The organism is Rhodococcus sp. NPDC003383, assembly GCF_053589115.1.
On record NZ_JBSFRG010000012.1, the window covers coordinates 54665 to 112335 of the forward strand.

47 protein-coding genes and 1 pseudogene (2 of these 48 running past the window's edge) are annotated in these 57671 nt (G+C 70.6%); 23 read left to right on the forward strand and 25 right to left on the reverse strand.

Annotated elements, in window-relative coordinates; all coding sequences use genetic code 11:
- Positions 1-372: the beginning of an alpha/beta fold hydrolase gene (locus tag ACWDTS_RS12960; protein WP_450118292.1), read on the reverse strand. 432 nt of this gene lie to the left of the window's left edge; only the first 372 of its 804 coding nucleotides appear in the window; it begins with the start codon at positions 370-372; the stop codon falls past the left edge of the window.
- Entirely contained in the window at positions 369-1907 is a 1539-nt protein-coding gene (locus ACWDTS_RS12965) for an ABC-F family ATP-binding cassette domain-containing protein (protein WP_450118293.1), read from the reverse strand. Before ACWDTS_RS12965 ends, ACWDTS_RS12960 begins: the two co-directional genes overlap by 4 nt.
- A 165-nt stretch (positions 1908-2072) precedes the next feature.
- Here ACWDTS_RS12965 and ACWDTS_RS12970 point away from each other — a divergent pair, with 165 nt between their 5' ends.
- The 4 genes from ACWDTS_RS12970 to ACWDTS_RS12985 all read left to right on the forward strand — a co-directional run bounded on the left by ACWDTS_RS12970 (position 2073) and on the right by ACWDTS_RS12985 (position 7998).
- The gene (locus tag ACWDTS_RS12970; protein WP_450118294.1) at positions 2073-3437 is read left to right on the forward strand and encodes a WS/DGAT domain-containing protein; all 1365 of its coding nucleotides are present in this window, start codon (positions 2073-2075) and stop codon (positions 3435-3437) included.
- Positions 3438-3590: 153 nt separating this feature from the next.
- Positions 3591-5444, forward strand: a complete 1854-nt coding sequence (locus ACWDTS_RS12975) for a penicillin-binding transpeptidase domain-containing protein (RefSeq protein ID WP_450118295.1) — start codon at positions 3591-3593, stop codon at positions 5442-5444.
- Between the two features lie 83 nt (positions 5445-5527).
- On the forward strand, positions 5528-7204 hold the full coding sequence (locus ACWDTS_RS12980; RefSeq protein ID WP_450118296.1) for an NTF2-like N-terminal transpeptidase domain-containing protein: 1677 nt from the start codon (positions 5528-5530) through the stop codon (positions 7202-7204).
- Positions 7205-7260: 56 nt separating this feature from the next.
- The gene (locus tag ACWDTS_RS12985; RefSeq protein WP_450108323.1) at positions 7261-7998 is read left to right on the forward strand and encodes a sulfite exporter TauE/SafE family protein; all 738 of its coding nucleotides are present in this window, start codon (positions 7261-7263) and stop codon (positions 7996-7998) included.
- A gap of 32 nt (positions 7999-8030) precedes the next feature.
- On the opposite strand, the gene ACWDTS_RS12990 is transcribed toward ACWDTS_RS12985, so the two are convergent.
- From ACWDTS_RS12990 to ACWDTS_RS13010, 5 genes are all read right to left on the reverse strand, one after another.
- A complete protein-coding gene (locus ACWDTS_RS12990) occupies positions 8031-9497 on the reverse strand; it encodes a peptide MFS transporter (RefSeq protein WP_197253486.1) in 1467 nt (488 codons plus the stop codon).
- A gap of 62 nt (positions 9498-9559) precedes the next feature.
- Complete coding sequence (locus tag ACWDTS_RS12995; protein WP_248675489.1) at positions 9560-9943, reverse strand: DUF3054 domain-containing protein; 384 nt, start codon at positions 9941-9943, stop codon at positions 9560-9562.
- Between the two features lie 100 nt (positions 9944-10043).
- Complete coding sequence (locus ACWDTS_RS13000; RefSeq protein ID WP_197253482.1) at positions 10044-10601, reverse strand: YceI family protein; 558 nt, start codon at positions 10599-10601, stop codon at positions 10044-10046.
- 94 nt (positions 10602-10695) lie between these two features.
- Entirely contained in the window at positions 10696-11844 is a 1149-nt protein-coding gene (locus ACWDTS_RS13005) for a lysylphosphatidylglycerol synthase transmembrane domain-containing protein (RefSeq protein WP_450108324.1), read from the reverse strand.
- Between the two features lie 42 nt (positions 11845-11886).
- Positions 11887-13344 carry an adenylate/guanylate cyclase domain-containing protein gene (locus ACWDTS_RS13010; protein WP_197253480.1) on the reverse strand — a complete coding sequence of 486 codons (1458 nt, stop codon included), beginning with the start codon at positions 13342-13344 and terminating at the stop codon, positions 11887-11889.
- 167 nt (positions 13345-13511) lie between these two features.
- Between ACWDTS_RS13010 and macS the strand changes: the two genes are divergently transcribed.
- Both macS and ACWDTS_RS13020 read left to right on the forward strand, forming a co-directional pair.
- Complete coding sequence (macS, locus tag ACWDTS_RS13015) at positions 13512-14666, forward strand: MacS family sensor histidine kinase (protein WP_248675488.1); 1155 nt, start codon at positions 13512-13514, stop codon at positions 14664-14666.
- 25 nt (positions 14667-14691) lie between these two features.
- Entirely contained in the window at positions 14692-15321 is a 630-nt protein-coding gene (locus tag ACWDTS_RS13020; RefSeq protein ID WP_197253538.1) for a response regulator, read from the forward strand.
- A gap of 1 nt (position 15322) precedes the next feature.
- Here the strand turns inward: ACWDTS_RS13020 and ACWDTS_RS13025 are convergent, their stop codons facing one another.
- Together ACWDTS_RS13025 and ACWDTS_RS13030 are read right to left on the reverse strand one after the other, a co-directional pair.
- On the reverse strand, positions 15323-16531 hold the full coding sequence (locus ACWDTS_RS13025) for an RNA polymerase sigma factor (RefSeq protein ID WP_450108325.1): 1209 nt from the start codon (positions 16529-16531) through the stop codon (positions 15323-15325).
- Positions 16528-16905 carry a YciI family protein gene (locus tag ACWDTS_RS13030; protein ID WP_197253474.1) on the reverse strand — a complete coding sequence of 126 codons (378 nt, stop codon included), beginning with the start codon at positions 16903-16905 and terminating at the stop codon, positions 16528-16530. Before ACWDTS_RS13030 ends, ACWDTS_RS13025 begins: the two co-directional genes overlap by 4 nt.
- 190 nt (positions 16906-17095) lie before the next feature.
- On the opposite strand from ACWDTS_RS13030, the gene ACWDTS_RS13035 reads away from it, so the two are divergent.
- Positions 17096-17755, forward strand: coding sequence for a DUF1707 SHOCT-like domain-containing protein (locus ACWDTS_RS13035; RefSeq protein ID WP_450108326.1), 660 nt, complete (start codon positions 17096-17098; stop codon positions 17753-17755).
- A 74-nt stretch (positions 17756-17829) separates the two neighbouring features.
- Here the strand turns inward: ACWDTS_RS13035 and ACWDTS_RS13040 are convergent, their stop codons facing one another.
- Genes ACWDTS_RS13040 through trmB form a run of 3 tightly spaced genes read right to left on the reverse strand, consistent with a single transcriptional unit; the run spans position 17830 to position 22755 of the window.
- A complete protein-coding gene (locus tag ACWDTS_RS13040; RefSeq protein ID WP_450108327.1) occupies positions 17830-21309 on the reverse strand; it encodes an MMPL family transporter in 3480 nt (1159 codons plus the stop codon).
- A gap of 10 nt (positions 21310-21319) precedes the next feature.
- Entirely contained in the window at positions 21320-21994 is a 675-nt protein-coding gene (locus ACWDTS_RS13045; RefSeq protein WP_450108442.1) for an NYN domain-containing protein, read from the reverse strand.
- Between the two features lie 14 nt (positions 21995-22008).
- A complete protein-coding gene (gene trmB / locus ACWDTS_RS13050) occupies positions 22009-22755 on the reverse strand; it encodes a tRNA (guanosine(46)-N7)-methyltransferase TrmB (protein ID WP_450108328.1) in 747 nt (248 codons plus the stop codon).
- Between the two features lie 143 nt (positions 22756-22898).
- Between trmB and ACWDTS_RS13055 the strand changes: the two genes are divergently transcribed.
- From ACWDTS_RS13055 to katG, 8 genes are all read left to right on the forward strand, one after another.
- On the forward strand, positions 22899-23489 hold the full coding sequence (locus tag ACWDTS_RS13055; protein WP_450108329.1) for a hypothetical protein: 591 nt from the start codon (positions 22899-22901) through the stop codon (positions 23487-23489).
- Positions 23486-24889 (forward strand): hypothetical protein, encoded by a 1404-nt coding sequence (locus ACWDTS_RS13060; RefSeq protein WP_450108330.1) that lies wholly within the window; start codon positions 23486-23488, stop codon positions 24887-24889. The genes ACWDTS_RS13055 and ACWDTS_RS13060 overlap by 4 nt, the downstream gene beginning before the upstream one ends.
- Before the next feature lie 67 nt (positions 24890-24956).
- Entirely contained in the window at positions 24957-25280 is a 324-nt protein-coding gene (locus tag ACWDTS_RS13065) for a DUF6802 family protein (protein WP_197253460.1), read from the forward strand.
- 276 nt (positions 25281-25556) lie between these two features.
- Positions 25557-27389, forward strand: coding sequence for a phosphoenolpyruvate carboxykinase (GTP) (locus ACWDTS_RS13070; protein ID WP_197253458.1), 1833 nt, complete (start codon positions 25557-25559; stop codon positions 27387-27389).
- A gap of 218 nt (positions 27390-27607) precedes the next feature.
- Positions 27608-28543 carry a cysteine synthase A gene (cysK, locus tag ACWDTS_RS13075; protein WP_450108331.1) on the forward strand — a complete coding sequence of 312 codons (936 nt, stop codon included), beginning with the start codon at positions 27608-27610 and terminating at the stop codon, positions 28541-28543.
- Positions 28544-28550: 7 nt separating this feature from the next.
- A complete protein-coding gene (epsC, locus tag ACWDTS_RS13080; protein WP_450118297.1) occupies positions 28551-29135 on the forward strand; it encodes a serine O-acetyltransferase EpsC in 585 nt (194 codons plus the stop codon).
- A 118-nt stretch (positions 29136-29253) separates the two neighbouring features.
- Entirely contained in the window at positions 29254-29697 is a 444-nt protein-coding gene (locus ACWDTS_RS13085) for a Fur family transcriptional regulator (RefSeq protein ID WP_248675479.1), read from the forward strand.
- Between the two features lie 39 nt (positions 29698-29736).
- On the forward strand, positions 29737-31917 hold the full coding sequence (gene katG / locus ACWDTS_RS13090; RefSeq protein ID WP_450108333.1) for a catalase/peroxidase HPI: 2181 nt from the start codon (positions 29737-29739) through the stop codon (positions 31915-31917).
- Between the two features lie 55 nt (positions 31918-31972).
- Here katG and ACWDTS_RS13095 read toward each other — a convergent pair whose 3' ends face one another.
- The 5 genes from ACWDTS_RS13095 to ACWDTS_RS13115 form a co-directional block, all read right to left on the reverse strand.
- Positions 31973-33421, reverse strand: coding sequence for an aldehyde dehydrogenase (locus ACWDTS_RS13095; protein ID WP_197253449.1), 1449 nt, complete (start codon positions 33419-33421; stop codon positions 31973-31975).
- A 31-nt stretch (positions 33422-33452) separates the two neighbouring features.
- Entirely contained in the window at positions 33453-34592 is a 1140-nt protein-coding gene (locus ACWDTS_RS13100; protein WP_450108334.1) for a phosphotransferase family protein, read from the reverse strand.
- Between the two features lie 87 nt (positions 34593-34679).
- Positions 34680-35579 (reverse strand): dienelactone hydrolase family protein, encoded by a 900-nt coding sequence (locus tag ACWDTS_RS13105; RefSeq protein WP_197253444.1) that lies wholly within the window; start codon positions 35577-35579, stop codon positions 34680-34682.
- Positions 35580-35635: 56 nt separating this feature from the next.
- Entirely contained in the window at positions 35636-36520 is an 885-nt protein-coding gene (locus ACWDTS_RS13110; protein WP_197253443.1) for an ROK family protein, read from the reverse strand.
- Between the two features lie 53 nt (positions 36521-36573).
- Positions 36574-37353: a class I SAM-dependent methyltransferase gene (locus tag ACWDTS_RS13115; protein WP_197253441.1), complete on the reverse strand. Its 780-nt coding sequence runs from the start codon at positions 37351-37353 to the stop codon at positions 36574-36576.
- A gap of 86 nt (positions 37354-37439) precedes the next feature.
- On the opposite strand from ACWDTS_RS13115, the gene ACWDTS_RS13120 reads away from it, so the two are divergent.
- The 3 genes from ACWDTS_RS13120 (at position 37440) to ACWDTS_RS13130 (ending at position 40740) form a co-directional block, all read left to right on the forward strand.
- Positions 37440-38102 carry a GntR family transcriptional regulator gene (locus ACWDTS_RS13120; RefSeq protein WP_248675477.1) on the forward strand — a complete coding sequence of 221 codons (663 nt, stop codon included), beginning with the start codon at positions 37440-37442 and terminating at the stop codon, positions 38100-38102.
- Entirely contained in the window at positions 38099-39397 is a 1299-nt protein-coding gene (locus ACWDTS_RS13125) for an MFS transporter (protein WP_450108335.1), read from the forward strand. Before ACWDTS_RS13120 ends, ACWDTS_RS13125 begins: the two co-directional genes overlap by 4 nt.
- A 125-nt stretch (positions 39398-39522) precedes the next feature.
- Positions 39523-40740 carry a glycosyltransferase family 4 protein gene (locus ACWDTS_RS13130; RefSeq protein WP_450118316.1) on the forward strand — a complete coding sequence of 406 codons (1218 nt, stop codon included), beginning with the start codon at positions 39523-39525 and terminating at the stop codon, positions 40738-40740.
- Here ACWDTS_RS13130 and ACWDTS_RS13135 read toward each other — a convergent pair.
- On the reverse strand, positions 40663-42396 hold the full coding sequence (locus tag ACWDTS_RS13135; RefSeq protein ID WP_450118298.1) for a hypothetical protein: 1734 nt from the start codon (positions 42394-42396) through the stop codon (positions 40663-40665). The genes ACWDTS_RS13130 and ACWDTS_RS13135 overlap by 78 nt on opposite strands.
- 41 nt (positions 42397-42437) lie before the next feature.
- On the opposite strand from ACWDTS_RS13135, the gene ACWDTS_RS13140 reads away from it, so the two are divergent.
- The gene (locus tag ACWDTS_RS13140; RefSeq protein WP_450118299.1) at positions 42438-43661 is read left to right on the forward strand and encodes a polysaccharide biosynthesis protein; all 1224 of its coding nucleotides are present in this window, start codon (positions 42438-42440) and stop codon (positions 43659-43661) included.
- Between the two features lie 164 nt (positions 43662-43825).
- Here ACWDTS_RS13140 and ACWDTS_RS13145 read toward each other — a convergent pair whose 3' ends face one another.
- Positions 43826-45067 carry a DUF3068 domain-containing protein gene (locus ACWDTS_RS13145; protein WP_450118300.1) on the reverse strand — a complete coding sequence of 414 codons (1242 nt, stop codon included), beginning with the start codon at positions 45065-45067 and terminating at the stop codon, positions 43826-43828.
- Between the two features lie 264 nt (positions 45068-45331).
- Between ACWDTS_RS13145 and ACWDTS_RS13150 the strand changes: the two are divergent.
- Positions 45332-46261, forward strand: a pseudogene (locus ACWDTS_RS13150) (acyltransferase family protein); the annotation flags it as partial.
- Positions 46262-46332: 71 nt separating this feature from the next.
- Here ACWDTS_RS13150 and ACWDTS_RS13155 read toward each other — a convergent pair.
- From ACWDTS_RS13155 to ACWDTS_RS13170, 4 genes are all read right to left on the reverse strand, one after another.
- The gene (locus ACWDTS_RS13155) at positions 46333-50598 is read right to left on the reverse strand and encodes an alpha-(1->3)-arabinofuranosyltransferase domain-containing protein (protein WP_450118301.1); all 4266 of its coding nucleotides are present in this window, start codon (positions 50596-50598) and stop codon (positions 46333-46335) included.
- A 40-nt stretch (positions 50599-50638) separates the two neighbouring features.
- Complete coding sequence (locus tag ACWDTS_RS13160; RefSeq protein ID WP_072812050.1) at positions 50639-50812, reverse strand: DUF2613 domain-containing protein; 174 nt, start codon at positions 50810-50812, stop codon at positions 50639-50641.
- 137 nt (positions 50813-50949) lie between these two features.
- Complete coding sequence (locus ACWDTS_RS13165) at positions 50950-52032, reverse strand: isochorismate synthase (protein WP_248673678.1); 1083 nt, start codon at positions 52030-52032, stop codon at positions 50950-50952.
- A 40-nt stretch (positions 52033-52072) separates the two neighbouring features.
- Complete coding sequence (locus tag ACWDTS_RS13170; protein ID WP_197253982.1) at positions 52073-52540, reverse strand: universal stress protein; 468 nt, start codon at positions 52538-52540, stop codon at positions 52073-52075.
- Between the two features lie 101 nt (positions 52541-52641).
- Between ACWDTS_RS13170 and ACWDTS_RS13175 the strand changes: the two genes are divergently transcribed.
- Both ACWDTS_RS13175 and ACWDTS_RS13180 read left to right on the forward strand, forming a co-directional pair.
- Positions 52642-53829, forward strand: a complete 1188-nt coding sequence (locus ACWDTS_RS13175; RefSeq protein ID WP_450118302.1) for a glycoside hydrolase family 3 N-terminal domain-containing protein — start codon at positions 52642-52644, stop codon at positions 53827-53829.
- Between the two features lie 85 nt (positions 53830-53914).
- A complete protein-coding gene (locus ACWDTS_RS13180) occupies positions 53915-54523 on the forward strand; it encodes a TetR/AcrR family transcriptional regulator (protein WP_197253978.1) in 609 nt (202 codons plus the stop codon).
- 77 nt (positions 54524-54600) lie between these two features.
- On the opposite strand, the gene ACWDTS_RS13185 is transcribed toward ACWDTS_RS13180, so the two are convergent.
- The gene (locus ACWDTS_RS13185) at positions 54601-55458 is read right to left on the reverse strand and encodes a MaoC/PaaZ C-terminal domain-containing protein (protein WP_450108340.1); all 858 of its coding nucleotides are present in this window, start codon (positions 55456-55458) and stop codon (positions 54601-54603) included.
- Positions 55459-56805, reverse strand: coding sequence for a 3-oxoacyl-ACP reductase (locus ACWDTS_RS13190; protein ID WP_450108341.1), 1347 nt, complete (start codon positions 56803-56805; stop codon positions 55459-55461).
- Positions 56806-56912: 107 nt separating this feature from the next.
- On the opposite strand from ACWDTS_RS13190, the gene ACWDTS_RS13195 reads away from it, so the two are divergent.
- Positions 56913-57671, forward strand: partial view of an acetyl-CoA C-acetyltransferase gene (locus ACWDTS_RS13195; RefSeq protein WP_450118303.1) — the 5' portion only. The gene runs 564 nt beyond the window's last position; the window shows 759 of its 1323 coding nt (coding positions 1-759); the start codon lies at positions 56913-56915; the stop codon falls past the right edge of the window.

The following is a 57671-nucleotide window of genomic DNA, read 5'->3' on the forward strand; positions in this document are numbered from 1 at the left end:
GCCCACGATCAACGACCGCACCCGGTCCTCGGCTGCGACCGCGAGCGACAGCACCGACCGTGCCCCGAACGAATAGCCCATGACGTGAGCGCGCTCGACGCCGGCGTCGTCCAGTACCGCGAGCAGGTCGCCGACGACGAGATCCATTGCGTAGCAATCGGGATCGGTGGGCTTGTCGCTGCGGCCGTGCCCGCGCAGATCCGGCAGGAGCAGCCGGTATCGCGGACGCAGCGCCGCCATGTACCCGAAGCCCCGCCAGATCGCCGACGACAGGGCGCTCCCGTGCGCGAGCAGCAGCGCGGGCGCGTCCGCCGGGCCCACCGCCGCGTACGCGACGGCGGTGCCGTCGACAGGATTGATCGCTCGACTCATCCTCCGAGTGTGACCGATCGGGTCACACCGATCTCCGCGAGGAACCGTTCGTCGTGCGACACCACCACGAGCGCACCCTCGAACGCCAGCAGCGCCTGCGTCAGATGCCCGAGACTCGGCAGATCGAGGTTGTTCGTCGGCTCGTCGAGCATCAGCAACCGCGGTGCCGGATCGGCCGCGAGGAGGATTGCCAGCGCCGCCCGCAAACGCTCGCCTCCCGACAACGCCCCGACAGGTCGGTCGGCATCGGCGCCGCGGAACAGGAAGCGCGCCAGGCGCGCTCGGATGTCCTGCGGGCTGCGATGGGGTGCGCGCAGCGCCGCGTTCTGCGCGACGGACAGGTCGTCGTCGAACACGTCGAGCCGCTGCGGAAGCAACGCGAACGGCACCCGGGGCCCGGCGTCCGCGATGCGATGCAGCAGCGTCGTCTTCCCGGAACCGTTCGGCCCCCGCAGCGCGATGCGTTCGGGCCCGACGATCTTGAGCGGCTCGTCGAGAACCCGCTGGCCCGGGTGCACCACGGTGGCCGGGAGGTCCACCCGGATCTCCCGATCGTCCCGCACCGCCTCCTGGGCGCGGGTGAGCTGCTCCCGGGCCTGCTCGAGATTGCCCTCGTGCTCGCGACGCAGGCGACCCGCGGACTCCTGCGCCGCACGCTTGCGGGCCCCCATGATGATCTTGGGTTCCCGCTTGTTCTCGAACATCTTGCGCCCGTAGCGTTCTCGACGATCCAGAATGATGTGCGCCGCGGATAGTTCGCGGGCCTGCCGGCGCACGTCGTTGCGGGCGTCGCGGACCGCCGCCTGCGCGGCCTCCTGTTCCGCCGCGACGATCCGCTCGTACTCGCTGTAATTGCCGCCGAACAGCCGCAGAGCACCGTCGCGCAACTCGGCGATCGCATCCACCGATTCGAGCAGGTCGCGGTCGTGGGAGACCACGACGAGAGTTCCGGTGAACTGCCGCAACGCCTCGTACAACCTGCCCCGCGCGGCGGTGTCGAGGTTGTTGGTCGGCTCGTCGAGCAACAGCACCTGCGGATCGTCGAGCAGTCGCGCCGTGAACGCGAGCAGAACGGTCTCCCCGCCCGACAGGGTTCCGACGGTGCGATCGAAGTCGTTCCGGTCCTGCAGGATCCGGTCGAGACCGAGCCTGTGCACGGTCGCGATCGCGCGTTCCTCGATGTCCCAGCGATCGCCGACGGTGTCGAAGTCCGCGGCGGTTCCGTCGCCGGATTCGATGCGTCGCAGCGCGGCCCGGACCTCGCCGATCCCCAGGACCGTCTCGACCCGCAGATCCGGGTCCAGGGTGATGTCCTGCGGGAGGTAACCGACGCGCCCGCGTGTCGTGACCGACCCGCGCGTGGCCTTCCGGGTTCCCGAAACGATCTGCAACAGAGTCGTTTTGCCGGATCCGTTCCGTCCGACGAGACCGGTGCGGCCGAGCGGGAACGTCGCGTCGAGCCCGTCGAACACGGGATCGCCGTCGGGATGCTCGTAGTGCAGGTCGGAAAGAGAAATGCCGATGGGAGAGGTCATGGTGACTCCTGGAGGTAGCGACGGATCGCACGAGGAACGTGCGGGGTGCGAAACCTCTACAGGAGCAAGGGCCTTCTCCGATCGGCGACAACGTGACGTGACTACGGTATGCACACGGTTCGGAACGCGCAACCGGTTTTTCGCGACACGCTACGAAGGAGTGCAGTGGGACCGACATCGCAGGTTCGGCCGATCGACGCCACCTATGTTCTCGAAGCCGATCGCGGTCATCACCTCGACACCCTCCTCTTCTGGGTGTTCGACTCGGGGACCGGGACGCCCCCGACCGCCGCGGAGATCACCGAACACTTCCGGGGACGTGCGCGGTTCTATGCGCCGATGAACCGTCGCATCGTGGGCGTTCCCGGACACCTGGACCACGCGTACTGGGTGGCCGACGACCGGCCGGTGGAGGACCGGGTGGTCCACGATCGGCGGACAGGACTCGACTGGCAGGCGCTGATCCGGGTACTCGAACAGCTCGCCGCCACCCCGCTCGACGTCCGCGCCACGGCCTGGCGAATCGACGTGTTCCACGACGTCCGGAACGTCCCCGGCACGACCACGCCCGGGACCGTCGTGGTGTTGCGCGGGAACCATTCACTGATCACGGGACCGATCTTGAATCCCTTGTCGGAGGCGCTGTTCGGCGGCGGGACCGAGCCGGTGCACTTCCCGGGGCTGGGTCCGGTCGTCCCTCGCGTGAACCGTGCGCTCGCCGCGGCGCGCGGGATCGCCCGGGCTCCGCGCGCGACGGTGCACTATCTGCGGACGATGGGTGCCGCGCTGCGCGATGCCCGGACCGCTGCCCAGGGTTCTGCTCCACCGGCGAGCCTCACCCGGACCGTGCTGAACTCCGAACCCGGCGACCGGCGCACGCTGCTCGTGCTGCGTCTCGGTCGCGCCGGGTCGCTCCCGGAGGGGTTCACGGTCACCGCGCTCGCGCTGACGGCGATGTCGGTTGCGCTCGAGCGGTATCTCACCGACGTCGCCGGGCAGTGCCCGCCGGACCTGACGGCGTTCGTGACGATCGCGTTCGCCGATGAGGTGCAGGCAGTCGGTGTCAACAGCATCGACTGGGCGGATGTCGCGTTGCGCCCCGACATCGACTCGATCCGGGAACGCGCCGCGGCGGTGCTGGCGTCGCTGGTCGAACGCAGAGAAGCCGCGTCCGTGCGGCACCTGACCGACACGAACGCGATTCCGTCGTTCCTGCTCCCCGTGGAACTGGCCGCGCACCGGCGTCGCGTGGATGCCCGTCCCGGTCCGCGCATGCACACGATGCTGACCAGCATCCGGATCGGCGGCGACGGTCCGTGGGCGCTGGCCGGCCGGCCGATGCTGTTCGGAACCCTCTGCCCGCCGTTGACCTCGGAGGCCACCGTCACCCACGGGCTGATCGGTCTCGGCGACGACCTGACCCTGACGGTGCTGACGTCCCCGGAGATCATCCGGGATCCACAGCGCTACGCGGCGCACCTCGAAACCGCCTTCGAGGAGGTGGCGACCGCACTCCGTCCCGGGGCGTGAGCGGCCGGTCCCGACGGCGGGGAGCCGACATCCGCCCCGCGATTCGGAATCCGCCCGTGCTGTTACCTGCGCCGATTCCGATTCGGCGCGTGGTTTCCGTTACGTGCACCCGGTACGCCGTGTGGCGACGGGCACGGACGATCGAACTGGGGCATGATCGGGCGGGTGCGCACTCTTCGACGACGAATGGTCCTGCCGGTGGTGCTGACGGTGGGTGCGCTCGTGGTGGCCGGTTGCTCCACCGGACCCGATCAGCCGGAGACCGTCGCCCAGCAGTTCGCGGAGGCACTCGAGGCGGGAGACGTGCAGGCCGCGGCAGCGCTGACCACCGATCCCGCAGCCGCAGCCGCGACCATCGACGGGTTGTTCGACGGACTCGGCTCCGACTCGCCCGACGTCATGCTCGCTGGTACCGGGGACGAGGACACCTTCGAACTCGACGTGGCGTGGCGGTTGGGACCCGACCCGGCCGAAGACGAGGCCGGGGAGACCGACGTCGGGGAGACTTCGGCGACGCCGGCCGCCCCGGAGCCCGCACCGAGCGTGGGCGAGTGGTCCTATCGGACGTCGGGGTCCGCGGTCGACGGCGACGCCGGCTGGCGCATCCGCTGGGATCCCGCGGTGCTCGCGCCCGGGCTGACCGCGGACACGTCCCTGCGGTACCTCCGGGCCGAGGGCACACCCGCGTCGGTGCTGGACCGCAACGGGCAGCCGCTGATGGAACAGCGGGTCGTCACCTTGGTGAACCTCGACCCGACCGCCGACCCCGCTGCGGTCGCGCCGGTGCTGGCGACGGTCGTGCCGACGATCACGGCGGAATCACTGGCAGCGGATCTCGCGGCGGCCGGGGGCGGACCGGTGACGGCGGTGACCTTGCGCGACGAGGACCTGGCCCGGGTCGAAGCACAGCTCGCAGCGTTGCCCGGGGTGTCGCTGGCCCCGCAGACACGGCTGCTGACCGTCGACCGGGCGCTGGCGTCGCCGGTGTGGGCGGGTCTGGCCGAGATGTGGCAGGACGGGCAGGACGCGGCCGCGGGCTGGGTCGTGCAGTCGGTGGATGCGGACGGGTCGGCGCAGCGGGTGACCGGGGTCGACGGGACGGACGCGCCGGACATCCGCACGACGATCGATCTCGGCTTGCAGGCGCGCGCGGAGGCTGCGGTCGCCGCGGTGCCGCAGCCGGCCGTCGTCGTGGCTGTGGAACCGTCGACCGGAGCGGTGCGCGCGGTCGCGCAGAACGCCGCTGCGGACGCGGAAGGCCCGGTCGCGCTGACCGGTCTCTACCCACCGGGGTCGACGTTCAAAACGGTGACGACGTCCGCGGCGTTGCAGGCGGGGTCGGCGGCGCCGGACACGGTGCTGCCGTGCCCGGGTGTCGCGACGATCGAGGATCGCACGATACCGAACGACGACAGTTTCGATCTCGGGTCGGTGCCCCTGCACACGGCGTTCGCGCGTTCCTGCAACACGACGATGGCCCAGTTGGCGGTGAATCTGCCGCCGGATGCGCTGACCGACGCCGCGGCCCGGTTCGGACTCGGCATCGACTATGTGACACCGGGGTTGGTGACCGTGACCGGAAGCGTCCCGGTCGCGGGTTCGGCGGCGCAGCGCGTCGAGTCGGCGATCGGCCAGGGCGCGGTGACCGCGTCGCCGTTCGGGATGGCGATGGTTGCGGCGTCGATCGTGCGCGGGTCGACCCCGCTTCCGATGATCGTGCAGGACGAGCCGGCGACCGCGGATCGGACCGTGGACGCCGCGCCTGCACCGGTAACCGCGGCGTTACGAACTATGATGCGCGAGACCGTGACCGACGGGACCGCAACCGTTTTGAACGACATTCCGGAACTGATCGGCAAAACGGGGACCGCAGAGTACGGTGGCACGAACGAGGCGCACGGATGGTTCATCGGAGCGCAGAACGATCTCGCGTTCGCGGTTTTCGTTGCGGGAGCAGGGAGTTCGGCTCCTGCGCTGGACGTGGCCGGGCGCATGCTCAGGAGGTGATTCGGACCTCGTAGTCCAACTGTGACAGCATCGTAGGCAAGCTGTGCTTGAGGCTCAAGTGACTGAAGTGAAGGTTGATCTTTATGGGTTCTCGGGAACGGCGACGAGTGCGAGTGGTCGCCCTCATCTCCGCGATCGTGATCTGTGTGACGGCCGGCATCGTGGCGTTCACGATCGCCGACTCACGCAGCGATGTGGAGCGCCTCGTCGACGATTTCGTAGCCGAATTGAACGAACGTGACGCCGAGGGCGCCGCAGCTCTGACGTCCTACCCGAACGCGGCGTCCGCGACGCTGACCCAGATGTTCGACGGACTGTCCGACGGCACGGTCGAGTACGAGATCACCCAGCTGGTCGAGCTTTCCGGCGAGTCCGGTTACTTCACGCTCGAGGGGAACTGGAACTTCGGACCGGACAAGGACTGGTCCTATCAGGTCGACGGTTCCGTCAAGAAGCTCGCCGTCGGCTGGCGCGTGTCGTGGAGCCCCGACGTCGTCGTACCCGATCTCGGCGGCGGACGCACCGTGCACCACGTACGCACCGACGCGGCACCCCCGAAGATCTTCGATCGCAACGGGCAGTTGCTGATGGCCGAGCAGACGATCAACACGGTCGTGCTCGATCCCGCGAAGATGCCCGATCCGGTGCTGACGACCACGATGCTCGGTGACGTCCTCGAGCCGGTCGCACCGGTCATCACGGCCGAGTCGATGCAACAGCGCCTCGCGGAACAGCCCGGTGAGCGGATCGCCGCCGTCAAGCTGCGCGACCAGGACTACCAGTTCCTCGAGGACGACATCGTTTCCATTCCCGGCGTCGAAGTGGTGAAGACCCCGACGCTCATCAGCGCCGATCGCCGGATCTCGAGCCCGCTGCTCGACTCGTTGCGCAGCGCGTGGCAGCTCGAGCGCGACCGCACCGCCGGCTGGGCCGTGACCCTCGAGGATCCGCAGGCCGGCCCCATCCAGGTCGCCGGATTCCAGGGTCCGCCACCGCCGGATCTCGTCTCGACCCTCGACTCGCACGTGCAGCTCGCCGCGAAGGAGGCCGTCGTCAGCGTCGGAACACCCGCCGCGATCGTCGCGATCCAGCCGTCCACCGGCGGCATCCTCGCAGTCGACGTGAACAACCAGGCGATGGAACTCGGGGCCGTCGCGACCCGCGGGATGTACCCGGCGGGGTCGGCGATGGACCCGGTCCGTGTCGCGGCGGGTATGGCGCTGGGGAAGGACCCGTCGCAGGTCAGCACCGCCGAACTCGGCGACGTCGCACGCAGCCTCGGTCTCGGTCTCGACTACTCCGTGCCCGGTTTCGAATTCGAGACCGCGCAGTTCGGGCAGAACCGCAGCGGCGTCGTGCAGTTCACGGGTTCCCCGTCCGACAGCGAAGCACTGCTCAGCCCGCTGGGGGCCGCGATGCTCGCGGCGTCGGTCGCGCGCGGCGATGCGGCGATGCCGATGATCGTGCAGGGGCAGCCGGCGACCGTCGCGGACCCGGCCGAGCCGCTGCCGGCCGAGACGATCGACGCCTTGCGCGCGATGATGGTCGACAACGTCCAGAACGGACCGGCGTCGTTCCTCAAGGGACATGCGGGCCTGACGGGCATCGCGGGGGACAACGGCGACGACCGCTGGTTCTACGGGGTGAGCGGCGACATGGCGTTCGCGGTGTTCGTCGCGAACGCCGACGGCGGCGACCGCGCGATCAAGATGGCCGACATGTTCCTGCGCGAACTCGGGAAGCCCACCGAGGCGTTCTGACCGGAAACGGCCCCAGCGTTCGCGGGTGAAAGCGGACCCCGGTACGTTTGTCCGTCGTGACCCTCTTCGACCTGCTGCTGCTCGTCGTTGCGGGCTTCTTCGCCGGGCTCATCGGCTTCGTCACCGGACTCGCCTCGATCGTGTCCTATCCCGCGCTCCTCGCGGTCGGCCTGTCGCCGGTCGCGGCGAACGTCACCAACACGGTCGCGATGGTCGGTGTCGGAGTCGGCGCGTTGTCGAACTCGGCGCGCGAGGTCGTCGACACCGGACCGCGGGTGTGGCGATGGACCGCCTACGCGGCGATCGGCGGCGTGGTCGGTGCGGTCGTGCTGCTCGCGGCGCCGGAAGGGTCGTTCGAGGCGATCGTCCCGTATCTGGTGGCGCTCGCCGCGCTCGCGTTGCTGTTCCAGCCCCGGATCCGCGCGTTCGCCGGGGGCCGCGACCTGCCGCGCACGTTCTCGACGGCGGTGTTCCTCGTCGCCGTGTACGGCGGATACTTCGGTGCCGGCGCCGGCGTGATCTTCCTGGCGCTCATCCTCGTGTGTTCGTCGGAGACGATCTGGCGGGCGAGCATCCTCAAGAGTTACCTGCTCGGCGTCGCGAACCTGGTCGCTGCGATCGGCTTCGCCGCGTTCGGTCCGGTGCACTGGCCCGCGGCCGTCGCGATGGCGATCGGGACCGTCGCGGGCGGCTGGTGCGGCCCGCCGGTCGTCAAGCGCATCCCGCCGGGCGTGCTGCGGGTCGGTGTGGCGATCGCCGGTTTCGGGCTGGCCGCGTGGCTCGCCCTGCGGTAGCCGCGGGGCAGGGCCGCAAGGCGGGGCTGGGTTCAGTGCACGCCCTGCATCATCTTGCGGATCCACGGCGAGATCGCCATCAGCACGATGCCCACACCGATCGACGCCCCGCCGATCCACAGGTAGTAGGGCACCTCGTTGTTCTCGTCGTAGTACTTGGCGAGGGTGCCGGCCATCGCCGTGCCCAGGGCCACCGACAGGAAGAACAACGCCACCATCTGGGTGTGGAAGTTCTGCGGAGCCAGCTTCGTCGACAGCGACAGGCCCACCGGGGACAGGAACAGTTCGGCGAACGTGAACAGCAGCAGGATGCCCGCCAGGCCGAGCAGCGGCGCGCTGTTCGGCCCGCCACCGGACATCGGGATGAAGCACAGGAACGCGATGCCCATGATGATCGTGCCGATCGAGAACTTCATCGGCGACGAGGGCTGCCGCGGTCCGAGCTTCGTCCACGCGGCGGCGAACACACCCGCGAAGATGATGATGAACACCGGGTTGATGGACTGCACCCAGGACGGTGGGAAGTCCCAGCCGAACAGGTTCCGGTCCAGCCGCGTGTCCGAGTACACCGCGACCATCGTGAACTGCTGCTGGAACAGCGACCAGAACGCGGCGCTCGCCAGGAACATCGGGATGAACGAGATGACGCGTTTGCGCTCGACCGGTGTGATCGCCCGGCTCGACAGGATGATCACGAAATAGACGACCGCCGCGACGATCGTCAGTGTCACGACGATGTCCGACATGTTGTCGCTGGTGATCAGGCCGGTCAGCGAGGCCACGGCGATGATCACCACCGCGAGGGCCGCGATGGCCGCGACGCGCATGCGCAGCGTGTCCGGGAGCGGATGCGGAGGCGTCGCGCCGATGCCGGCGAGCCGCTTGCGGCCGATCGAGTACTGGATCAGGCCGATGGCCATGCCGATCGCGGCGAGCCCGAAGCCGTAGTGGAAGCCCATGTTGGTCTGCACCCAGCCGGTGAGCAGCGGACCGACGAGGGCACCGAGGTTGATGCCCATGTAGAAGATCGAGAAGCCCGCGTCGCGGCGTTCGTCGTGTTCGTCGTAGAGGTCGCCGACCAGCGACGTCGCGTTCGCCTTGAGGCCGCCGCTGCCGACCGCGACGAGCACGAGACCCACCCCGACCCCGGCGAGCCCGGGGATGAGCGCCAGCGCGATGTGGCCGCACATGATCATCACGGCGCTGTAGAACAGGGTTCGTTCGGAGCCGAGCAGCCGGTCGGCGATCCAGGCGCCGAGGATCGTCGACAGGTAGACGGTGCCGCCGTAGGCGCCGACGATCGACGTCGCGGCCGCCTTGCTGATCCCCAGCCCGCCCTCTTCGGCCGAGTAGTACAGGTAGTAGATCAGGATTCCCTGCATGCCGTAGAAGGAGAAGCGTTCCCACATCTCGACACCGAACAGGTTGGCCAGCGCGAGCGGCTGGCCGAAGAACCGGTGGTCCGACTGCGAATCCGGACGTGCCGCGGTGTCACTCATGAAAGTCACTTTCCCACCGGGCACACACCCGCGGGGATATTTCGAGGGTCAGCGCGTCGGCGTCACCGGGTCGCGACGTCGCGGCGACGGTCCCACACGCGGGCGATCACACGCCAGCCGACCAGGAACAACCCGAGGAAGATGGTCGCGACCACGATGAACGCGGTCGCCGTGCCCTGCCCGGTCACCGCGCGCAGCAGCATGCCGACGACGAGGGTGCACAGCCACACGAGGATCCCGGTCGGGACGGCGGCGCGGGCGTCGAACTTGTCGCGGTAGAGCCCCGCGGTCGCGAACCAGCCGACGGTCAATCCGGCGAGGAACGGCCACGCGGTGGTCGCGATACCCGGAATGTCGAGGGTTTCGTCGTGGCTCGAGCGCCCGAGAGCGGCGAAGACGACTACGAGGACGATATCGATCACCAGCGCCGGCGCGTACTTTCTCACGGGTTCAAGGGTAGGTCGGCGGTGCGGATGCGCATCCGTCGGCCCCGGACGGGAACGAGCGCCCTCCGGGGACGGAGGGCGCTCGTTCGGGAGAGGTGGGTCAGGCCTGGAGAGCCGCCTCGATCTCGAGGTTGATGGTGATCTTGTCGCCGACGACGGCGCCGCCACCCTCGAGCGGCATGTCGATGCTGATGCCGAAGTCCTTGCGGTTGATGACGGTGGTGGCTTCGAAGCCGGCGACCGGGCCGTTGCCCATGCCCGGGTTGACGCCGTTGAACTCGAGTTCGAGCTCGACGGGCTTGGTGACGCCGCGGAGGGTGAACTCTCCGTCGACGACGTAGCCCTTGCCGGTGCTGCGGATGCCGGTGGAGGTGAATGTCGCGGTGGGGAACTTCTCGGCCTCGAAGAAGTCGGCGGACTTCAGGTGCGCGTCGCGGTCACTGTTCCGGGTGTCGATCGAGTCGACGGCGATCTCGGCGGACACGGCGGCGGTGCCGTCCTCGGCGACGGCCACGGCGCCGGAGAAGTTCGTGAAGTTACCGCGAACCTTGCTGACCACGAGGTGGCGGACGGTGAAGCCGACGGTCGAGTGGACGGGGTCGATGGCCCAGGTGCCGGCGGTCAGGCCCGGGAACGTCGCGGTGGTGGCGGTGGTCATGGCAACTCCTCGTACTGATTAAAGATTCAACTTCCGATGTGTTCCACCATGGCACCGGATGGTTGATTGCGCAACTATTGTGTGATGCGGATCACTATCGAACGCGGTCGGGATCGTGGCCGGGATCGACCTCGGCCGAGGGAGGGGAAGCGCGCCGGCGCGTGAGCAGCGACCGGTCCTGGTGCTCCCGTTCCAGATCCAGCTCGGCGTCGTCGATGCGATGCGACCGATACAGCACCGCGATCACGATCCAGCCCACGACCGCGACGATCACGAAGCTGACCACGCGGTACACGAAGACCGCCGCCAGCGACTGCGACGCACTCATCCCCGCCGCCGTCAGCGTCGCGATCAACGTGCCGTCGACGAAACCGAGCCCGCCCGGCGCCAGCGGCACACTCGCCACCGCCTTGGCCGCGGTGAACGCGATCAGCAACCCCGGCAGCGACGGATCCCCACCGACCGTCCAGCACGCGAGACCCAGGCACGCGACGTCGAACACCCGGTGCACGCCGGACCAGCCCAGCGCCGTCAGGGCATCCCGCCGGCTCAGGTCCACCGACTCGAGCTGGCCCAGGATCCGCTCGAACGACTCGACACCGGTCTCGGCGGGCTTCTTCGTCAGCCGGTTGACGCGGTGGATCACCCACAGACCCAGCGCCTCGATCGACGACGGATTCCTCGCGACGTGACGCAACCCGAAGAAGAGGGCGAACACCCCCGCGACGGCCAGCACCAGCGTGACCGGGCTGACCCGCGACCCGACCGCCAGCGCCCCGGCCACCCCCACCGCGGCGAGGGTCGCCGTCGCGATCACCCCGGACACCGCCAGCTGCCAGGACGCGACGACCGGCGTCGCACCCCAGCGGCGCGTCTCCTTGTACGTGAAGGCCGTGGAGAACACCGGCCCAGCGGGCAAGGTCACCGACATCGCCGTGCTCGCGTAGACCACCGACGCCGACCGGAAGTGCCCGACGGTGACCCCGCCGGCACGAAGCAGGCGTTGCTGGACACCGGCGAAGCCGCTCAGCGCCGCGGCCTGGGCCGCGATACACGCCGCGAACCAGCCCCAGTGCAACTCCGTCAGGGCCCGCCAGGAATCGCTCAGCGACGGCCACAGGTAGACACCTTCGACGGTCAGCAGCACCACGAGTGCGACGCCGAGCAGCCATTTCACCCATGCGAAGGCGCCCCGACGCGGCGCTGCGCCGGGACGGGGTGGTTCATCGCGAGGCGGCGCCACGCGGATCAGCGTAGCCAACGCCCCGATGCGACCGGCCTCACTTCACTCGGGATATTTGATCGGCGAGGCCAGGTGGGTCAGCCGTCGGCGACCCCGCAGCTGCACCTCGTCGCCCAGCTCCCACTGCGCGCGCTCCTCGTCGTCGGCGAAGTACAACGCGCTCGACGACGCCAGCACCCGGCTCGGACGCATCTTCGCGAGCTCGGTCAGGCGCGACGCCTCGTTCACCGGATCACCGATCACCGTGTACTCGAACCGCTCGGCCGCGCCGATGTTGCCGGCCACCGCGAGCCCCGCCGACACCCCGATACCGATGTCGAGGCCGGTGATCTCGTCGAGCGCGAACCGCAGTTCCCGTGCCGCGGCCAGCGCCGCGGTGGGTGCATCCGGGCGGTCCAGCGGTGCCCCGAAGATCGCCAGCGCCGCATCACCCATGAACTTGTTGACGAACCCGTGATGCCGGTCGACGACGTCGACCACGACCCGGAAGAACTCGTTGAGCAGGTCCACGACCTCGTTCGGCGGCCGTTCCGCGGCGGTCGCCGTGGAGCCGACCATGTCGACGAACAGCACCGCCACGTACCGGGTCTCGCCGCCCAGTTCGGTGCCGTACTGCAGCGCGCGGCGCGCGACGTCCTCGCCGACGTGCTGACCGAACAGTTCACGCAGCCGCCGCCGCTCGTCGGACTCGGCCATCATCCGGTTGAAGCCGACCTGCAGGCGACCCATCTCGCTGCCGTCGAACACCTCGACCTGCACACCGGTCGCGCCGCGCTGCACCCGCTCGATCGCCCAGCGCAGCTGTTTGACCGGATCGGAGATCTGCGCCGAGGTGAGCATCGACAGGACCAGCGCCAGCCCGATCGCCATGATCGACAGCGCGAGAATCGCCCACGACAGCGAATCGGACGAGAATTCCATGTCCGACGTGAGCTGCGTGACGCACAACAGCACGATGCCGGCCACCGGCATCAGGGTGCCCAGCCCCCACGTCATCGCCAGCCGGGTGCCGACCCCCGGCGCCATGGTCCGGTCGAACCGGCCCTCGCTGAGTGCCTGGGCCGCCACCGGCCGCAGGATCCGCTCGCCGAGCATGTAGGTGAAGCCGAAGGTGCTCGTCGCGGCCATCGCCACGGTGATCGCCACCGCCGCGGCCAACGACGGCATCTCCTCCGCGGTGAGGAACACGAACAACACGCCGCCGAGAATCCACAGCCCGAGATGCACGATGGCCTGCCGCAGCGGTGCGTGCAGCGCCGCCATCTGTTCCGATCGCGTCGGCGGGCCCCCGCGCAACTGCCACCGGACCACCGACCGCAGCATCACCGCCGCGGCCGTGAGACTGACGACACCGGCGAACGCGAGGTACACGGCGAACACCGCGAAGTTGCGGACCCGGTCCGCGATGATGTTCTCCGATTCCGAGATCGGGATGCCGTAGCGGACGAACGCGAAGACCAGCAGGGCGCCGAACAGGTTGGACGCACCCATCGAGACCATATAGAGGGGCCAGCGACTACGCAGAGTCGTCGCGACAGCCCGATATGACCTCAACACGACTTCAAATCAAACCACTGTAACGACCGTCACAGCACGGCGTGGTCCATAAAACGCGTCACCGAACCCTACGATCTCCCCGATCGACACGAATCGGGGGAACGTCGGCAATGGGAGGAACCGCACGAGGACGGCACGATGCCGATCCGGATGCGCCGCTGTGGCGAGCTTCGCAGGTGTTCCGCCTCGTCACCCTCGCCTACGCGGTCAGCTCCCACATCTCGACCGTCCCGCACTACACCCGGCCCGGCCTGGGCTGGTTCTTCATCGCCCTCCTCGCGGCGTGGTCGGTGCTCTCGGCGGTCCTGCTGTCGCGCGGAACGCAACGGTGGAAGGTCGTCGCACTCGACCAGATCGTCGCGATCGCCCTCATGGGTGCGACCCGGCTGGTCGCCGACCACGACTGGTACAGCAACCACCAGACGATGCCGACCACACTGTGGGTCGCCAACGCGGTGCTGTCCGCCGCGGTGCTCGGCGGCCCGGTCGCCGGGACGTGCTCGGCCCTCGTGATGGCCACCGTCAGCGCCGTCGTGCGCGACCAGATCAACCTCGACCTGTGGCGGGACGCGACCGCCCCCGTGCTCGTCGCCGTCGGCGTCGCGATGGGCTTCGCGACCGTGACCGCGCGCCACGCCCACCGGCAGCTCGCACAGGCGGTGCGGATGGCCGCCGCCACCGAGGAACGCGACCGGCTCGCCCGGCAGGTGCACGACGGGGTGCTGCAGGTGCTGGCCCTCGTCCAGCGGCGCGGGAACGAACTCGGGGGACCGGCAGCCGAGCTGGCCCGTCTGGCCGGCGAGCAGGAAGCCGCGTTGCGGATGCTCATCTCCGAACAGGGCACCCGGGTCGACCGCGGCGAGGAACAGGTGGATCTGCGCGCGCTGCTGCGCGCCCGGGCCGGAACGAACGTGACGGTCGCCGCCCCGGCCGATCCCGTCCTGCTCGAGCGGGGTCGCGCCACCGAACTCGCCGCCGCCGCGGCCACGGCCCTGGACAACACCGCGCTGCACGCCGGTCCCGGTGCCAAGGCCTACGTCCTGCTCGAGGACCTCGGCGACGAGGTGATCCTCAGCATCCGAGACGACGGCAGCGGCATCCCCGACGGGCGGCTCGCCGAGGCGGAGGCGCAGGGCCGGATGGGCGTGTCCAAGTCGATCGTCGGGCGCGCCGAATGGCTGGGCGGTGTCGCGGTCCTCGACAGCGCTCCCGGCGAGGGCACCGAATGGGAGATCCGAGTACCGCGGGAGGCGCCCCGTGCGTGACCACACTTCGGAACCCGTCACGGTGATGGTCGTCGACGACCACCCCATCTGGCGCGACGCCGTCTCCCGCGACCTCGACGCCGCCGGCTTCCGCGTCGTCGCCGCTGCCGACAGCGTCGGGTCGGCGGGACGGCGCGCGGCGGCGGTGCGCCCGGACGTCGTGCTCATGGACATGTCACTGCCCGACGGCAGCGGCACCGACGCGACCGTCGCAGTTCTGCGTGCCTCCCCGGGGACCCGGGTGCTGGTGCTGTCCGCGTCGTCCGAACGCGACGACGTGCTCGGCGCGGTGAAGGCCGGTGCGTCGGGGTATCTCGTCAAGAGCGCGTCGGCGGCCGAACTGGTGGAGGCGGTCGCGGCCACCGCGGCCGGTCAGGCGGTGTTCACGCCCGGCCTGGCCGGCCTCGTGCTCGGCGAATACCGGCGGATGTCGGCGACCGTGGACCGGCGCTCGCCCGCACCGCCGACGCTCACCGATCGGGAGACCGAGGTGCTCCGGTTCGTCGCGAAAGGACTGTCCGCCAAGCAGATCGCCGCGAAGCTCACCCTCAGCCATCGGACGGTGGAGAACCACGTCCAGGCGACCTTACGGAAGCTGCAGCTCGCCAATCGGGTCGAACTGACCCGCTACGCCATCGAGCAGGGTCTGGAATAGGTCACGGCGACCGGTTCCGCAGCCAGGCGCGGACCGCGTCGTCGGTCGCGAGTTCCGCCGCGCGGTCGAACGCCGCGCGGGCGTCGGCGGTCCGGCCCGCGCGCGCGAGCAGGTCGGCGCGCACCGCGTGGAACGGCTGATACGAGGTTGCGGCGGGGTGATCGCGGGCGACCGCGTCGAGTACGTCGAGGCCCGCCTCCGGGCCGTCGACGCGGCCGGCGATCGCGGCGCGTGCGACCCGCGACCCCAGGGTCGGCGCCGTGTGCACCAGCGCCCGCGAAAGTGTATCGAGCGCAGGCCAATCCGTGACCCCCGTGTGTCGGCGGGCGGCATGGACCGCCTGCATCGCGGCTTCGAGCTGGAAACGCCCGATGCGCCCGCCGGCCGAGGCCCGGCGGAGCATGCGCTCGCCCCGTTCCGCGAGTTCCGCGTCCCACGACGCCGGGTCCTGCTCGTCGAGCGGGACGAAGTCGGCGCCGGTCGCGCCGGCCCGGCTCAGCGACAGCGCGATCAGGGACGCCAGCCCCCAGGCTTCCGGTTCGTCGACGGACTCCGCGAGAACAGTTGCCAGATAAAGCGATTCGGACGCCATCGGGGTCACCCCGGGGCCGCGGGCGATCGTGAAACATCCGTAGACCGCTTCGAGGACCGCGGGAAGCCGCTCGGGCATCACGGTGCGGTCCGGGACGACGAACGGGATCCGGGCGTCGCGGATGCGCCGCTTCGCGCGGACGAGCCGCCCCGCCATCGCGGACGACGAGACCGCGAACACCGAAGCAACCTGTGCCGCATCGAAACCCAGCACCGCCTGCAGCATCAGCGGGGTACGCGCGGACTCGGCGATCGCAGGATGCGCGCACACGAACAACAGCGCCAGCCGCCGGTCCGGGATCGCATCCGGGTCGACCTCGTCGAGCGTCGCCACCGAGCCGACATTGTCGGGCACCTGCTCGAGCGGAGCCGCGGTGCGGTGCGCGGCGGACTTCCACACGTCACGCTGCCGGTTCCGGGCGACGGTGAGCAGCCAGCCGTCCGGATTCGCGGGAACACCCCGCTCCGGCCAGATCACCAGCGCCTGCTCGAATGCCGCCGCCACGGCGTCCTCGGCGAGCGCGAGGTCGCCGGAGTTCGACGCGAGCAGCGCAACCAACCGGGCGCGTGAGGCGCGTGCCGCATGCTCGGCCGCGGCCCACGCCCCGGACCGTCTCATCGGTTCGGTGTCCAGACACCCTCGACCGTGTGGGTCGCGCCCGGCCGGACCTCGACCGCACCCCAGTGGATCGGCGGCGCCTGACGCGCCCACTCGATCGCCGCATCGAGGTCCGGCACGTCGATGACGACGGTTCCGCCCAGCTGCTCCTTCGTATCGGCGAACGGCCCGTCCTGCACGCGAAGTTCGCCGTCGACCATCCTGAGGGTGGTCGTCAGCTCGGAGGGGGCGAGAACCTCCGCGCCGATCAGGACGCCGGCCTGCTCCAACGCGGCTGTGTAGGCGGCGAACGCCTCCCGGCCGGCAGCGATCGTCTCCTCACCGATCGACTCGCCGGTCTCCTCCGAGTAGTGCATCAGAATCGTGTATCGCACGGGAATCGCCTCTTCTCTCATCGCTCCGACTCGATCCTGCCGAGTCGTCCGTCCGCGCACTGCGGCTCGGTGAATTTCGACGGGCGCGGATGTGGCCCGCCACAGTGATGACGATCGAAGCTGCTGCGGATCGACAGGTATCGGCTCCGGCCACGCGACGAGGCGCGATCTTCCACCTACTGTGGTGGCCATGGACTCGCGGGATCTGCGCGTTTCGGACGCGGAACGGGAACACGTCGGTCAATTGCTGCAGCGGGCGGTCGGTCAGGGCATGCTCTCGCTCGGTGAGTTCACCGAACGGATGGACACCGTGCTGGCGGCCAAGACCCGTGCCGACGTCAACCAGGTTCTCATCGACCTGCCGGGCATCCAGCTGCGTCCCGAATACCTTCGGCAGATGCAGGCGCAGTACGCGCCGGCGCAACCCCCGATGACGGCGCAACCCCCGATGACGGCGCCGCCGGTTGCGGGTGCGCCGGTTGCGGGTGCGCCGGTGATCCGCGGCCGCATGTCGAACATCGCACGCAAGGGTCGCTGGGAGGTGCCGCCGACGCTGCAGATCGACACGCGGATGTCGACCGTGGTCCTCGACTTCACCGAAGCGGTGATGCAGACCCAGGTCGTGAACATTCAGGTGAACGACTACCTGGGTTCCATCACGCTCGTCGTCCCGCCGGAAGCGACCGCGGACGTCAACGGCATCGACCCGGTCGCGTCGAGCACGAACTCGAAGGTACGGTCCGGTCCGCCGTTCGGGCCGCTGCACCTCGTGGTCACCGGCCGGCTGCGTTTCAGCGCACTGACGGTCCGGCACCCTCTCGGCACCGCACTGCGCCAGTTCCTGCGCTGATCGCGCGGTTGCCAGTTCCTGCGCTGATCGCGCGGTGCCAGTTCCTGCGCTGATCACGCAGTTCCCGGTCCGAGCTACGTCCGGCGCTGGCGGGCGATCAACTCGCTGACGCTGATTCCACCCGCGTTGTCCTCGTCACCGTGCCGGCCCGTCGTCGGACCGGACCGCTCCGGGTCCGGGTCGCGGTACCGGCCGAGCCGCGGATCCTGCTCCCGCGGTGCCGGAACCTGATCCGGCGCCGGGCGCGGGGGACGCGGTTGTTCGACGCCGGGCGCGGTACGCCGCAACTGGGACAGCCAGTTCTCGATGGCCTGAGGGTCGCGAGCCCGGCCCGCTTCCGGGCGCGGGGCCGGAGCCGGACGGGTGGGCGGCTGCGGCGGGACCTGCGGACGGACGAAGGGATGCGGCAACGGCGGCGGCACGGTCCCGCGCTGACGTCGCGGCAACGGCGGGATCGCGGTCGGGGACTGCGGGTCCTGCGCGGGCCCGGAACCCTGGGCGTCACGACGCGGCAGCGGCGGGGCGAACGTGGCCGTCACCGGCGGCAGCGCCGTGGCAGGCTGCGGCGACGCGGTCGTCGGCGGCAACGGGGGCACCGCGGTCGGCGACTGCGGATCCCCTGCGGGACGCGCATCCGGCGCGGCACGAGGCGGCAGCGGCGGCTGCCGGTCGGCCCCGGTCCGCTGGGGGAGCGGCTCTGCGACAGGCCGCTGCGGAAGCGGCTCGGCGGCAGCCCGCTGCGGCAGCGGTGCTGCCGGACGGGGCTGCGGAGGCATCGGGGGAGTGGGACGCATCGGTCGTTCCGCCGGTGCCTGCGCGCTGCGTTGCACGGGAGCGCTGTCGCGGCGTACCGGCTGCGACACCTGCGGCGGTGCCGCTGGTGCCTGCTGCGGCGGTGCGGCCTGCGGGTTGCGCACGAGGCCGGTGCTGTCGTTCCGAACCGGCGGGGCCGGCCGCGGTGCTGCTTGTGGCTGCTGCGGTGGTGCCGCCTGTCCGCGCTGCGGCGGTGCCGCCTGTCCGCGCTGCGGCGGTGCCGCCTGTCCGCGCTGCAGCGGTGCGGACTGCTGGTTGGGCTGCGGCTGGTTGGGCTGCGGCGGCCTGACGAGTCCGTGCGCGGCCGGGGGTTGGCCGGCGTTGCGCGAGTCCGGGCGCCGCTCGGGAGCGGGCACGGGCACGCGTCCGGCACGGGACGGGGAGGGGCGGCGCGGCGCGGGCGGGAACTCCCGGGCGCGGCGCTGTTCGGCGGACGAGCGGGGCGCCGCGATCTTGGGCAGCGGCTGGGTCATGTCCGACGGGCCGATGCCGGGAACCATCGGCGGGAGGCGATGTGCCCCGGTCGCGGCGACGGTGGCCGGTCCGAACATGCCGACGGTGATGAGCTCGGGCACGTCCTCGGGCATCAGTTCGTCCGCGAGGATGGGTTCGGCGAGACCGATCCTCTCCTGGATGCGCTTCATCCACGCGGGTGCCCACCAGCAGTCGTCGCCGAGGAGCTTCATGGTGGCGGGGACGAGGAACATGCGGATGACGGTCGCGTCGAGGATCAGCGCGGCGATCATGCCGAACGCGATGTACTTCATCATCACCAGTTCGGAGAATCCGAACGCGCCGGTGACGACGATGAGGATCAGCGCGGCGGCGGTGATGATGCGGCCGGTGTGCGCGGTGCCGATGCGGATCGACTCGGTGGTGCTCGCGCCCTGGGATCGGGCCTCGACCATCCGGGAGAGCAGGAACACCTCGTAGTCGGTGGACAGGCCGTAGATGATCGCGATGATCAGCACGAGCACGGGCGACATGATCGGGCCGGGCGTGAAGTTGAGCGGCCCGGAGCCGTTTCCGTCGATGAAGATCCAGGTGAGGATGCCGAGGGTGGCGCCGAGGCCGAGCGCGCTCATCAGCGCGGCCTTGACCGGCAGCACCAGCGAACCGAACGCCAGGAACATCAGCAGGGTGGTCAGCAGGACGACCACCGTCACCATCAGCGGCAGGGTGTCGAGCAGCGCCGCGATCGAGTCCTGCTCGATCGCCGGGGTGCCGCCGACGAGTACCTCGACACCGTCGGGCCACGACGCCGAATGCAGGTAGTCGATCGTGTCGGCCGAGGCGTTGCGGTCGACCAGCCCGGCCTTGATGACGCGGACACCGTCCTTGGCGGGACCTTCGATGGAGAACTTCTCCACCAGGCCGGGTGCGGCGCTCGCGGTCTTGATGATCTCGTTGAGGTCGCCGCCCTCGGCGCCGCGGATGACGATGCGCACCGGCTCGGCACGCTGCCCGGGGAACAGGTCGTCGAACTTCTCCTGCGCGACGCGCGTGGGGTGGTCCGGCGGGAGATAGGTCTCGTTGATGCCACCGAACTTGATGCCGGTCAGCGGCATGATGAGCAGCAGCAGCCCGACGACGGTGGGGATCGTGACCTTGAGCGGATTGCGCATCACCCAGCGGGTGAGGCGGCCGATGAGACTGTTCTCGATCTGCTCGTTCGACTGGATCTGACCGAACCGCTTCATGCCGAACTTGTCGATGCGCTTGCCGAGGATGCTCAGGATCGCCGGAAGCAGGGTGATCGACGTCAGCGCCGCGAGGGAGACCGCGGCGATCGCGCCGTAGGCGACGGACTTGAGGAACGCCTGCGGGAACAGCAGCAGACCGCCGAGGCTGGTGACGACCATGGTCGCGGAGAACACGACGGTGCGGCCTGCCGTGACGACCGTGCGCCGGACCGCCGCGGCGGTCTCGTATCCCTCGGCGAGTTCCTCCCGGAACCGGGACACCATGAACAGCCCGTAGTCGATCGCCAGCCCCAGGCCGATGAGGGACACGACGGGTGCGACGAACGAGTTGACCTCGGCGAAGTTGGTGATGAACCGGACGATGCCGTTCGCGGCGACGATCGTGAGGCCACCGGTGATCAGTGGCAGCGACGCGGCGACGACGCCACCGAAGACGAAGAACAACAGGATGCCGACGGCGGGGATCGCGAGGATCTCCATGCGGTGGATGTCGTTGGCCATCGTGTCGTTGAGGGCACCGGCGATCGGCTGCAGACCGGCCAGTTGCACCTCGACGCCGTCGATCGCGAACTCGTCCTTGATCACCCGGAAGTTGTTCGTCAACGCGGTGTCGTCGTCACCGGCGATCGCGATCGACGCGACCGCGTGCTGTCGTGACTCGTCGGCGAGTGCCGGCAGGGCGGGCGCCCCGTTCGTCGGCCAGTAGGCACCGTTGATCTTGAGGATCTCGTCGGGATGGTTCTCGACCAGGTTGTTGAGATTCTCCTTGACCTTCGTGGCCAGGGTGGGATCGTCGACGGTCTTGCCCTCGGGTGCGGTGTACAGGACCAGGACGTCGCCGGCGGTGTCGCGACCGAAGGTGCCGTCCGCGAGCCGTGCGGCCTGCGACGACTGCGAGCCGGGATCATCCCAGCCGCTCTGGCTGAGATGGTCGTTCAGGCTCAGCCCGTATCCGGCCAGCCCCAGCAAGGCGGCGACCATCACCGCGATCACCGTGAAACGGGCGCGGAAGACGAGCTCTCCCCAGCGGTCGAACACGTGAAGTCTCCTATTCGGCGACGCTCTTGCGTCCGACGAGCAAGGCGGAAAGCGGTCGGAACGGCTGCAGCCAGGCACCCTCGTCGGGGAGCATGTCCAGGCTGACCCGCGGAAGCGGCTCACGGAACACGCCGGGGATGTCCTCGAGATCGACGAAGTCGAGGATCTCGGACGTCACCGCCCAGCTGGCATGTTCGCGGAATCCGAGTACCTGTACCGCGATGCCGGCGTTCGCGAGTTCCTCGAGGGGTTCCCGGAAGGCCTGACCGTCCGCGGAAGCCACCATCACACCGGCGAGGCCCTCGCTGCGCCGCAGCTCGATGTGGTGCAGCATATCGGAGTCGACGTCGCTGTCCTCGTCGATCTTGGGCTTGGCGAACACGGCGAAGCCGACGTTGCGCAGCGCCTCGACCCACGGCCGGACGACGTCGGCGCTGCCCGGCGCGATGTTCGTGAACACCGTCGCCTCGGGTTCGAGGGTCGTGGAGGAGGACCGGGAGAGTTCGGCGGTGCGGGCGAGCAGCCAGCGGCCGAGGGCGTCGAACCGGGGGCGGTAGGCCGCGGTGGGCCGGCCGCCGAGAATCGCCCCGAGCCCCATGTCGAGGTTCGGCGCATCCCACACGAGCAGCACACGCCGGTGTGGGTTGCCGGCCGCACCCGTCACCGAATCGGACGTCGCGGACATATCTTCGTCGAGGCTCATGCTCCGATCTTCCCCCAGATCAGCTCGGTGATGGCGCTGCCCACCTGGTGAGCCTTGTCCTCGAACTTGGTGACGGGCCGTTCGTGGCTGATCGGCGAGTCCCAGTCGAGGGGGGTGAGAAGGGGCTCGGCGTTTCCGGCCTCTTCGATGGCAACGGCGTATTCGGCGTGGTCGGTGGCCACGTGCAGCACCCCGCCGGGCTTCAGGCGGCTCGCGATCAGCGCGAACGTCGGGGCCTGCAGCAGGCGGCGCTTGTGGTGGCGGGCCTTGGGCCACGGGTCCGGGAAGAACACCCGCACGCCGGTGAGCGACTCCGGCGCCACCATGTGCTCGAGCACCTCGACGGCGTCGCCGCGCAGGATGCGGAGGTTGTGCACCGGCCGGTCGGTGTCGTAGGTGCGTTCGATGCGCTGCAGCGTCTGGGCGATGCCCGGCTTGTAGACCTCGATCGCGATCAGGTTGACGTGGGGCTCGTCCTGGGCCATCGCGACCGCGGCGGTCCCGGTACCGGAGCCGATCTCCAGGACGGTGGGTGCGCTGCGGCCGAACCAGCCGTCGATGTCGAGCAGTTCGTCGCCGACGTCACGGCCGAGCTCGGGCCACCGACGGTCCCAGCATTCCTGCTGCGGGTCGGTCAGCGAGCCCCGGCGGGACCGGAAACTCGTCACCCGCGGGTAGAGGCGGTTTCCTCGCGTCGGGCGCTGTTCCGGCGTCTCGGTCGTGTGCTGATCGGCTTCGTTCACGGCACCCATTGTCGCGTATCTCGGGAGTGCGTGACAGGAGGGACTGGTGTGACCACAGGGTTTTCTCAGGACCGCTGCCGCGCGCCGCCTCCTCTGCGACAATCCGTCCACTGTTGCCGGGGGCATTCGGGGGGATGTTTCTGATGGGGAATTCGGACGACGCGTGGCGCGAGCTCGCCCACCGCGTCGAACGGCTCGACGCGGAGGCGGGACGTGCCCTGCATGCGGCTCTGCGCACGCGTGATCGTCCGCCGAGCGTGCAGATCGTCGAGCGCGCCGGCAGCGGCGCCGAGACACTCGCCGTCCCCGAGGCGCCGGAGGAATACACGGTCGAACACCTCGAGACGGACGTGCCCGGCCGAGCCGATCCGATCGTCGACGGCGACGTCGTGATTCTCGTGACAGCCGTCCGCCGCCCGCCGCACGCGATCCACCCGGCGGACCGAGCGCTGATCGACCGGGTCGAGGCCGGGCGCGTGATCGTGGTCCTCACCGGCACCGACCCTGCCGACGACGCGGCGATCGGAGCGGTTGCCGAACGACTGCGCACGCCGGTGCTCCCGTTCTCCGACACCGACGCCCTCGCAGGTGCGATCGCGGCGCGGCTGCACCGGGCGCGTCGTCGCCGCGACGACGTCCTGGCCGCGACGGTCGCGGGGCTCGCCGCGACTCCGCCGGCCCGGGACGCGATCGAGGACGCACTCGATGTGCTCGCCCCGGGGCGAGCGCCGTGACGGAGCCGGCCGTCGACGACGTGCTGCGCCGCTGGAATCCCGAGGGCTGGGCGCGCCTGCACGGCGATCCGCCCGCGCCGCGGGTCCGGGTCGCAGCGGTTCCCGGCTCGGGGGAGGACGAGCTCGTCGCGGAACTCGGTGAGCTCCGTGCGGCGTCCGGGGGAGGAGACGTCGAGTTCGTGCGCGAGGGATCCGCCCCGGTCGTGCTCATGGTGCTCGAGGCGACCGCGTTCGTCGGTCGCACCGAACTGGACGTGCTCGAGGCCGCCGCCCAGGGGGCCACACGCGTGGTGTGCGCACTGACCGGTATCGACCACTGCCCGGGGTGGCGGCGTGTTCTCGACACCGATGTCGCGCTGCTCCGGCGGCACGCCGGCCGGTTCGACGGGACGATCGTGCCGGTCGCCACGACTGCCGCGGCTCGCGCCCGGGAGCTGGGAGGCGACGCCGGGCACGTGCTGCGGCTCGAATCGGGCCTCGTCGACCTGCTCGAGATGCTGCGGGCTGCCGTGGCCGCGCCCACCACGACCGTCGCTCGGTCCGCGGAGATCGCCCGGACCCGCACGATGATCACCGAGACCATCGAAGACCTGCGCGCGGACGACGGCGCAGCGCTGCGCGCCGAACGCACCCGGCTCGTGCAGCAGGCGGCAGCTCCCGCGGATCCGGGCGGTCGCGGCCGCAGTGCCCTGCAGCGGGCCCGGCTCGAACTTCTGCAGGAGGTCGCCGCGGGCGTGCGGGCCACCGCCGCCGCGGTGCGCGAGGCCGTGGACGCCGACCCGACGCGCGCCCCGGAGCTGCTCGACGCGGCGGTGGGAACCCTGAATGCCCGGGTGTCGGCCGTCGTCGTCGCCCGGCTGGGGGAGAGCGACGCCGTGCCGGGCGCATCGGACACCGTGCCGCGGAGGACCGCCGCGCCGATGTCGCCGACCACCGGGACGATCGAGGACCGGCTCACCGTGGTGCTCGGCGCCTCCGCAGGGGCCGGGCTGGGCCGGTTGGCGGCCCTGCCGTTCGACGCCCTGCCTGCCGGGCACCTGGCGGCGGTGCCCGTCACCGTCGCCGGGGGCGTGGGCGCGGCGTGGTGGCTCGTCCGGGCCCGCCGACGACTCGCCGCCCGGGACCGCGCGCGCCGCTGGGTGACCGACGAGCTCACCGAGATCCGCGCCGACCTGGACGCCTGGGTGCTCGCCAGGATCGTCGACGCCGAGGCCCGGGCCGCCGCGACCACCGCGGCGGAGCACGCCGCCCGGGTGTCGGCCCTGCACGACCGGGTCACCGCGATCGACGAGGAGCTGCGCCGGCATCTCGGGGAACGCAATGCCCGCATCGAGGCGTGCCGGCGGGATCTGGCGGTGCTGGACCGTCCGACACCGGCCCGTCCGGGGAACCGCGGGTGATGTCGGCGCGTCCAATCCAGTGAGAACCCGGAAACATGTAGATGCGACCGTTCGAGGAGGCACACAGGTGGAGACCTACCCGATTCCCGATTCGCTGCCCGAGCCCGAGGGTTTCGCCTCGGGCGCGTCGTTCGACCCGGTTTCCGCCGCCGCGCTGGCCGACGCCGCCGACCCGTCCGTGGACCTCGACGGCGACGGCACGTTCGACACGGTCACGTGGTCGTCGCCGTCTGCGCTGGTCGTCGCCACGGACCTCGACGCCGACGGCAGCACCGACCGGCTCACCGCGATCGCCGACGACGGCGAGTTCGGGGTGTGGGAGTTCCATCGCGAGCCCGACGGCACACCGCGCTGGCTGCGTGTGGACGCCGGAAGGCTGGGCGTCGAGTGAGATGAATCGCTCGGCCGGACTACGACGGTTTCGGTAGGATGCGCCCTCTGAATCGTTTCTGTGACATTTCCGACCGGACCCGATTCCCCCCGATCGGAAGTCCGGCGTTAACCTCTATGAATAGGACTTCCGGCGCTCGTTTCCTCCGTTCGGCCACGGTGGTAAGCGGGTGGTACCCCTGCCGAGAGGGGAATCTCGGGTCCGCCACTGGTTTCTGCGTACATTTGTGCAGGTCGGAGGCTGGATCCGGTTCCGGGCACACCCCAGGAGAGTTTGATGACCTCAGCGACCATTCCCGGTCTCAACGGAACCGACGACAAGCCCCCGACCCAGCACGCCGAGTTGCTTGCCTGGGTCCAGGAGATTGCCGAGCTCACCGAGCCGGATCGCGTTGTCTGGGCCGACGGTTCCGACGAGGAATGGGATCGGCTGACCACCCAGCTGGTGGAGGCCGGGACGTTCACGCGCCTGAACGACGAGAAGAAGCCGAACTCGTTCCTCGCCAGCTCCGATCCGTCGGACGTCGCGCGCGTCGAGTCCCGCACCTTCATCTGCTCGAAGAACGAGATCGACGCCGGTCCGACGAACAACTGGGTCGACCCGGACGAGATGCGCGCCACCATGACCGAGCTGTACCGCGGCAGCATGCGCGGTCGCACGCTCTACGTCGTGCCGTTCTGCATGGGTCCCCTCGGCGCCGAGGACCCGAAGCTCGGTGTGGAGCTCACCGACTCCGAGTACGTGGTCGTGTCGATGCGCATCATGACCCGCATGGGTACCGCCGCCCTCGAGAAGCTGGGCACGGACCGCCCGTTCGTGAAGGCTCTGCACTCGGTCGGCGCGCCGCTCGAACCCGGCCAGAAGGATGTGCCGTGGCCGTGCAGCGACACCAAGTACATCACCCACTTCCCCGAGGACCGCGAGATCTGGAGCTTCGGCTCCGGCTACGGCGGCAACGCTCTGCTCGGCAAGAAGTGCTACTCGCTTCGTATCGCGTCGGCGATGGCCCACGACGAGGGCTGGCTCGCCGAGCACATGCTGATCCTCAAGCTGATCTCGCCCGAGGACAAGGCCTACTACATCGCGGCGGCGTTCCCGTCGGCGTGTGGCAAGACCAACCTCGCGATGATCCAGCCGACCATCCCGGGCTGGCGTGCCGAGACCCTCGGCGACGACATCGCGTGGATGCGTTTCGGTGAGGACGGCCGCCTGTACGCCGTGAACCCCGAGTTCGGCTTCTTCGGCGTCGCACCGGGCACCAGCGCGGATTCGAACCCGAACGCGATGGCGACCATCGAGGCCGGCAACACCATCTACACCAACGTCGCGAAGACCGACGACGGCGACATCTGGTGGGAGGGCATCGGCGGCGAGAAGCCGGCGCACCTGACCGACTGGCTGGGCAACGACTGGACCCCCGAGTCCGGCACCAACGCCGCGCACCCGAACTCGCGGTACTGCACCCCGATGTCGCAGTGCCCGATCCTCGCGCCCGAGTGGGACGACCCGCAGGGTGTGCCGATCTCCGCGATCCTGTTCGGCGGCCGCCGAAAGACGACGGTTCCGCTGGTCAGCGAGTCCTTCGACTGGCAGCACGGCACCTTCCTCGGTGCGACGCTGTCGTCCGAGCAGACCGCCGCGGCCGAGGGCAAGGTCGGCAACGTCCGTCGCGACCCGATGGCGATGCTGCCGTTCCTCGGCTACAACGCCGGCGACTACCTCGCCCACTGGATCACGCTCGGCAAGAACGCCGACTCGGCGAAGCTGCCGAAGATCTTCTACGTGAACTGGTTCCGTCGTGGCGAGGACGGCCGCTTCCTGTGGCCGGGCTTCGGCGAGAACTCGCGCGTGCTGAAGTGGATCGTCGACCGCATCGAGCACAAGGCCGACGCGCAGACCACCCCGATCGGGTACGTCCCGACCGCCGCCGACCTCACGCTCGACGGCCTGGACGTCGATCCCGCCGACGTCGACGAGGCCCTGAAGGTCGACGTCGACGAGTGGAAGGCCGAGATCGAGGGCATCGCCGAGTGGTTCGAGTTCCTCGGCGAGAAGGTGCCCTCGGGCATCCGCGACGAGTTCGAGGCACTCAAGCAGCGCCTCGGCTGACATCGCACGTCTACGGAAGGCCGCCCCGATTCGCCGGGGCGGCCTTCCCCGTTTCCGGCACCTACCTGCGGCAGCGGGAATCACGGCGCTCTGACCTGCGTAGACTTTTGCTCACGGTGATTCGAACTCCCCAGGTGAAGCGGACCCGGGACCGGATGGTGCAATAGGTGCATCGCACACGACAGCCGGTCGCTCGACGGCCGGGAGGAGGACCAGCTATGAGCGGGATCTACAACAATGTCACCGAGTTGGTGGGGCGCACCCCCATCGTCAAGCTCAACCGGCTGACCGACGGTCTCGGCGCGACCGTCGCGGCCAAACTCGAGTTCTACAACCCGGCCAACAGCGTCAAGGACCGGATCGGTGTCGCGATCATCGACGCCGCCGAGAAGTCCGGTGAGCTGAAGCCCGGCGGCACGATCGTCGAGGGCACCAGCGGCAACACCGGCATCGCCCTCGCGATGGTCGGCGCCGCTCGCGGCTACAAGGTCATCCTGACGATGCCGGAGACGATGTCGACCGAGCGTCGCGTCATGCTCCGCGCCTACGGCGCCGAGATCGTCCTCACCCCGGGCGCCGAGGGCATGAAGGGCGCGGTCGCGAAGGCCGAGGAGATCGTGGCGAACACCGAGAACGCGATTCTCGCACGCCAGTTCGGCAACCCGGCCAACCCGGAGATCCACGAGCGCACCACCGGTGAAGAGGTCTGGGAGGACACCGCCGGCGAGATCGACATCTTCGTCGCGGGTATCGGCACCGGCGGCACCCTCACCGGTGTCGGCCGCAACCTCAGGGCCCGCAAGCCCGGCGTGCAGATCATCGGCGTCGAGCCCGCGGACTCCCCGATCCTGACCGGCGGCGAGCCCGGCCCCCACAAGATCCAGGGCCTCGGTGCGAACTTCGTGCCCGAGATCCTCGACCGCGAGATCTACGACGAGATCATCGACGTCAAGTTCGACGACGCGATCGACGTCGCGCGTCGTCTCGGCACCGACGAGGGCATCCTCGGCGGCATCTCCGCCGGTGCGAACGTGTGGGCGGCGCTCGAGGTCGCGAAGCGTCCCGAGAACGCCGGCAAGCTGATCGTCGTGGTCGTTCCCGACTTCGGCGAGCGCTACATCTCGACCCCGCTGTTCGAGCACATCCGGGACTGAGTGCACGGTGAACCTGCTGCGAACTCTCCGGGAGGATCTCGGCGCTGCGCGTGGGCACGACCCGGCCGCGCGCAGTGACGTCGAGAACGCGATCGTCTACTCGGGACTGCACGCGATCTGGTCGCATCGGCTCGCGCACCGGATGTGGGGCAAACCCGCGCTGCGCGGTCCGGCCCGGATGCTCGCGCAGTTCACCCGATTCCTCACCGGAATCGAGATCCACCCCGGTGCCACCATCGGCCGTCGGTTCTTCATCGACCACGGCATGGGTGTCGTGATCGGCGAGACCGCCGAGATCGGTGACGACGTGATGCTCTATCACGGCGTCACCCTCGGCGGTCGGTCGATGGCGAAGGAGAAGCGCCACCCCACGATCGGCAATCGCGTCACGATCGGTGCCGGCGCGAAGGTGCTCGGCCCGATCACCGTCGGCGACGACAGCGCGGTCGGGGCGAACGCCGTTGTCACCCGGGACGTTCCGCCGGACTCGATCGCGACGGGCATTCCCGCGACGATCCGGTCCCGGACGCAGAAGCAACACGAACCGCTGGTCGATCCGACGAGCTACATCGATCCCGCGATGTACATCTGAGCCGCCTTCGGCCGCTCCCTTCCTCGGGTGATGGGAATCGGTATCCGGTCCGACCGGATCTCGATTCCCATCACCCGATTTTGCGACTCATTCCAGAAAAGTGCGTCATAGTGGTGACGTGCCCTCTACGCCGGAGTACGTAGAGCAACTACGTACCGCAGCGCTACGCGTGACCCGCCCCCGGGTCGCGGTGCTCGACGCGGTGCACGAGAACCCGCACGCCGATACCGACACGATCTTCGTGAAGGTGCGCACCGTGCTGCCCGACGTGTCCCGTCAGGCCGTCTACGACGTGCTGCACGCGCTGACCGAGGCGGGTCTGATCCGCCGGATCCAGCCTGCCGGTTCGGTCGCCCGTTACGAATCGCGGGTCGGCGACAACCATCACCATCTCGTGTGCCGCTCGTGTGGCGCCATCACCGACGTCGACTGCGCCGTCGGCGCCGCCCCGTGCCTGACCGCTTCGGACTCGAACGGCTATCTCGTCGACGAGGCCGAGGTCGTCTACTGGGGGCTGTGCCCCGACTGTTCACCTCCACCGACTTCACGGCCACGACCGTGAGCAAGGTTCGCGTCACCCACATCTGGAAGGAAGGGCCAAGTGTCCGAAAGCGAAAATCCGGTCATCGAATCGCCGACGCCCAAGGCGCACCGTCCGCTCACCAACCGGGACTGGTGGCCGGATCAGATAGATCTCAGTGTCCTGCAACATAATTCGGAGCGCACCTCGCCTCTGGGTGTCGACTTCGACTACCCGACCGAATTCGCGAAACTCGACCTCGACGCTCTGAAGCGCGACCTCGTCGAGGTGATGACCACCTCCCAGGACTGGTGGCCCGCGGACTTCGGTCACTACGGTCCGCTGTTCATCCGCATGAGCTGGCATGCGGCGGGCACCTACCGCATCGCCGACGGCCGTGGCGGTGGCGGTCAGGGCGCGCAGCGGTTCGCGCCGCTCAACAGCTGGCCGGACAACGCGAGCCTCGACAAGGCCCGCCGGCTCCTGTGGCCGATCAAGAAGAAGTACGGAAACAGCATCTCGTGGGCCGACCTGATCATCTACGCGGGCAACGTCGCCTACGAGTCGATGGGCTTCCCCACGTTCGGTTTCGCGTTCGGCCGCGAGGACATCTTCGAACCCGAGGAGGTCTTCTGGGGGCCGGAGGACACCTGGCTCGGGGACGCACGCTACGCCGGCGAGCGCGAACTGCAAGGCCCGCTGGGTGCCGTGCAGATGGGCCTGATCTATGTGAATCCGGAAGGCCCCAACGGCAATCCGGATCCGATCGAGGCGGCCCGCGACATCCGTGAGACGTTCGGCAGGATGGCGATGAACGACGTCGAGACCGCGGCGCTCATCGTCGGCGGTCACACCGTCGGAAAGACCCACGGTGCCGCTCCGGCCGATCACGTCGGACCGGAACCCGAGGCCGCACCGCTCGAGCAGCAGGGTCTGGGTTGGAAGAACACCCACGGCACCGGGGTCGGCGCCGACGCGATCACCAGTGGTCTCGAAGGCATCTGGACCCCCACACCGACGAAGTGGGACAACAGCTTCCTCGAGACGCTGTACGGCTTCGAGTGGGAGAAGACCAAGAGCCCGGCCGGGGCCTGGCAGTGGGTGCCGAAGGACGGTACCGGCGCCGACCTCGTCCCGGACGCCCACGATCCGTCGAAGCGGCACGCCCCGACGATGCTCACCACCGACCTGTCGCTGCGCTTCGATCCGATCTACGGGCCGATCACCCGCCGGTGGCTCGACCATCCGGAGGAACTCAACGAGGAGTTCGCCAAGGCCTGGTACAAGCTGCTGCACCGTGACATGGGACCGGTCTCGCGGTATCTCGGTCCGTGGGTTCCGGAACCGCAGCTGTGGCAGGACCCGGTCCCGCCCGTCGACCACGAACTGGTCGGTGCGGACGACGTCGCCGCGCTCGAGCAGAAGGTCCTCGAGTCGGGACTGACGATTCCGCAGCTGGTCGCGACCGCGTGGGCGTCGGCGTCGAGCTTCCGCGGCACCGACAAGCGTGGCGGTGCGAACGGGGCACGCATCCGGCTCGCCCCGCAGAAGGACTGGGAGGTCAACGAACCCGCGCAGCTCGCCGAGGTGCTCGCGAAGCTCGAATCGATCCGTCAGGACTTCGAGAGCGGCGGCAAGAAGATCTCGCTCGCCGACCTCATCGTGCTCGCGGGTGGTGCGGCGATCAAGAAGGCCGCGAAGAACGCGGGTCTCGACCTCGAGGTGCCGTTCACTCCGGGCCGGACGGACGCGACGCAGGAGCTGACGGACGTCGACTCGTTCGCGGTCCTCGAGCCGCCCGCCGACGGGTTCCGCAACTACCTGCCCGCCGGGGAGAAGCGCCAGCCGGAGAAGCTGTTCGTCGAGCGTGCCAATCTGCTGTCGCTGACCGCATCGGAGCTGACGGTGCTCGTCGGCGGGCTGCGGGCGCTGAACGCCAATCACGGCGGCACCGCCCACGGCGTGCTCACCGACCGGCCGGAGGCGTTGACCAACGACTTCTTCGTCAACCTGCTCGACATGGGCACGGAATGGAAGACGTCCGAGTCGACGGAGAACGTCTACGAGGGCCGCGACCGCGCGTCGGGTGAGCTGAAGTGGACGGCCACCGCCGTCGATCTGGTCTTCGGCGCCAACTCGGTGCTGCGGGGCCTGGCGGAGGTCTACGGCGCCGACGACGCGCAGACCAAGTTCGCCGAGGACTTCGTCGCCGCGTGGACGAAGGTGATGAACCTCGACCGGTTCGAGATCAAGAAGAAGTAGACCGGCACGAGTGGGCACCCCGGCCAGGGCCGGGGTGCCCCACTCGTTGTGCGTGTCAGCCCTGGTAGCCGGGCGGGTAGAGCACGGACTTGAGCTCGCAGAACGCCTCGATGCCCTCGGGGCCGTTCTCGCGGCCGATGCCGGAGTTCTTGTAGCCGCCGAACGGCGAGCCCGGGTCGAAGGCGTACCAGTTGATGCCGTAGGTGCCGGTGCGGACCTGCGCGGCGACCTCGAGTCCCTTCTCGATGTCGGTGGTGTACACCGAACCGGCCAGGCCGTAGTCCGAGTCGTTGGCGATCTTGATCGCCTCGTCGACCGAGTCGTACGGGAGGATGGACAGCACCGGACCGAAGATCTCCTCGCGGGCGATCGTCATCGAGTTGTCGACGTCCGCGAACACGGTCGGCTCGACGTAGTAGCCGGTCTCGATGCCGGCCGGGCGGCCGCCGCCGAGCACCAGGCGGGCGCCTTCCTTCTTGCCCTGCTCGATGTACCCCTCGACGCGGTCGCGCTGCTTCGCCGAGATCAGCGGGCCCAGCTGCGCGGCCGGATCGTCGGGCAGGCCGACGGGGAAGAATGCGGCGGTCGCGACGACCTTCTCGACGACCTCGTCGTAGCGCGAGCGCGGCGCCAGGATGCGGGTCTGGCCGACGCACGCCTGCCCGGTGTTCATCAGGCCGGACATCACGAGCATCGCGATCGTCGAATCGAGATCGGCGTCCTCGAGCACGATCGCGGCGGACTTGCCGCCGAGTTCGAGCGAACAGCGCTTGAGGTTCTGCGCGGCGATCGCACCGATGTGCTTGCCGACCGCGGTGGACCCGGTGAACGTGACCTTGTCGATGTCGGGGTGCGAGACCAGGTACTCACCGGTCTCGGCGCCGCCCTGCACGATCGACAGCACACCCTCGGGCAGGCCGGCTTCGGCGAAGATCTCGGCGACCATGTTGATCGTCAACGGCGCCTCGGGCGCCGGCTTGAGCACGACCGAGCAGCCCGCGAGCAGCGCCGGACCCAGCTTGTTCGCCGCCAGGAACAGCGGCACGTTCCACGCGACGACCGCGGCGACCACACCGACGGGCTCGCGGGTGACGCGGGTGCGGCCGAACGAACCGGACCGCTCGTCGACCCACGGGAACGTCTCGGCGGCGCTCGCGTAGTAGTTCAGCGTGCCCAGCGCCGAGGTCATCTGCATCATCTGCACCGACGCCGGGGGCTGGCCCATCTCGGCGGTGAGCTTCGCGGTGATCTCCGCGGAGCGCTCCTCGATCAGTTTGGCGGCCTTGGCGATCACCTGCGCGCGTTCGGCGGGCGAGGTGCGGGGCCACGGCCCGTCGTCGAACGCGGTGCGCGCCGCCGCGATCGCGGCGTCGATGTCCTTCGGCCCGGCGACGGGGACCGAGCCGACGCGTTCCTCCGTCGCGGGGGAGAACACCTCGAGCTTCTCGTCCGTCGACGGTGCGACCCACCGGCCGCCGATGAAGAGCTTGTCGTAGTCGGTCATGTTCCTCTTCCTCGTAACTTGTTCTGCGAACTCACGTCAGGGCTTGCCAGTAGGTGCCGTCGAGCATTGCCTCGAGGGTCGCGCGGTGCAGGATCATCGAGTCCGTGTCGTCGGGTTGCTCGGCCTGCCCGAAGTGGACGGCGCGAGTCTGGATGCGCAGCATGATGATCGCGTGCTGCAGCGCGGCGTAGCAGGTGTAGAAGTCCAGGTGCTGCGGGGTGTGCCCGGTGCGGGCGGTGTACGCGGCGGCGAGGTCGTCGCGGCGCAGGAAGCCGGGCAGCCCGGGCAGGTTCGCCGCCGCGGCGATGTCCTCGAAGAACCTGTGCAGGAACGTCATCCACGCCAGGTCCATCTCGCGGGCACCGATGGTGGCGAGTTCCCAGTCGAGGACGGCGACGGGCTCGAAGTCGTCGAACAGGATGTTGCCGATGCGGGCGTCGCCCCAGCACACCACGGCCGGGGACGGATCGTCCGGCACGTGTTCGTCGAGCCACGCGAAGGCACGTTCGATGAGCGGCGAGCGCGGCCCGGTCCGTGTGGTCCACTCGTAGTAGGCGCGCTGCCGGTCGATGTGGGCGCGCACCGCCGCGGTCGCGTCGGGTGGGGTGTCGAGATCGGCGATGCCGGGATCGACTGCGTCGAGCGGTAATTCGTGGATACGGGCGAGAATGCCGACCGCGGCGTCCTGCATCGCGGCTCGCTGCGCGTCGTCGGCTTCGGTGACCCACGAACCGAAGTTGTAGGGCATGACGTCCGGTGGGACGACACCGTCGATGCGGGACATGACGAAGAACGGGGCGCCGAGCGGACCGGCGTCGGGTTCGGACCACAGGACCGCCGGAACCGGCACGTCGGTGTGCTCGGCGACGGCGCGCATGATCCGGAACTGGGAGTCGAGGTCGTAGGTGGGGAACACGGGCACGGCGGTCGCCGCGGGCGCGATGCGCGCCACGAGCCGGTGGGTGCGGCCGTCCCAGGTCGCGTCGAACAGCAGGGTTTCGCTGGACATCCCGGTCGCGTCGGGGGAGTGCACGTTGTCCACCCGGGGATCCGGAACCCGTTCGGCGAGCCACCGCTGCAGGTCGGCGCGGATCTGTTCGGGGTCGCGACGGGAATCGTGGGGGCGGGCGACTTCGGCGTGGTGTGCGGTGTCCTCCGGATCGATGATCACCCGCGACTCCTCCCGTGTTCTCGTGCTGTGACCTCGAACACTAGAACACGTTTCATCTTTACGGAAGGGAGCTCCCGGTATCGGGGATCAGCCCGGATGCTGCTCGAACCACTCGAGCATCATCTGCCAGGCCTCGGCCGCGGCGGCCGGGTCGTACCGCGGCCCGGTGTCGTTGAAGAACGCGTGGTCGGCGCCGGCGAACGTCACCACCTCGTGCGTGAGCCCGGCCCGCTCGAGCGCCGCGGTCGCGGCATCGCGGGTCGCGTCGACCCGCTGGTCCTTCTCCGCGTAGATCGCCAGCACCGCCGCCCGCGACCCGGAGAAGTCCGCTCCCTCGGGCAGCGGCCCGTAGAACGGGACCGCGTTGGCCAGGCGCGGTTCGCCGGAGGCGAGCAGCAGCCAGGTCATGCCCCCGCCGAAACAGAAGCCGACCGCCTCGATCGGCAGGCCGGGGAGCCGTCGGGACAGTTCGTCGACCCCCTCCTTCATGTCCGCGGTGAACCGCTCCGTCGGCACGTTGCTCAGCGCCGCGGTCGCCGCGGCCGGATCGGCGAACGACGCCGTGCCACCCTCCTCGGACAGCAGGTCGATCGCCAGCGCCGAATAGCCGGCACCGGCGAAGCGCCCGGCGACCGAGCGGATGTGATCGTTGAGTCCCTTGTTCTCGTGAATCACCAGGACGCCGCCGCGCGGGTCGGTGGCGCCGGCCCAGGCACCCTGCAGGGTGCGGCCGTCCGGGCCCGGGAAGGTGACCTCCTCGGTCGGGACGGCCTCGGCGGCCCCCGGTGGCGGTGATGCCGGAGTCTCGGGCGCGGGGCTCGCCGGCGTCGGCTCGTCCTCCCGCGCGCACGCGGCGAGCAGCGACGACGCGGCGGCCAGACCGATGCCGAGCAGGCCCAGCCGGCGCAGTGCCTCTCGGCGCGTGAGCAGGCCGTCGGCGTGATCGACGGCGATCTCCTCGGCGATGTAACGCTGGAACGGTGTCATCTCTGCCCCCGCCCGGGTTGCGACCTTCCGAGAAGTATTTCGCATCCGGACGGCGGTCAGGGCTCGATTGCGAGCACTCCGGCACCGGTGAGTGTGCCGAGTGGGCCGAGTTCGGCCGGCACGATCCGCAGATCCCGGAGGAAGGACAATCGGCCGTAGCGCGCGGCCGCCGCCAGCATCGGACGCCACAGCGGCGGTCCGGCCTGCGCGAATCCGCCCCCGACGACCACCAGGCCGACGTCGGTCAGGGCCGCCGCCGACGCGAGGATCTGGCCGAGCGCGGTACCCGCCCGTTCGAGTGCCGTGGCCGCCGTCCGGTTCCCGGCGGCTGCGTCCGCGCACAACGCCATCGCGTCGTCGCCGGCCCAGCCGTGGCTGCGCGCCCAGCGCACGGTCGCCGGGCCGCTCGCGACGGTCTCGATGCAGCCGGTCGCGCCGCACGCGCACTGGTCGACGCCGTATGCCGAGGTCATGTGCCCGATGTGGCCCGCATTGCCGGAACGGCCCGGGGCGATCCGGCCGTTCAGCACGAGGCCGCCGCCGATGCCGGTCGACAGGACCACGCTCAGCAGATCCGCGGTGCCGCGGCCCGCGCCGTGCCGGTGCTCGGCGAGCGCGGCGGCCGCGCCGTCCCCGACGAGCCGGATCCGCGCGGCCGGGAACAGCGTCTGCACCGCGTCGACCAGCGCGAACCCGGTCGCCCATTCGGCGATGTTGACGGGTGCGACCGTGCCTGCGGTGGTGTCGATCGGGCCTGCGCTCGCGATCCCGACAGTCGTGATCGCCCGGTCGCCCGCGGCGTGCCGCAGCAACGTGGCCGCGGCGTCCCACACGCCCGTCGTAGGGGTGGGGACGCTCAGCGGAGCGAGCGGGATGCCGTTGTCGCCGACGGTGGATGCTGCGAGTTTGGTGCCGCCGACGTCGAAAGCGAGTGCGGTCATGGCGCATGACAGTAGCGCGTGGAGCTCGCGCGGGCGGACCGTAGATCTCCGCCTCAGGTGCGGCGCAACACCAGCACGAGGTTGCTGACCAGGAACTCCCGGACCACCGGGACCTTCACGAGCCACCACGCCCAGCGCGGGTGGTAGCGGGGGAACGCGGCGAGCAGCTCGCCGTCGCGGGTGTTGCGGGCCCAGCGCAGTCCGTCCGCGCAGCCCACGTCGAACAGCGAGACGCCGTAGCGGTTCTTCGGGTCGCGGCCGTGTTTGCGGGCGTACCGCCGGGCCGCGTATTCGCCGCCGAAGGCGTGCCACGGCCCGGTCTCGTGGCCGCCGAACGGTCCCCACCACAGCGTGTAGGACAGCACCATCAGGCCGCCGGGCTTGGTCACGCGGAGCATTTCGTCGGCCATCACCCAGGGCCGGGGGACGTGCTCGGCGACGTTCGACGAGAAGCACACGTCCACCGAACCGGTCCGCACCGGCAACGCCAGCCCGGATCCGCGGATCGAGCCGCCCACCTGCAGGCCGGCGGCGTGCATCTCCGCCGGATCCGGCTCGATCGGCACGTACCGGGCGCCGACGCCGTCGAACGCCTCGGCGAAGTAGCCGGGTCCGCCGCCGACGTCGACGACGGTGGTGCCGGTCAGGTCGCGGCCGGTCAGGCCGGTGTAGAGGTCGCCGATCAGGTCGACGGTGTCGCGGGCGACCCCGCCGTAGAACACCTCGGGAGCGGTCTGTTCGTACCGGAAGCTCCCGAGCAGGCCGACGGAGCGGCGCAGCGTCGCGCGGCGGGCGAAACGCCCGGCGACGCGGGGCGGGCGAGTGTCGGACACGAGAGGCCAGCTTAATGGGAGCGCAGACGGCCCCGATCACCCCCTGCGGGCGACGAACTCGTTCGCACCGCGTATAAATACATCTTGTGTCTAAGTTGCATTCAGCGGCGGAGCAGGCCTACCGCGAGGTGAAGGAGCGGATCTTGTCCGGCACCCTGCCCGGCGGCGAACTGATCAGCGAAGGCGAGATCGCCGCCGAGATGGGGACCAGCCGGACCCCGGTCCGCGAGGCGTTCCTGCGTCTCGAGACCGAGGGCTGGATGCGGCTGTATCCGAAACGCGGCGCGCTCGTCGTGCCCGTCGCCGACGGCGAAGCCGAACACGTGGTCGCCGCGCGACTGCTCCTCGAAGCGGACGCCGTCCGCGTGGTGGTCGCCGGCCCCGAAAATGCGCGCGCCGAACTGGTCCGCGCTCTGCGCGCCAACCTCGGGGCCCAGCACGATGCCGCGGACTCCGGCGACGTCGCCGCGTTCAGCGGGCTGGACGCGGATTTCCACGGCCTGATCGTCCGGGCCGGGGGAAATCCGCTGCTCGTCGACTTCTACCTGGGACTGCGCGAACGGCAGCGGCGCATGACCGCGCGCTCGCTGATCCGCGATCCCCTGCAACTGAACTCGATCATCGACGAGCACACACGGCTCGCCGACTTCGTCGACGCGGGCGACGCCGAGGGCTTCGCCACCGCCGACGACATCCACATGCGCCGCGTCCACGGACTGCCGCGCGCCACCGGAGGAGATGCACGATGAGCGTCGAGACGGCCACCGTCACCGAAGTCCCGGCGCCCATCCGGCGACGGATCGCGCCCTGGGCGCTGGTCGCGGCCGCCATGTTCGCGGTCGCGTGGGGCGGCAACGAATTCACGCCGCTGCTGGTGATGTACCGGCTCGACCACGGATACTCGCCCGTCGTCGTCGACGTCTTCCTGTTCGCGTACGTGCTCGGCATCGTGCCCGCGCTGCTGCTCGGTGGACCGCTCTCGGACCGGCTCGGCCGCCGCCCGCTCATGCTGCCCGCACCGTTCGTCGCGGCCGCGGGCTCGATCGTGCTCGCGTTCGGCGCGGACAGCGCGCCGCTGCTCGTCGTCGGCCGCATCCTCAGCGGCATCGCGCTCGGGCTGGGCATGGCCGTCGGCGGCAGCTGGGTCAAGGAACTGTCCCAGCAGCCGTGGGACGCGCGGGCCGGTGCCGGCGCGGGCGCCCGCCGCGCGGCGATGAGCCTGACCGCCGGGTTCGCGCTCGGCGCCGGTGTCGCCGGAGTGCTCGCCCAGTGGGCGCCGTGGCCGAGCGGCCTCGCCTACGCCACGCACCTCGTGATCACGCTCGGCGCCGGTCTCGCGGTCGCGACGGCTCCCGAAACCCGTGCCGCCACCCCGGTCGACGAACGGCGGCCGCTGGTCGAGGACCTGAAGATCCCGGCCGCCGCGCACCGGCGGTTCCGGACGGTGATCGCCCCGGTCGCGCCGTGGGTGTTCGGGGCCGCGAGCTGCGCCTACGCGGTGATGCCGGCGCTGATGACGGAGCATTCCGGCGGAAAACCGGTCGCCTTCTCGGCGTTGCTGTGCGTCGTCGCGCTCGGATGCGGTTTCGGGATCCAGGCGCTGGGCCGGCGCATCGACACCCCGCGCAGCGCCCGCGCGCTCGTCGTCGCGCTGATCGTCCTGGTCGCCGGGATGGTGGCCGGCGCGGTCGCTGCGGACCGGCTGACCGTGCCCTTCGCGCTCGCGGGAGCCGCGGTCCTGGGCTGCGGCTACGGACTGGCACTGGTGTCGGGCCTGCAGGAGATCCAGCGCATCGCCGGTCCCGACGACCTCGCCGGGCTGACCGCGGTGTTCTACTCGCTGACCTACCTCGGTTTCGCGGTGCCCGCGGTCCTCGCGGTCGTCGTGCAGACCGTGCCCGGCGTCGGCTATCCGGTGCTGTTCCTGGCGGGTGCGGCCGTCGCCGCGGCTACCCTGATCCTGGTGCTCGGCAACAGCCGCACGGACCTGCCCGGCAACGGCAGCGAACCCGAGCCGTCGGACTCGGCTGCGACCGCGGCCTGACGGTACCCGGCAGTAACCCCCGCCGGTTCCGGAGCGATCCCACCGTTAGTGTGTTCCCCGATACAGTCGCAGCACGCATGTTCGCCCGGGTCGCGGGCGAACCGGAATCCGAGGGGGGTCGCCACGTGCGGGAGGTTCTGCTGCTCTGCTGGCGTGACAGCGGGCACCCGCAGGGAGGTGGCAGTGAGCGCTACCTCGAACAGGTCGGCGCCCAGCTCGCGGCCCGCGGCGTCGCCGTCACGTTCCGCACCGCCGCCTACCCGGGCGCCCCGAAACGCGAAGTCGTCGACGGCATCACCATCAGCCGCGGCGGCGGCCGCCTCACCGTCTATCCGCGGGCGCTCGCGGCGATCGCCGCCGGTCGCCTCGGCTTCGGTCCGCTGCGGGGCCTGCGCCCCGACGCGGTGATCGACACCCAGAACGGCATCCCCTTCTTCGCCGGGCTCGTCGCCGGCGCACCATCCACGGTGCTGGTGCACCACTGTCACCGCGAACAGTGGCCGGTCGCGGGACGGGTGATGGCCCGCATCGGCTGGTGGATCGAATCGACCCTCTCGCCGCGCGTGCACCGCCGCGACCAGTACCTGACCGTGTCGCTGCCGTCCGCCGACGAACTGCGTGCCCTCGGGGTCGAGCACGACCGCATCGCCGTCGTGCGCAACGGCATCGACCCGATCCCCGACACCGTCGAACCCGGCGACGACCACACCCGCACCGCCCACCCGAGCGTGTGCGTGCTGTCCCGGCTGGTGCCGCACAAGCAGATCGAGGACGCCCTCGCCGCGGTCGCCGCGCTGCGCGGCGATGTGCCCGGCCTGCACCTGGATGTGATCGGCGGCGGCTGGTGGGAACAGAACCTGCGTGACGCCGCCGCCGACCTCGGCATCACCGACGCCGTCACCTTCCACGGGCACGTCTCCGAGGAGCGCAAGCACGAACTGCTCGCCCGTGCCTGGGTGCACGTGATGCCGTCCCGCAAGGAGGGGTGGGGGCTCGCCGTCGTCGAAGCCGCCCAGCACGGCGTGCCGACGATCGGCTACCGCAGTTCGAAGGGCCTGACCGACTCGGTGATCGACGGGGTCACCGGTCTGCTCGTCGATTCCGCGACCGAACTCACCGAGGCGGTCGCCGAACTGCTCGGCGACGCCGACCGTCGCCGCGACCTCGGTCGCAAGGCCCGCGTCCGCGCCGGCGAATTCTCTTGGGCGGCAACCGGCGAGGGGGTGCTCGACGTGCTCACCGCGACCGCGGAAGGTCGCCGGGTCTCAGGCCTGTTCCCGCGCAGCGCCGGTCTGCCGACGCATCCGGATCGCGAGCGCGCCGGCAGCGCCGCCGGCCGGTAGCAGCGCCCACAGCACGTGCGCGGCGACCGCCGCGCCCCGATCGCCGGGCTGCGCACTCGCACCGGGCACCCGGTACAGGCTCAGGTCGGGGTCGTCGTGGACGAGTTCCAGCGCGTCCAGGGTGCGCTGCGATGCGCCGAGCTCTCCCGGCGTGCCGTGTTCGACGAGCACCCAGCCGACGCCGAGGGCGGCCAGCTCGTCCGGGTGCGCACCGGCCAGCAGCAGTGCTTCGACGTCGGCGGCGCGGCGGCCCTCCCCGGCGACCGTGCCGCCCGCGACGACGAGCTGCCCGGTCTGCAGCACGTCCGCGCGCAGCATCCGCGGCGCCGGATCCAGCACGGCCGCACGGCCACTGAACCCGAACCGCCGGAACATTCCCGCCGGGAGCACCGCGACGTCCCCCTCGTCGGCGGTCACGATCCCGGCGACCTGCTGCCACCCTGCCGGGTACTGCACGGGCCGCACCCGGCCGCCGACACCCCACACCAGATCGGGGGTGGCAACCAGCACGACGAGAACCGCCACGGTCGCCCACACCGTGTCGCGGCCACCGAACCGGTCCCGCAGCCACCCGACACCCGCACCGGCCGCCAGCGCGTACAGCGGCAACGCCAGCGCCACCCACTTCTGGGTGTCGCGCAGCAGGCCGGCACCGGGCACGTGCAGCATCGACCATTCACCGGCCTGCAGCCCCACCGGAGTCGCCGCGAGCGCCGGGGCCAGCACCGCGACCGCGGCGAGCAGCGCCAGCGTCACCGTGACCGGCTCCCGGCGCCGCCACAGCGCCGGCAGCCCGCACGCGACCACCAGCAACAGTGCCGCGGTCCCGACGAACGCCCACGGGGTCGTCCGGGAACCGGGCACCGCGTCCGCGTTCCAGATCCCGCCCAGGCCCGCGAGGGACCCGAGCGTGCCGAGCCACGGTTCGGCGCGCGCCGCGAACGCCGCGACCCCGGCGGGGTCAGCGCCGGACCCGCCACCCGAGACCGCCGTCGCGACCAGCCACGGCGCCGAGGCGACGACGCTCAGCGCCGCCCCGCCCGCGATCCGCGGCCCGCGCGCGGGGGTGCCACCCGGCGCCGCGAGCACGGCCAGCGCCGTGATCGCCGCGAGAACCGCCCCGGTCGGGGTCAGACCCGCCGCCGCGAGCCACGCCCCGAGAACCCACCACCCCCGGCGCAGTCCGCCACGCACCGCGACGGTCGCGCACACGACCCAGGGCAGCGCCGCGTACCCCACCAGCAGGCTCCAGTGGCCCTGCAGCAGCCGTTCGGCGACGTACGGGTTCCACACCGCCACCGTCGCCGCCACCAGTTGCGCGGGCAGGCCGGCCGCCCGGTCCGGCAGCACCGTCACCACCAGCCGTGCCGCGCCCCAGCCCGCCGCCCACAGCGCCGCCACGAGCAGTGCCGTCACCGCGATCCCGCCGTCGACGACGACGGTCACGGCCGCGAGCAGCGCGTCCTGCGGCACCGCGCGGGCCGCGGCGTCGGTGATGCCCAGGGCCGAATCCGTCGGGAACGAACGCGGCGTGCTCACCGCGTCGCGCAGCAACAGATAGCCGGGGGAGAACAGCAGCGGGCCGAGCACCGCGACCGCCAGCGCGAGGCTGTAGACGACCGGCACGACGGAACGCAACGACACCGGCCTGACCATGCGCGCAGAATACGGGCCGGTGCAGGTGTAAGGATGGGCGGATGCCGCGACCTCAGACGCCGCGTCCCGCGCCCACCGGATCCGCCGTCGCCGGAATGACGATGGTGACCGCCGGTGCGATGACCGCCAGCCTGGCGTCCTACCTGCTGCACCTGCCCGCGAGCCGCTGGCTGGGCCCGGCCGGCTACGGCGAATTCGCCAGCCTGCTCGCCGCCCAGCTCGTCCTCGCGGTGCCCGCGCTCGCCCTGCAGACGGTGGTCGCGCGGGAAACCGTGCACGGCAGCGGCATCGACGAACTGCGTCGCCTCGGCTACCGGTGCGCCGCGCTCGCGGCGGGCATCGCGGCCGTGCTGGTGCCGGTGGTCGCGTGGGCGCTCGACACCAGTGTGGCCGGGGCGTTCGGGTCCCTCGTGACCGCACCCCTGCTGGTTCTCCTCGCCGCCGAACAGGGCCTGCTGCAGGGACGCGGCCGGTTCGCGGCGCTCAGCGTCGTCCTGGCCGCGGCGGGCATCGCGAAGGTCGCGCCCGCGGTCGCGGTGCTCGCCGCCGGGGGCGGTCCGGGGGCGGCGCTGCTGGCCGGGGCGGTGGGCACCGGGATCGTCGCCGCCGGGGCCGCGGTGATCGTGGGTCGTGGTGGCACCGAGCCGATCCCGGACGCCCCGCGCGCCCCCGGGATCGCCTCGGTCCTGCGCGCCTCCCAGGTGCAGCTCGCGCTGATCGCGATGACCTCGCTGGATCTGCTGCTCGCCCGCATGGTGCTCGACGCCGACGCCGCCGGTCTGTACGCGCTGGGCGCGGTCGCGACGAAGGTCGCGTTCTGGCTGCCGCAGGCCGTCGGTGTGGTGCTGTATCCGCAGATGGCCAACCCGACCCGGTCCGGGGAGGCGGTCCGGTCCGCATTGACGGTGATCGTCGGGATCGGGGCGGTGGTCGTCGCGGGCGCCGCGCTGTGTGCCCCGCTCGTGCCGCTGCTCGTCGGCGACGCCTACGCCCCGGTGCAGTCGCTGCTGTGGGTGTTCGCGCTGCAGGGCGCGTGCCTCGCCGTCCTGCAGGCCGGTCTGCTGTCGGCGATCGCGAGCGAACGCACCCGTCTGGCGGGAGTCGCGTGGCTCGGCCTGGTCGTCGAGGCGGTGCTCATGACCACCGTGGCGTCCACGGTGCAGCAGTTCGTCGCCGTGGCGGTCGGGGTCGCGGCGGTCACCGCCGCGGTGGTCGCGGTGCTCGCCGTGCGCGCGGCCGGACCAGCCGTCCGGAAGAAGTCCTGAACACCTCGGCTGCGGCCCAACTGAAGAACTCGCGCGCCGGAACGGCAGCCGCACACGTGAATTCCGCATGCGCCTGTCCGTTCGCCGCGCGGCCGATTCGACGCTGATACGCGCGAACGCCCGGCCGGGAATCCCGGCCGGGCGTTCGCGTGAGCTCTCGACGGTTACTGCTCCGACGGCGGCTTGCGCAGATCCGTCTTCGGGATCTCCTGCGTCGCGTCGGTGGTCCAGTCCCGCTGCGGCGGGTTCTGTCCCGCGTCGGTGCGCGGGATGACCTGGGTGTCGTCGTTGGTCAGGTCCCGCTGGGTCGGAGCGGCGTGCGCCGGGCCGGACGGGGTGGTCGTGGCCGGGCCGGCCGGAGCCGGGCCGCCGGCAGCGGCGGCCGGGGTGCCGCCCTTGCCGCCGCGCACACCGAGCACGATGCCCGCGATCAGCGAGATGGCACCGAGGATGCCGAGGATGATCGGGACGGTGCGGCCGAACGTCGACAGCTGGTCCTGGCCGTCCTTGGCCTGTCCGACCTGGTACTCGATGGTGTCCTGGTCGAACGGCAGCGAGACCTTCAGGACCGTCACCTCGGGCTTGTCGGCCTCACGGGCGTAGTACTGGTACTGCTGCTCCTGGCCCTTGATGACGACGCCGGTGATCGGATCGACCCACAGGTCACGGACGTTGGTGTACCAGCGGACCATCGTGACCGGCGCATCGCCGCCCTCGACGCCCCACGTGGAGGCCGGCAGGCTCAGCTTGTACGACGGGTTCGACGGATCGGCCTTCGACAGGTCGACCGGATCGATCGTGTGCTGGAAGTGGTAGACCTTGACGCCGCTGATCTCTTCCTCGCCCTTGTACTCGATCTCGTAGTTCTCACGGGCGTTCAGATCGAAATAGGGGTAGTTCTTCTGCTCCACGTCGAACGGGAACTTGTACTGCAGGCCGTCACGGTTGTCGATCTCCGTGGGCGGCGCGGTCGCCGAGGTCTGGATGGTGCTCACACGATCCGGGTACTCCTCCGCCGAGACCGGCATCGAGGTGACACGGTCGACGGTCACCCGGTCCACGGTCGCGGACACCAGGCCGGTGTCTCCCTGCATGTCCAGGCGACGCACCGTCTGGCCGGCCTGCAGCGTCATGATGTCGGCGTTCGAGGGGTCCTCGACCGTGACGAAGCGCTGCGCGACGATCGGGACGTTCGTGTCGACCTGCGCCTTACCGGAGAGCAGCGCCCTGGAATTGAGGATGTCGCCGGTACCCTCGGCCACAGTGGTGACCTCGAGATCGAGCGGCGTCTTCTTCAGCTTGCCCACTGTGTAGGTCGGCACCAGCAGCGCGATCGCCAAGAGGAACGTCCCCAGGCCCACCAACACCAGCGCAAGTTTCCGGCCCGAGCCCGATCGCTCAGCCATGCTGTCTCTCCTCACTCAACGGTTGTCATCGAGTACCCCCACCGGCAGCAGGGCTGCACGGATCGTCTGGTGTACGACAATGCGGACACCACGTGAGCCCAGACACTAACAGCCGACAGTGGTTGTGCGTACGTTCGGATCGCGGAAGAACCCGGACTTCCGGGACAGTACGCATCCCGGGCACACTGGTCGGCGATGACCAATCGACCCGATGCCGGTGCCTCACCTCGTGGCGCGACCGGCTTCCTGCCGGCCCTCGAGGGCATGCGCGGCTTCGCCGCCGTGGGTGTTCTCATCACCCATGTGGCGTTCCAGACCGGTGCCGTGCACGATCCGGTGATCGGCCGGGTGTGGGGCCGTTTCGATCTCGCGGTCGCCCTGTTCTTCGCGTTGTCCGGTTTCCTGCTGTGGCGGCCGCACGCCGCGGCGGCCCGCGGATACGGTGTCGCGCAGCCGACGGGCCGTTATCTCGCCTCCCGGGCCGTGCGCATCCTGCCCGCCTACTGGACCGTCGTGTGCCTGGTACTGCTGTTGCTGCCGGGGGCGGGCGGCGGCTGGCGGGTGTGGGTGGCGAACCTGACGCTGGTGCAGGTGTTCGTGCCGCTGACGCTCACCGAGGGCCTCACCCAGATGTGGAGCCTGTCCGTCGAGGTCGCGTTCTATCTGGTGCTGCCGCTGCTGGCGCTGGCGCTGTGCCGGCTGCGCGGGGACGCCGCGCGGTTCCGCATCCCGGTGATCCTCGCGGCGTGCGCGCTGAGCTTGGTGTGGGTGTGGCTGCCGGTGGCCACCCCCGAGCACATCCATCACGACAACTGGCTTCCCGGTTACCTGCCGTGGTTCGGGGCCGGCATGCTGCTCGCCGAACTGGCCACCGTCGGCGGGACGTGGATGCATCGTCTCGCGGCGCGGCGCGGGCTGATGGCGGCGATCGCGATCGGCGCGTTCGCGCTCGCGACCACCCCGCTGGGCGGGCCGGAAGGACTCACGGACCTCGAGCCGTGGCAGTACAACGGAAAGATCCTGCTCGGCGCCGTGATGAGCGCGGCGCTGCTCGCCCCCTTGACCCTCGCGCCGCGCAGCGACCACCGCATCCTGGCGTCGCCCACCGCGCTGGCCGTCGGCCGCTGGTCGTACGGCATCTTCATCTGGCATCTCGCGGTGCTGTCGATCGTGTTCCCGGTGTTCGGCATCCTGCCGTTCCACGGCCACTTCTGGTTCGTGCTCGCGGTCACCGTCGTCCTGAGCATCGCGGTCGCGTCCGTGAGCTACGCGCTCGTCGAGGAACCCGTCCGCCGCGAATTCCACCGCAGGACGCGGGCGAAGCGCGGCGACAGCGGCACGGTGGCCAGGCCCAGCGCGACCAGCCCGACGGCCGCCGCGAACTGAATCAGGAACGAGTGGCCGACGTAACCGCCCGGCGCCCGCCACGGGCCCGTCGACAGCATCGCCATCGCGATCATCGTCGCCGCACCGGTCGTCCCCACCAGGATCCGTGAGGCGGCGGTTTCGCCCCGGCGCGCGATGATCACGCCGATCGACACGGCACCGGCCACCGCGACACCCGCCCCGACCGCACCCGCCGCCACCGTCGCGACCGCGACGACCCCGGCGAATCCGACGAGGGTGCTGCCCCACGGCCTCGGAGCGGGACCGGGCAGTTCCCGCTCGCGCCGCCGCCGCGGCCACCACGCCGCCGCGAACAGCGGGATCAGCAGCAGCAGTCCACCGAAGATCCCGGCGCGGTACCAGCGGTCCGTCGCGAACGCGAGGGTGACGGTGCCGCCGGTTCCGGCCGGCACGATCCAGCCCTGCTGCCAGCCGTCCACCACGACCGGGGTCAGCTCGCTGCCGTCCGGTGCGGTCGCGACCCAGCCGACGTTGGTGCTCTCCGGCACCACCACGATCCGTTCGGTGCCGGCGACCGGGACGTCGAGTTCGCGAAGATCCTCGGTCCACGTGCCGGTGGCGAGTTCGACCGGTGCGGGCACGGGCGGCAGCGCCCCCGGGACGGGCAGGCCCACGCTCGACACGACGAACGCGGCGCCCGGGCTGATGTCGAGGTGCACCCGGCCCGCGGGCAGCGCGACCGTGCCGGTGTCGCACAGGGTCGCGGGGATCTCCTCCCCGGAGGCGAGGGCGGCGACCGTCGTCGTCACCGACGTGCGGTAGGAGCGGCCCGCGACGGTCACGACCGGGCCGCTGTCGCAGCCGACGGTGACGGTCCGGTCGGCGGCCGGGTCCTGCGCCCCCAGCGGGCCGTCCTGCCCGAGGACGGTGATCTCGGCGAGGCCGGGCGGGGTGAGCTTCGCGAACCCGAGGATCGTGCGGTCCAGGACGTCGGGCCAGGCGACGAGACTGACCACGATCCGGTCCGTGACGTGCGGTTCCAGATCCACCCGGGCCGAGCGGACGTCGTCTCCGAGGTCGATGTCGCGCACCTGCGGCCCGTTGCCGAGATTGACCGCGATCCGGGTCGGTGCCACCGGTAGCGCACCGAGGCTCGCGGCCACGTCGAGTCCGGTCACGAGTTCCGGCGACGGCAGTTGCAGGGTCAGGGTCGGGCGCGGTGCGCCGGGTTCGAGGGCGGATTCCGGCGCGGCCCAGGAGGTGCGCGGATCCCCGTCGGTCGCGGCGAACGCGGAGCCGGACAGGTCCGCGACGTCGGCGGGACCGGTCGCGGTGACCCGATCCGGCTGCGCCGCGAGCGCCTCCACCGCGGGACCGGGACGGGTCCGCACCCGCACCTGCGGCGCGACCTCGGTTTCCGCCGGCACCGACAGCGAACGGGTGAACGTGTTCGGTTCCTCCGGGGCCGTCGCCAGCCCGCGGGCGCACCGCACCCGGTCGGGGGTGTCGACGCAGCTGCCGCGGCCCGGGAACTCCTGGCTCAGCTGCCAGCCGAGCACGTCCGCGCCGTCCGGGACCGGCGGCAGTACGATGCGCCGGCGGATGTCGATGCGCCGCGGGTTCTCGCGGTCGGTGAAGTCGTCCACCGCGACCTCGGTGATGCCGAACTGGCTCCCGGCGGTGCCGTCCTCGGTGTGGGTGGCGGTGATGCGGATCCACGTCGTGGTCCCCAGCGGCAACGCGATCGTCTGCTCGCGGCCGGGTTTCTCGATCCGGACGGCGGTGGTGCCGCGGTCGGTTTCCAGCTCCAGCCACTTGACGGGCGAGCCGAGCGCGCCCGGGCTCGTCGTCAGGTGCAGCATGCCGGCCTCGATCGGGGTGTCGAGGTCGAGCTGCAACCACTGTCCGACCGCGGATTCGAGGCCGTTGCTGTGCCAACCGGTGGTGGGGTCACCGTCGACGACGGCGGCCGGTCCGCTGCCCGGTGAGGTGCCACCGAGCTGCGTGGCGTCGGACGCGGCGCTGGAGACCCCGATGCGCGCGCCTTCCCATTCGGCGCGGACGAGGTCGGTGTCGGCGACCGGATAGTCCGGCACCAGGTTGTGGGTGCGTCGGGGATCGTCGGCTGCCCGGATCGTCGACGAGTGGTAGTCCACCTGCCCGTAGTCCGTTTCGCGGTCGGTGGGCGTGTCGGTGACGACCACCCCGTCGACGGGCAGCCCGGCGCGCTGCGTGTCCGCGGCCAGCAGCACCGGGCCGGGCAGCGGCGGTTCGCCGCCGGCGAGTTGCAGCGGCGATTCGGGGCCGCCCTGGACCCGCGGAACCGACGCGGCGTCGACGACATACGGGCCGACGGGCGAAGAGCCCGGCACATCGACGCGGTAGATCTCGATCGCCGGATAGGCGGGCTGCAGATCCGCGTCCGCGACGAAGTCCTCACCGAGCTCGCGGCGGATGTCCGGGCCGAACTCGGCGACCCGCACCAGGCCGGGGGAGCCGTCGAGGGCGCGGTGGACCAGTGCGCTGCGCGCGGCCGGGGACGTGTCGGGATCCAGATCGTTGCGGACGACCACGTAGCCGATGCCCTGGCCGCGCAGCGTGGCGGCGAGCCCGTCGGAGGGCCGGCCGTCGGCGATGAGCCGCTGCACCGAGTCGAGGGCGCGGATCGCGCCGGGCGGCACCAGCGGCACCGCGTCGCGGGACACCCACGGTGATTCGGCCAGGGCCTGGATCGGTTCGTCGCGGGTCAGACCCCAGATCTGGCTGCCGAACGGGGCGCCCGGCACGATCAGGGCGCGTTCGCCGCGGTCGGAGGTGTTCTCGCCGAGCCACGCCGCGGTCTCGTGCCAGTAGCCGGGGACCTCGTCGTAGGCGCCGCGCGGCGCGAGCTTGCCGGTCCACGCCAGGGAGGTCGCGAGGGTCGCGGCGACCAGGATCAGGGTGGTGAACGCGACCATCGGGTCCCGTTCGGGATGCGCGAAGGCGACGCGGGCGCGTCCCCACGGCACCGACCCGGGCAGCGGCACCCGCCGCAGCAGGTGGGCCAGGCCCAGGACCAGCGGCAGCCGCACCAGCGGTTCGAGTTTGTGGACGTTGCGCAGCGCCGCCCCGCCGGAGTCGAGGAACAGGCGCACCTGCTCGGCGAACGGGGAACCGAGCTCACCGACATAACCCGCGCCGAGCCCGGCCACCCCGACGAACAGGATCAGCGTCAGCCGGCCGCGTGCCGGCATCGAGCGCATCGCCAGACCGGCCATGCCCGCGGCGGCGAGGAGACCGGTCACGAGGACCGCGGCCGGCTGCGTCACGAGCACCGCCCCGGCGATGCGTTCGGGGGAGACGAACGGTGTCCAGCTGTCGGTGCCGCGCAGGATCTCCGCCAGCGACGCCCACTCGGTGGTGACACCGGACGATTCGATGTAGTCGAGGAAGGGCGGACTGACCCTGCCGAGCAGCAGCAGCGGCACCATCCACCACAGCACCGCGAGAATGCAGCACGGGATCCACCGGATCGTGAAGTGCCACCACGCCCGCCCGGGCCGGTGCGCGAGCCACCACAGGCCGGCGACGAGGCAGGCCGCGGCGGTCGCGACCGCGTTGATCGCACCCATCAGCGCCACCGCGACCGCGGACTGCGCGGCCAGCTGCAGGGCCGAACGCCCGGAATCGCCGCGCGCGTACCGGACCACGGGCAGCAGCACCCACGGCGCCAGCATCATCGGCAGGGTTTCCGACGAGATCGACCCGAGGGTCGTCAGGACCCGCGGGGACAGCGCGAACACCACGGCGGCGAGCACCCGGGAACTGCGGCTGCCGATGCCCAGTGCTTCGGCGAGCCGCACGATGCCCCAGAATCCGGCGATCAGCAGCAGCGCCCACCAGATCCGCTGGGTGATCCACGGAGGCACGTGCAGGATCTGCCCGGCCGCGAAGAACGTGCCGTGCGGGAAGAAGTAGCCGTACGCCTGGTTCTGGACCTGCCCGAGCGGGGCGATGCTGCTCCACTGGTGGGATGCGCGGGCCAGGAACCCCAGCGGATTCTGCGTCAGGTCGTACTTGGTGTCGGCCACGATGAGGCCGGGGACCTGCGCGAACGCAAGTACGAACGCCACCGCGGCGGCCGCGTACAACCACCGACGTGACAAGGGTTCGGCGGACGGCCCCGGATCGTGCGGGGCCGTCACGCCGGAGGAAGTGCGTGAACTCGCAGCGTTGCCGGCGCCGTCAGCGGCTGCCGTACTCAACCTGGTTCAGGAGGGAGGAATCGGCGTTGCCGCTGCGGTCGATCTCCGGGCGGGTGTTGTCCTGCACCGCGGCGGTCACACCGAATACCGCTGCAGCACCGAGAACGGCGCCGATCACAGCGCTGCCCAGGCCGGGTCCAAGGAACTTCGCCATGCCCATCTCCCCATCGTCAAAACGTCGGCGCGGGACGTCCCCGCGCCGTTTTCGCACCGCGTCAAGGTATCACCCGTGTCACACGGTGTGCCCCCACTGTGTGTCTCTGTCCGTGTGCCACGACGGTGTGCCCGGAATCAGAGGCCGAGCGTGCCGAGCAGTGTCCGCAGCTTCGCGGTCGTCTCGTCGAGTTCGGCGTCGGGGTCGGAATCGGCGACGATCCCGCCGCCCGCCCACGCGAGGGCACGCAGCCCGTCGGAGCTGATCTCCGCGCAGCGGATCGCGACCAGCCAATCGCCGTCCCCGGCGGCGTCGCACCAGCCGACGGCACCGCCGTAGAAGCGGCGATCACCCTCGACGGCCCGGATCGTGGCGAGCGCCGCCTCGGTGGGGGTGCCCGCGACCGCGGGTGTCGGATGCAGCACCGTCGCGAGGGTCAGGGCGTCGGTGGCCGGGTCGCGCAATGTCCCGGTGATCGGGGTCGCCAGATGCCACACGTCGGGGGTGCTCGTCAGCACCGGGGTCTCGCGGATATCCAGCTCGGTGCACAGTGGACCGAGACGGTCGCGGATCCACGCGGTGACGTAGGCGTGCTCGGCGAGGTTCTTCGCGGACGCGAGGAGGTCGCGACCGGCCGCCTCGTCGTCGGCGGGGTCGGCGCAGCGCGCGGCGGTCCCGGCGAGCGGCCGGCACGTGACGGTGCTGCCGCGCCGGCTCACCAGAACTTCCGGGGTCGCGCCGACGAGGGTGTGCCCCCAGTAGCGTTCGCCGGCGGCACTGAGGTCCACGGCGTAGGTCGCGGCCGTCGGGTGACGGGCGACCATGCGCGCGGCGACGGCGAGGGCGTCGAGCGGCTCGTCCGCGTCGAGCGCGACCGACCGTGCGGCGACCACCTTGCCGAACTCGCCGAGTTCGAGCCGTTCGATCAGTGCCCGTACCCGCGCGACGTGGATGCGCGGGGGCGGGTTCTGCGCGGCGACCCGCACCGGCGGCAGTGCGTCGAGGTCGTCGGGTGGGGTCCACGGCCCGTCGGTGACGGTGCTCTCCTCGGGCTGCATCAGCGCCGGCGGGCGCTCCGGGTCGAAGGGCAGGGCCCCGACGATCAGATCGGCCTCGTCGCGTCGCAGTGCCCGTGACGCCTCGGCGGCGGTGTCGTACAGGCGTCTGATTCCGGTGGTGCGGAGGGTGCGCTCCGGGCGCGAGAGAAGGAAGCCGTCCATGATCGCTCGACGATATCGCCCGGCGGCGACGGCGGTGCGCCTAGCGTCCCGGCGGCACGATCAGCACCGGCCGGTGGCTGTGGCGCAGCACGTGGTCGGCGACGGAGGACTGCAGCAGGGACCGCAGCCCGGTGGTGCCGCGGGTTCCGGTGACGATGATGTCGACGTCGAGTTCGTCGGCGGCCTCGATGATCGAGGTCCACACCGCGTTGACGATCTCGACGGTGCGGCCCTCCGCCTGAAGGCCCGCCGCGCGCGCCAGTTCGAGGCCTTCGGAGTTGGTGACCTTGGCGTCGGTGAGCGCCACGTCCTCGCTGTCCTCGTCGGGAACCCATTCGGGTTGCATCACCCCGGAGAGCCCGGACATCCGTGCGGCCTGGCGCACCATCGGTTCCCACGCGGTGACGACGACGGCGCGGCAGGACTCGAGGAAGCGGCCCGCGTATTCGACGGCGCGCTTGGAGTTTTCGGAACCGTCGTAGGCAATGAGGATCAGATCTGCGGGCATCGCACACCCCTTGGGTCGAAACCGGCTGCTCGGGGTGCACATTACCGTTACCGGCGGGCTGTGGGAGCCGACTGTGCGATGGTCGGCTACCGTCGATGTCCATGCGTATCCGTCACAGCCTCGTCGCCGTGCTCGCCGCCGCGACCGCGGTCGCCGGCTGCGGCGGGAACGACTCGCCGGACGTCTCGTCGACCGCCGCAACCGAGTCCGTGTCCGAGACATCGGCGGCTCCCACGACCACGACCACGACGACCGAGCCCGTGGCAGCACCGGCACCCACACCGGTGTGCGGCGACGATCTGCTCGCGTCGCTGTCGTTGCGGCAGAAACTCGCGCAGCTGCTCAATGTCGGGGTGACCGGCACCGACGACGCGCTGGCGATCGTGCAGTCCGAGCAGATCGGCGGCATCTTCATCGGCAGCTGGACCGACGTGTCGATGCTGTCGAACCGGGAGATCCCCGCGGTCGCCGCACAGAGCTCCCTGCCGCTGATGGTGACGATCGACGAGGAGGGCGGCCGCGTCTCGCGGGTCGGTGAGCTGCTCGGGGAGGATCCGTCGGCGCGGGTCACGGCGCAGACGATGAGCGTCGAGGAAACCTACACGATGGCGCTCGAGCGCGGCCGCGAACTGCGGGAGCTGGGCATCACCGTGGATTTCGCGCCGGATGTCGACGTGACCGACCGGGCCGACGACGACGTGATCGGCGACCGTTCCTACTCCGACGATCCGCAGGTCGTCGTGCAGTACGCCGACGCGTACGCGCGGGGGTTGCGCGATGCGGGAATTCTCCCGGTGCTCAAGCACTTTCCGGGTCACGGCTCGGCGTCGGGTGATTCGCACACGGGCGCGGTGGTCGCCCCGCCGCTCGCTCAGCTGCAGCGGATCGACCTCGTGCCCTATCGCGAACTCGTCACGTCCGGGGTCGCCGTGATGATCGGCCATCTCGACGTGCCGGGGCTGACCGACGGGCGGCCGGCGAGCATCAGCCCCGCGGCGGTGCGGTTGCTGCGCGACGGTGCCGGGTACGGGGCACCGCCGTTCGACGGGGTGATCTTCACCGACGATCTGTCCGGGATGCGCGCGATCACCGACAGTTACGGCATCGCCGAGGCCGTGGAGGCGGCGTTGATCGCCGGTGTCGACCAGGCGTTGTGGCTGACCACCGATCAGGTGCCCGAGGTTCTCGATCGTCTCGAGCAGTCCGTGCGGTCGGGCGCGTTGCCGGCCGCGCAGGTGGACGACGCGGTGCGCACGGTCGCGCGGGCCAAGGGTGCGCTCGACTGCTGATTTTCCGGGATTCCGAAATCCGGAGAACCCACCCGCGCTCCTTACCCTAGGGTAAGGAGCGAGACCCGAGCAGTATGGAGGAGACATGGCCGGCGGTACCAAGCGACTGCCTCGCGCGGTGCGGGAACAGCAGATGCTCGATGCCGCCGTGGAGGTGTTCTCCGAGAAGGGTTTCCACGAGACGTCGATGGACGCGATCGCGGCGCGCGCCTCGATCTCGAAGCCGATGCTGTATCTGTACTACGGCTCGAAGGACGAACTGTTTGCCGCGTGCATCGGCCGGGAGGGGCAGCGATTCGTCGAAGCCCTGGCACCGGCGGGCGATCCCAACCTGCCGCCGCGCGCGCAACTGCGGGTCGCGCTCGAGTCGTTCCTCGGATTCGTCGACGAACATCGGCACTCGTGGATGGTGCTCTACCGTCAGGCCCTCGCCCAGCAGGCCTTCGCGAACCAGGTGCGCAGCAGCCGCGACCGGCTCATCGAACTGACCGCGCACCTGCTCGAATCGAGCACGCGCGACCCGGAACCGGACATGGACTTCACCATCATGGCGGTCGCACTGGTCGGCGCGGGTGAGGCGGTCGCCGACCGCATCGCCGGCGGCGAGATCGACGTCGCCAAGGCCGCCGATCTGCTCGAGAACCTCGCGTGGCGTGGCCTCGCCGGCCGCCGACGCACCGATACGCCCGGCTGACCCCCGAATACGGATCGGGTGGACCGGGACGCCCCCATCGCGCCCCGGACCACCCGAAGTCGTTGTGCCGTCCCGTCTCAGCGCAGCGTGGCGCTCAGATGCGGGTACTGCTTCTCCGGATGCCGCAGGGACAGATCCCAGCCGTCCGCGACCTGCTGCGCGTACAGGTTCACCGTCGCCGGCAGCAGCACCGGCTTCCCGAACCGCACCGAGTACGTGACCTTGTCCGGGACGCGTCCCTCGACGGCCCGCAGCGCCGCTGCGGCACTCCACATGCCGTGCGCGATGGTGCGCGGGAAGCCGAATGCCTTGGCGCCCAAGGTCGAGACGTGGATCGGATTGCGGTCGCCGGAGACGGCCGCGTAGCGGTCGATCGTCTTGCGGTCGACCCGCAGGGTCGACGTCGGCACGGGCGGGATCACCTGGGGTTCCGGTTCCGGCTTCGGGGCGCCGGACAGCGACGTGCGCTGCTGGTGCAGGAACGTCGAGGTCTGCCGCCAGACCGGTTCACGGCCCACGGAGATCTCGGTGACGACGTCCACGAGCATGCCCTTGCGGTGCTCGCGCAGGTCTTCCGCGTGTACCCGGATGTCCAGCGGCTCGGTGACCGAGATCGGCCGGAACTGTTCGATCACGTTCTCCGCGTGCACCGATCCCATGGCGGCGAACGGAAAGCCTTTGGACACCATCAGTTTCATCACGACGGGGAACGCGAGCGTGAACGGGTAGGTCATCGGCAGGGTGTCGCCGAAGCGCAGACCGCACACCTTCGCGTACTCGGCGAGGTTGTCCTGATCGACGCGTACGCCGCGCAGCAGGAGCGTGTCGTCCGGCAGCGACGTGCCGGACGCGCCGATCACCGGCAGCGCCGAGACCACGGCGCGGGAGTAGACGTCGAGGATCGACGGCACCGAGTCGAGTTCGATGACGGCCATCTACGCCCCCAGCATGGACTGGCCGCACACGCGCACGACCTGGCCGGTGACAGCGCTCGACGCCGGGTTCGCGAACCACGCGACGGTCTCGGCGACGTCGACGGTCTCGCCGCCCTGATTCAGCGAGCTGATCAGGCGGCCGCCCTCGCGGGTCGCGAGCGGGATCGCGGCGGTCATCGCGGTCTCGATGAAGCCGGGTGCGACGGCGTTGATGGTGATGTTCTTCTCGGCCAGCACGGGCGCGGTGGCCTGCACGAGGCCGATGACGCCGGCCTTGGATGCGCCGTAGTTGGTCTGGCCGCGGTTGCCGGCGATGCCGGCGATCGACGACACGTCGATCACGCGGCCGCCGTCCTTCAGTGCGCCCTTCGCGACGAGTACGTCGGTGATCTTCTGCGGGGCGATGAGGTTGACCGCCATCACGGAGTTCCAGCGGCCTTCGTCCATGTTGGCGAGCAGCTTGTCGCGGGTGATGCCGGCGTTGTGCACGATGATGTCGGCGCCGCCGTGGCGTTCGAGCAGGTGCGCGGCGAGTTTGTCGCCGGCGTCGGCGGCGGTGACGTCGAGAGCGAGCGACGTGCCGCCGACCTTGTTGGCGGTCTGCGACAGCGCGTCGCCCGCTGCGGGGACGTCCGCGGCGACGACGGTCGCGCCGTCGCGGGCGAGGACCTCGGCGATGGTCGCGCCGATACCGCGGGCCGCGCCGGTCACGACCGCGACTTTCCCGGCGAGCGGCCTGTCCCACGACTCGGGTGCGGTGGCCTCGCCGTCGCCGATGCGCACGACCTGGCCGTCGACGAACGCGGACTTGGCCGAGAGCAGGAACCGCAGGGTGGATTCGACACCGGACAGTCCGGCGGGCGCCTGCGGCGAGACGTACACGAGCTGGACGGTCGCGCCGCGACGCAGTTCCTTGCCGACGCTGCGGGTGAAGCCCTCGAGGGCGCGCTGGGCGATGCGCTCGTCGACCGAGCCGGTTTCCTCCGGCGTGGTGCCGAGGACGACGACGCGGCCGCTCGGGCCCAGGCCCTTGATGGCGGGCTGGAAGAACGTGAACAACTGCTCGAGCCCGGCGGCGTCGGTGATGCCGGTCGCGTCGAACACGAGGGCACCGAAGTTCTTCTCGGAGGGCTCGGCGAAGACGTAGTCGCTCAGCAGGGCGCGGATCGGCTCGACGAGGCGGCCGTTGCCGCCGAGCAGCACCGGACCGGCGAGCGGGGGCTCACCCGGCTGGTAGCGGCGGAGCTTCTCCGGCTGGGGCAATCCGAACTGCTTGGCGAGGAAAGCACCGGGTGCGGAGGTGATGAACTGGGCGTAGAGCTTGGGTGCGCCCTTGGTTTCGGCCACGATTCCACCTTCTCTGGTTCGGAGGTCATGCGGTGTCGACAATAACTTACTCGTGAGTAAGAATAGTATCCAGAGTTCGCATCCATCAGAACACCGGGAGACGACACGTGACCACAAAAGCCCGTTCCAGCTCTTCGCGCTCGTCGCGCCGCGTTGCGATCCTCGGCGGAAACCGCATCCCGTTCGCCCGGTCCGACCGCAAGTACGCCCGCGCCTCGAACCAGGACATGTTCACCGCGACCCTCGACGGTCTGGTCAGCCGCTTCAACCTGCAGGGTGAGCAGCTCGGCGCCGTCGTCGGCGGCGCGGTCCTCAAACACAGCCGTGACTTCAACCTGATCCGCGAATGCGTGCTCGGCAGCCCGCTGAGCCCCTACACACCCGCGTGGGACCTGCAGCAGGCCTGCGGCACCGGCCTGCAGTCGATCATCGCCGTCGGCGACGCCATCGCCGCGGGCCGGATCGAGTCGGGCATCGGCGGCGGCGTCGACACCACCTCCGACGCGCCCATCGGTGTCGACAACGACCTGCGCGAGTTCCTGCTGTCGCTCAACCGCGCGCGTTCGACCGGTGACCGCCTCAAGCTGCTCGGCCACGTGCGCCCGTCGATGCTGGGCATCGAGATCCCCCGCAACGGCGAACCCCGCACCGGCCTGTCGATGGGCGAACACGCCGCGATCACCGCCAAGGGATTCGGCATCGCCCGCGCCGACCAGGACGAACTCGCCGCCGCGAGCCACCGCAACATGGCCGCCGCCTACGACCGCGGGTTCTTCGACGACCTCGTCACCCCGTTCCTCGGCCTGACCCGCGACGACAACCTCCGCCCCGATTCGTCGGTCGAGAAGCTGTCGACGCTGAAGCCG

Coding starts and splice junctions, on each gene's coding strand:
- ACWDTS_RS13070 (WP_197253458.1), top strand. CDS start 25,557: ATGACCTCAGCGACCATTCCCGGTCTCAACGGAACCGACGACAAGCCC.
- ACWDTS_RS13055 (WP_450108329.1), top strand. CDS start 22,899: ATGGGGAATTCGGACGACGCGTGGCGCGAGCTCGCCCACCGCGTCGAA.
- ACWDTS_RS13180 (WP_197253978.1), top strand. CDS start 53,915: ATGGCCGGCGGTACCAAGCGACTGCCTCGCGCGGTGCGGGAACAGCAG.
- ACWDTS_RS13020 (WP_197253538.1), top strand. CDS start 14,692: ATGGTCGTCGACGACCACCCCATCTGGCGCGACGCCGTCTCCCGCGAC.
- ACWDTS_RS13175 (WP_450118302.1), top strand. CDS start 52,642: ATGCGTATCCGTCACAGCCTCGTCGCCGTGCTCGCCGCCGCGACCGCG.
- ACWDTS_RS13125 (WP_450108335.1), top strand. CDS start 38,099: ATGAGCGTCGAGACGGCCACCGTCACCGAAGTCCCGGCGCCCATCCGG.
- ACWDTS_RS13110 (WP_197253443.1), bottom strand. CDS start 36,520: ATGACCGCACTCGCTTTCGACGTCGGCGGCACCAAACTCGCAGCATCC.
- ACWDTS_RS13140 (WP_450118299.1), top strand. CDS start 42,438: ATGCCGCGACCTCAGACGCCGCGTCCCGCGCCCACCGGATCCGCCGTC.
- ACWDTS_RS13010 (WP_197253480.1), bottom strand. CDS start 13,344: ATGGTCTCGATGGGTGCGTCCAACCTGTTCGGCGCCCTGCTGGTCTTC.
- ACWDTS_RS13145 (WP_450118300.1), bottom strand. CDS start 45,067: ATGGCTGAGCGATCGGGCTCGGGCCGGAAACTTGCGCTGGTGTTGGTG.
- ACWDTS_RS13045 (WP_450108442.1), bottom strand. CDS start 21,994: ATGTCCGCGACGTCCGATTCGGTGACGGGTGCGGCCGGCAACCCACAC.
- ACWDTS_RS13025 (WP_450108325.1), bottom strand. CDS start 16,531: ATGAGACGGTCCGGGGCGTGGGCCGCGGCCGAGCATGCGGCACGCGCC.
- ACWDTS_RS13160 (WP_072812050.1), bottom strand. CDS start 50,812: ATGGCGAAGTTCCTTGGACCCGGCCTGGGCAGCGCTGTGATCGGCGCC.
- macS (WP_248675488.1), top strand. CDS start 13,512: ATGGGAGGAACCGCACGAGGACGGCACGATGCCGATCCGGATGCGCCG.
- ACWDTS_RS12965 (WP_450118293.1), bottom strand. CDS start 1,907: ATGACCTCTCCCATCGGCATTTCTCTTTCCGACCTGCACTACGAGCAT.
- cysK (WP_450108331.1), top strand. CDS start 27,608: ATGAGCGGGATCTACAACAATGTCACCGAGTTGGTGGGGCGCACCCCC.
- ACWDTS_RS12975 (WP_450118295.1), top strand. CDS start 3,591: ATGATCGGGCGGGTGCGCACTCTTCGACGACGAATGGTCCTGCCGGTG.
- ACWDTS_RS13000 (WP_197253482.1), bottom strand. CDS start 10,601: ATGACCACCGCCACCACCGCGACGTTCCCGGGCCTGACCGCCGGCACC.
- ACWDTS_RS13170 (WP_197253982.1), bottom strand. CDS start 52,540: ATGCCCGCAGATCTGATCCTCATTGCCTACGACGGTTCCGAAAACTCC.
- ACWDTS_RS12990 (WP_197253486.1), bottom strand. CDS start 9,497: ATGAGTGACACCGCGGCACGTCCGGATTCGCAGTCGGACCACCGGTTC.
- ACWDTS_RS13165 (WP_248673678.1), bottom strand. CDS start 52,032: ATGGACGGCTTCCTTCTCTCGCGCCCGGAGCGCACCCTCCGCACCACC.
- ACWDTS_RS13095 (WP_197253449.1), bottom strand. CDS start 33,421: ATGACCGACTACGACAAGCTCTTCATCGGCGGCCGGTGGGTCGCACCG.
- ACWDTS_RS13035 (WP_450108326.1), top strand. CDS start 17,096: ATGGACTCGCGGGATCTGCGCGTTTCGGACGCGGAACGGGAACACGTC.
- ACWDTS_RS13185 (WP_450108340.1), bottom strand. CDS start 55,458: ATGGCCGTCATCGAACTCGACTCGGTGCCGTCGATCCTCGACGTCTAC.
- ACWDTS_RS12980 (WP_450118296.1), top strand. CDS start 5,528: ATGGGTTCTCGGGAACGGCGACGAGTGCGAGTGGTCGCCCTCATCTCC.
- ACWDTS_RS13135 (WP_450118298.1), bottom strand. CDS start 42,396: ATGGTCAGGCCGGTGTCGTTGCGTTCCGTCGTGCCGGTCGTCTACAGC.
- ACWDTS_RS13105 (WP_197253444.1), bottom strand. CDS start 35,579: ATGACACCGTTCCAGCGTTACATCGCCGAGGAGATCGCCGTCGATCAC.